This is a genomic window from Lentibacillus populi, assembly GCA_014642895.1.
Lineage (GTDB): Bacteria > Bacillota > Bacilli > Bacillales > Amphibacillaceae > Lentibacillus_C > Lentibacillus_C populi.
Window position 1 is genome coordinate 57,672 of record BMJD01000008.1, and the last position, 57,304, is coordinate 114,975.

Consider the following 57,304-nt stretch of genomic DNA (forward strand, 5'->3'; position numbering starts at 1 on the left):
CGACGAGAAGGGCTTATCAGGATCTGGAGCAGCAAGGCTTTATCCGAACAACCCAGGGAAAGGGTACATTTGTCGCGGAAATTGCGGATGAAAAAAGGCAGCAGGTGAAGATTTCCTCCGTATATCAGACGATTGAAAATGCTGTCGATACCGCCATTCAGTATGACTACTCATTGGATCAAATTAAAGAAATTTTTCTCGAAATTATCGACACTTATAGGAAGAAAGGAGAATAATTGATGAACAGCTGGTTAGAGATCACACAATTACAGAAAAAAATAGATGATTTCCATCTCGGCCCGATAAACTTGCAGATCGAACCCGGGACAATTACTGCTTTAGTTGGCAACAATGGCTCAGGTAAAAGTACATTACTCAAATTAATCATGAATCTGGCAAACCCGGATATGGGCAATATTAAAGTTTTCAACAAATTTGTCTATGGACAGGATGAATCATGGAAGGACAAGATCGCGTATCAGGCACAAACACCGATCGGTTACAATCCTTACACTGGCAATCAATTAAAGTCGTTAATTGCCCCTTTGTATCCAAACTGGGATGACACATTATTTGTGGACATGGTCCATTCATTTGATATCCCATTGCATAAACGATATGGGAAGCTGTCTCAAGGTGTCCAGCAAAAGTTAAATCTAGCCTTGACAATTGCCCGAAACACCCCATTATTACTGCTTGACGAGCCAACATCCTTTATGGATATTCCATCAAAGAAACGGCTGGTGGATATCTTGGTTGATTGGATGGATCGCGGTGATCACGCGATTATCTTTGCCGGTCATCAGGCTGAAGATATCATGAAACTCGCGGACTACTTAACCGTATTACGCAACGGAACGATGGTTGGCACATTTGAAAAAGAAGAACTGACTGCAACTTATATGCATTATTGGCTGAAGGAACCACTTGGAAAAATGTCGATTCCTGGAGAAATTTCCCGGGAAATAAAACAGCTTGTTTCCAATCAACCCGCAGCAACCGAGCAATTTTTCCATGAAAATAACGTTGCATGGACGGATCGCAAAGCACTTGATTTGGATGAAATCATTACGTATTTATTACAAGAGGGGAAGGACGGATATATTAATGATGGAAACGATGTTATCGGTTCATGATTTAGGCAAGTCCTTTAAAAACAAACAGATTATCAGCAACATCTCCTTCGATGTAAAAAAAGGAGAAATCATGGCGATTTTGGGTCCAAATGGTGCAGGGAAATCAACTACGATACGCAATATTATGGGGATCATGTATCCCGATGAAGGAACGATTTCCTTTCAAGGGCACAAAAGTATTCCACGCCACAAAATCGGTTATTTACCGGAGGAACGTGGATTATATAAAAATGTAAAGATTATGGATATCTTGCTTTACCTGGCAGAACTAAAAGATTACCCATTAAAAAAAGCGAAAGAACGCGCACTTCGTTATTTGAAAAAATTCAACCTGGAGGGGAAAGAGAATACCTCAGTTGAAGAACTTTCAAAGGGGATGGGACAAAAAGTACAATTTATCGCTTCAATCATTCACGAACCCGAGCTGCTTATCTTGGATGAACCATTTTCAGGACTGGATCCAGTCAGTCAGGAGCTATTTAAAAATGAAATTCGCAATCTTGCTGAAGATGGTACAGCCATTCTATTATCCTCCCATCAGATGAATTTAGTCGAGGAAATGTGCGATCGGCTGTTTATGATTCATCACGGGCAAAAAATCATTTATGGCAATATGGACGAGGTTAAAGAAGAATATGCGAATTTCAAATGCACCATTCGTGGGAAAAATGATCACACTATATTGGAACAATTGCCTGAAGTCCAGCGCGTAGAACAGCAAGATGATACATCCATTCTTTATTTAACCAAAGATGTTCACGTGACGAGCTGGCTAAAGCAGCTGCCGGACGATTTGAATATCCTGGAACTGGCTATTGACCGGATTTCGTTACATGAAATTTTCATTGATATTGCGACAGACAAGAACTTACTGCAGGAAGAAGGTGCCCTTTATGCGTAATACACTCAAAGTTGCCAAGTGGGAAATCAAACGGAATATGAAAAATAAATCATTTATCATCTCGTTGTTCTTGACACCAGTTCTTTTTCTATTCTTCTTTATGCTGCCAAGTTTTTTTGATGATTCAGATGAGGATGCTGGAACACAGGTATTTGTGAAAGATGAGTTAGGGGTATTTGATCATGTAAAGAAAATGGTGGAGCAAAACGATCTGTTGACCTGGGATTTGCACAAGACAGATTTGGATCAGGCGGGAATAGAAAAACAGCTTGATTCTGAGGAAAATGCCGCTTATATTTCATTAACACAGTCAGCGCTCGAAAATGGGAAAGTTAGTGTTCTTACTAGTGAAGATGTAGATGAAAATTTTATGAATGAGGTTCGTTTTTTAGAGGAGCCGCTAAATCAATTGCGGATCCAGCAACTCGGGCTTTCCGCTGAAGAAATGGAAGTCATATCCCGCGGTGTTGTCTTTCAAACAGTAGATGTTAATACGGCTGTAAAGGAACACGCAACTTCTGATGAAGGTGGAATCGTGCTTAAACGTATTATCCCAGGTGCATTTGCCGGAATTATTCTGCTATCGATCATGTTTACGGGTATGATGATTTTCCAAAGCGCTTCACAGGAAAAGAAAGATAAAATTGCAGAAATCGTGTTATCGTCATTAACACCGGAAGAATTAATGCAAGGGAAGATTCTTGGTTATTTCGTACTTGGGATCACGCAGGCTGTCGTCTTTATTGCATTTGCATTACCTGCTGTTATTTGGAAAACGGATATCCCGGTTATGGACTATTTACTCGTTCCGGAAATTCTCCTTTTAGTTGGTATCGCCATTTTAGGCTATCTATTGTTTGCCTCCCTTTTTGTCGGGATCGGTGCTACAATAGAAGACATTTCGACATCAGGAAATTTTCAGGGAATCGTACTCATGCTGCCATTTCTGCCATTTATCTTTATTGGACCTATTTTAAATGATCCAAGCGGGCTGATCGCGCAAATTGGTTCCTATATCCCATTTACCTCACCTGGTGTATTGCTCTTGCGTCTTTCGCTTCTTGAGGAATGGCCATGGACGGAAATTGTGATTGCTGTAGCGATTTTAATAATAAGTGTCTGGTTATTTATGAAACTGGCAGGGAAAATATTTAAGACTGGTATTTTAATGTATGGCAAGAATGCTACACCGAAAGAAATTTGGAAGTGGATTCGGGCATAAAAGTAAAAGCGGGGGGGGAATCGCTTCCATTGAAACTGATTCCATCATTCAACCAAAATAGGACCACTCATTTTTTCAACAAGTTGATGTATTTCAATTTATCATTATATCGGGTTGAATTACTATTTAAATTGCGTATTCTTAAAAATGATAGTACACAAAATGACTCTGGCAGGAACCAGAGTCATTTAATTCAGACTCATTATTCAGCTGTACCGTTTACATATGAATAGCTTCACCATTTACCGCCAATACTGCCTCTCCAATTACTTCCGATAATGTTGGATGTGGATGGATTGTGTGTCCGAGTTCCCATGGTGTAGCTTCAAGAAATTGCCCAAGTGCTACCTCTGAAATCATGTCTGTTGCGTGTGGTCCGATCATAAATATTCCTAGGATATCATCAGTATCTGCATCGGCAATTATTTTAACAAAACCTTCTGTTGCACCATATACTAATGCTTTGCCGATTCCGCTAAACGGGAATTGACCGACTTTAATTGTGTACCCCCGTTCTTTCGCAACCGCTTCTGTTATACCTATACTTGCAATTTCGGGCGATGTATACGTACAACGGGCAATCTGTTCGTAATTAATTCGGCTTACCTCCTTCTTAAGTATTGTATCCACTGCTGTTATCGCTTCATGTATGGCTACATGTGCCAGCTGTAATGATCCAATACAATCCCCAATGGCATAAATGTTCTTCTCGTCCGTTTGAAATTTGTCATTCACTTTAATGACACGGTTATCCAATTTTATGTTTGTATTGCTCAAACCAATACCATTAGTTACAGCATCTCTGCCTACTGATACCAAGATTTTTTCGGCTTTAAACGTTTTCCCTTCGCCGTCGATATTTGCGGCAATTTCAACCCCACTTGCCGTTGTTTTGTAACTGGTTGCATCTACTTGGGCAGAGGTAACGATCTTTACTTTTTTACTTTTATATAGTTTTAACAACTCGTTTGAGATCGCTTCATCCTCTGTTGGCAATATCCTTGGACTATATTCCAAAACGGTTACATCAACGCCAAAATCATGAAGCATGGAGGCCCATTCCATACCTATAACACCACCGCCGACAATTAGTATCGATTTCGGTAATGTTGTTAGCGATAGTATCCCATTAGAAGATAGTACATTTTGTTCATCAAATGCCAAACCAGGTAAAGCCCTGGGTTGCGAACCAGTTGCAATAATCACATTTTTTGCTTGAAGTACTTTTTGCTTTCCATCGGATAAATTTACAGTTAGTCTCTTATTCGATTTTAAATAGCCTGTCCCTTCATATACATCTATTTTCCCTTTAGCCATCAGACCCTTTATCCCAGCTTCCAGTTGGCTGACTATTTGTGTTTTGCGCTTTTGAGCCTTTTGAAAATTTAAGGATATGCTACTTTCGACATCTATTCCAAAACTGTCTGCCTTTTTAAATGTTGCTAGTACTTCAGCAGTTCTAAGCAGTGCTTTACTAGGTATACAGCCTCTATGAAGACAGGTTCCACCAAGTTTGTCCTTTTCAATGACGGCTACTGTCTGTTTGTTTTGTGCTGATTTAATAGCAGCTACATATCCTCCCGTGCCACCGCCAAGAATAACTACATCATATCTTTCAACCATTTGATTATTTCCTCCTATTTGCCTGCTTTAGCGAATAAAATACACGATTTACAATACTAACAAATAAGGATTTTCGAGATAATATACGATCCTGCTTAAAAACGCTGCAGCAGGTGCGCCATCTAAAACTCGGTGATCGAATGTCAAGCTTAAAGGTAATTTTTTGACAGAAATGACTTTTTCCTCTTCTAATTTAAGTTCGTCCACAAAAGTACCCACGCCAAGAATACCGCTTTCTGGCGTATTTAAAATTGGTGTAAAATACTCGACACCTTGGTTTCCCAGGTTTGTAATGGTAAATGTAGAACCCGATAGTTCATTATTCGTACCGTTTCTGGCTTTCTCTGTTACAGTTTGGATGGACTTTGCTAAATCGCCCAGGGGCAGACGCTCTGCATGTTTAACAACAGGTACAACGAGACCTTCTTCCAAAGCAGTCGCAATACCTAAATCTACTTCATCGTATTGGTGTAATTTATTATCAATAAGGTGTGTATTCATTAAAGGATTATCTTTTAAGCTTAGTGTGACTGCTCTGGCTAGTAATACCGTTAATGTTAACTTGAGATCCAAATCGTTTTCACGAGCTTCTTGCCGCAACTTTTTCTGAAAGTCCAGTAATCGATTAATATCTGCTTTACGATGTAATGTAAGCTGTGCTGTAGCAGTTAGACTTTCATGCATTCTATTTGCTATGGTACTTCGCATTTGTGACATGTTCGCTATATTCGCATCACTAGCTGTGCTTTGTTTTTGATCTGTTTGTTCGATTGGTTGTACGGCTGCTTTTTTAGCGGCTTGTTCAATATCACGTCTTGTAATACGGCTATTTGGACCTGTTCCTGTAACTTGAAGCGTGTCCACCCCAAGCGCTTTTGCTTTTTTACGCGCAGCAGGTGAAATACGCAGCCTTTTTTTCGAACTGTCACCCACCTGTTGATCAGGTTGACCCGCGGCAGATGCTGGTGTCTTTTGTTGTTTAACTTGTTCCCCGTCGTCTTCATGTATCTGTTCGGAAGCGGAAGTAATAGTATCAACCTTTTCTCCCTTTTCACCAATAATACCAATAACTTCACCAACAGATGCTTCGTCGTCAACCTCTTTTTTAATCTCTAGTAAGATGCCGCTTGCCGGTGCCTCCACTTCATTTGTCAATTTTTCCGAACTGATTGTGACAACCCCTTCACCTTCCGTAATAGGATCACCGGGGTTTTTTAACCATTCGACAACTGTTCCTTCTGTCATCGTCATACCCAATTTAGGCATTACAATTGATGTCGCCATGTTTTTACCCTCCTAATATCTTGCTAACGTTAATTCGCCAACTACTTCTTCAGCAACTTTTACAACTTTATTAGCAGTTGGGATGTATAATTTTTCCAAATTTGCTGCAAATGGTACTGGTGAATGTGGAGCCGTAATCATTTTTATCGGTGCATCCAAGGAGTCGAAACCTTTATTAGCAACTAATGATGAAATATCAGTTGCAATACTGCAGCGCGGGTTGGCTTCATCAACAATTAGTAAACGTCCGGTTTTATCTACTGATTGTAAAATCGTTTTTTCATCAAGCGGGGATAAAGATCTTGGGTCAATAATCTCTGCTTCGAGACCCTGTTCAGCTAATTTGCTTGCTGCATCCATTGCCACATGCACCATTTTACCAATAGCTACAATGGTTAAATCCTCTCCATTGCGCTTTATATCAGCTTTTCCAAGCGAAATTGTATAATGACCTTCCGGGACTTCACCTTTCATGCTATATAAGGTCTTATCTTCAAAAAATACAACAATGTCATCGTCCTCAATCGCAGATAATAATAGTCCTTTTGCGTCGTACGGGTTTGACGGTACAACTACCTTAAGACCCGGCATAGCGGTAAACATTCCATATAATGATTGTGAATGTTGGGCGGCAGCTCCGGCACCTGCTCCGTGATTGGTGCGAATCGTTAATGGTACTTTTGCTTTGCCTCCAAACATATATCGAATTTTTGCTCCTTGGTTCATTACTTCATCTAAACAGCTTCCAATAAAGTCATTAAACATTAATTCAGAAATTGGCCGTAATCCCGTTACCGCTGCAGTCACTGCTGCACCCATATAACCAGCTTCAGCGATAGGCATGTCGATTACTCGTTTGCGTCCGTATTTATTACCTAATCCTTGTGTTACGCCAAAAACTCCACCCCAAGCTTCCTCATCTTGCAAATGATCCACGGTCGCTCCGCCCGCAACATCTTCCCCGATAAGAACTACTTTATCGTCTTTTTCCATAGCGATATCCATCGCTTCATTGATTGCTTGTGAAAACGTGATTTTTCGTGCCATTGTATACCACCCCATTTAAATTATTTGTACTGAACATAAACATTTTCCGTTAACGTGTCTGGTGAAGGCTCGTTACTGTTTTCAGCAAATGCAACTGCAGCTTCAACCGCTTTATGAGCGTTATCTTTAATTTCTGAGATATCCGTTTTCGTTAATAAGCTTTTTTTCAAAGCGTATTGTTCAAATTTATCAATACAATCAACTTCAACCGGCCAATTTTCACTGTCTGACTCAGACTTATAAGCTTGATTGTCACCTTCAAAGTGACCATAAGTTCGATAAGTAATCGCTTCAATTAAAGTGGGCCCTTCACCGTTGCGGGCTCTTTCAACTGCTTCCTCGGCTGCTTGATATACATCAACTAAATTGCTTCCATCTACTCGAATGCCTGGAATATCATAGCTGGCAGCACGATCAGCAATTGTCTTCGCTGAAGTTGCATATTCGAATGGTGTGGCTTCACCAAAACCATTATTTTCTGCTACAAAAATGACGGGTAGTTTTAAGGCAGCGGCGATATTTATCCCTTCATGAAACGTGCCATGGTTATTCGCACCATCACCGAAGAAACATACGGCAACTCCTCCAGTTTCCCGGACATAAGCGGTTAGTCCAGCCCCTGCTGCTAATGGGAATCCACCACCTACAATACCATTGGCTCCCAACATGCCCACCCCCAAATCGGCAATGTGCATGGAACCGCCTTTTCCATTGCACAGACCTGTCTCTTTGCCGAAAATTTCAGCCATCATTCCATTTAGATCACAGCCTTTGGCGATACAATGGCCATGACCGCGATGCGTACTAGTAATATAATCGTTGTCACTTAGATGTGCACATACTCCCACTGCAATCGCTTCCTCACCTGCATACAAATGAACAAATCCTGGTATAGACCCAGTTGAAAAAATTTTACGAACTTTTTCTTCAAAGTTTCTAATTTCGTTCATTTTGGTATAGATCCAGTACGCTTTTTGCTTATCCATTTCATAATCCTCCTTGAAATTTTAATTTATTTTCCACTCACTAAACATATTTGCAAGTAATATGCCAACTTTTAGAAACACCAAAATAATAGCGCTTTCAGTTGAGTAGATATTTTTAACAGCAAAAAAAGAGAAACAATATTCTCAAATTGTCTCTCTTTGTTTCAAATTGTATCAATTATATTAAAGGTTATATCTTTTCATTTTTCGGTATAATGTACTGCGAGAAATTCTTAATTCTTTAGCAGCTTGGGGGACGTTTCCATTGTTGTTTGTTAATGCTTGCTGGATGTTATTATATTCCAATTGTTCTCGAAAATCTGCAAACGTTTCACCGGAATCACTTTGATTAAATTGATCCCAAGAACTCATGAGCTCATGAAGGTCTTTATCTGTAGGTGTTATATCTGAGAATAAAATATTGCATCGTTCAAGTGCGTTATGCAGTTCGCGAATGTTACCTGACCATGATCCTTTTGTGAAAATAGTTTCCAGTTTGTTTAGCCAGCCCGGATACCAATTTGTCCTGCGACAATAATCCTTTATTAGTGCTTTTATATCTTCCTTTCTTTCTCTTAATGGAGGGACAGTAATTGGAAAAACATATATTCTGTAAAATAAATCTTCTCGCATTTTTCCTTGCTGTACAAGTTTTCTAATATCAACATTCGCTGCAGAAATGATACGTACATTAACCTTAATTGAATGATCTCCGCCAATACGTGTAAGTTCTTTTTGTTGAAGAACCCGAAGTAATGCAACTTGCATGGATTCGGACATATCCCCAATTTCATCTAAAAACAATGTACCGCCATCAGCCATTTCCAGTTTTCCTTTATACCCTTTTTTACTTGCACCAGTGAATGCGCCTGGTTCGTAGCCAAATAATTCGCTTTCCAGAAGTTGTTCAGGAATTGCTCCACAATTAAGCGAAACATACGGTCCATCAGCTCTGCTACTATTTTCATGTATTGCTTGCGCTACAAGTTCTTTTCCTGTTCCTGTTTCACCGTAAATGTGGACAGCTGCATTTGTAGGAGCAACTTTTCTCACAGCTTCCAGCACTTTTTGAAATGATTTACTGGTTCCTGTTACACCTTGAAAATAGACAGACGATGCTTCTTCCTCCTCTGCCATATCGATTGGAATACGATAGCCAATGACCCTGTTACCAGTTGTAATGGGAATATCTATTTCACATAACTTTACTTCTTCCCTAAATTTTTTTAAGGGCTCACCAATATATTTGTGGTAGCTCGGGAGCAATTCTCTAGGTAATGAATAAACAATGTGATCAGAAGTACAAACAACGGAATGGGGGTCTAAGCTATATTTATTTTTCATTAAAAGTTCAATATCTTCTTGAATTTTATTTCTCCAATTAAGCGAAATAGAGTCTGCTGCTAACTTTACTGAAGCCAAAACGTAATTATGGTTAATAGAAGGGTACAAGCTGGAAATATTTAATATGCCAAGTAGATTTTTATTATGATCCAAAATAGGTGAGGCTGAACAATTCCACATTTGGGAAGCGACAGCAAAATGTTCAAATCCCCTAATTGCAAATGACTTTATAAATCGTTGTGCTAGACCGATTGCATTGGAACCAACTTCTGCTTCATCCCATTTAGCTCCTTCATAAAACTGTATTCCGTTTGCTTCCTGTTTAACAGAGCGGTCTCCATTGCTTCGTAAAATATAACCATCTTTGTCCGTTAATACGGTTATAAATTTCCAACCTCTTAAAAATCGACCCAATTTATTGATGTGTGGTTCTGCTAAATCGATTAATAATTGGTTTTTCTTTAACCTTTGTTTCAAGTCATTTTCATCTAAAATACGGTCCGCTACACCATTGAAGGGATTAACACCCTGTTGTCTGCAAAGTTTCCATGAATCAATAAGCTCATTTGGCATATTATTTTCTTCTATGCAGCCATCGTTAATAAAGGATCGCCAATTTTCTTTTGATACAGGTTTAATTGCCAATATTATCACTACCCTCCATTTATGATTAAAGAAATATATTCAACATAGAAAGGTCCAAGGTATCATTTGGTTTTAGACTTAAATGCAGGCTGATAATGTTAGTTTTGTAAAATATTTGCATTTTCTGTTTTATCACAAACAAGGTATACGAATTCCCTTAACAGCAAAATTAAATCAGAACATATTCATAGATTAATTAATGATTTTTGTACAAAGTTTTTTAACCTCCTAAACACCCGAAATTGAAAAACAAATGCAAATACGAGACATACAATTCCACTTGTTACCAAAAGCATCGTAAAAATATAACCGCCTGTTGTAGGTGAATTCGAAATCAAACTGCCTGATAACAACAACAAAACCCCTATTATTGATATAAAAAGAACAATTTTTTTACGGCTACGTTTTAACAGCATATACCCTGATAAAAGGACTAAGTAAAGAAAACTGACCATCATTAGAACTGGAAATAAAGGCTGGAATTTCCCTGCATAGACAAAGAAATCGAGCTGTGAAATATCATTTTGCTGTTCGACTTCACCATGTAACAGTTGTGAAAATGGTGTGGAGTATTTCCACTCCCAAGGATTACTCAGGATTCCGCTTCCTTCATACCAAGCGGCACCTGTGGAAAACAAGAGAAACATAACGGCAATACATAACTGTATACTGTATCTAACTCGCAATTTCATCACCTCATTAAAAAGTCACGAATGAGCCGCCAAAAATTATCCCCTTTTTCTCCACGGAAATTTTTGCGACAGTAAATATGCTATTGTTGCCGCTAAAAATATGGTCACCCAATGTATCACAGAAAATGTGCCAAATTCCACCTTATCACCGCTTAGTCTATCCTGGGCTGTCAAAGACAAATCAGGAGTATATGCTGCTGTAATTACCATTCCTGACACAATCTCAAAAATAACATATAACAATGCAAAACTAATGATGAACACAACGTATTTTTTCATGTATATCCCCTTTCTTACAGAAAAAAGAGTCTTCGTTCATATTTGGGAATTATTTCCATTTATAATCACCTTTTTTGTAAAGAAGGAGGAGGAACATCACATCCCTAAAACTATTGTAACAAGTCTGAAAAGTTTTAGCACCATTTATCTAATCGTTTAGAAAAGGTTCAACGGCAGTTTTTTCCACAGTACAATAATTATCTTAATGTAGATCTACATACCCCAATCCCGAATCCACATGTCCGGCAGCCTCCTCACAATCTGCTTTAATGCAACAAAGTATTGTCCCTGGTGAATACCTTCATGCTGAATCGCAGCACCTATTACTTCATCAACTGACAAAAATTCTGAACCCATCCTTATTTTTGCAATCGATACTGTTTCCATTGCTTTGGCCAGATCCTCCTTACTTCGAATTAACTCCCCTGCTAAATCTGATTCATAAGCTTGATATTGCCTGGGAAATGGATAACACCATTCTGTATTCCATCAGTATATACACCTCTTATTCGCACTAAATGCCTAAATAGTTTTCGTAATGTACCCAATTCATCGATAAGCTTTACATCCCACTTATCTTCCGGGATATCCAGTGCTAGCTGATTCGACATACCGGCGGCGTAAACAAAACCATTAGCATTCATCATTCCACCCCCATGTATAAAAAATTTCACCAACTCTATTCAATACTATTCGTTAACAATCTAGCAAATTCCTGCAAAATCGAATGTTCGTTCTCTAGTACATTTGGATGATTTTGGGTAAAATGGGTTTACTGCTTGATCATATAGGTTATTATTAATTACTAATCTATAAAAATTCATCAAGAAGGAGGACACATATTGAAGAACATTCGTTTTTTTACTTTTACATTAGGTACTAGTATCTTGCTATTTTTATTCTTGTTTATCCCTGTTGGTCATGCAGAAAGTGGACAAACATATGAAATTGGTGCATCATCATTAAATCTAAGGTCGAGTCCTTCACACAGCTCCGAAATTATTGGTCAGCTAGCGGAAGGTGAACAAATTGTTGCTTTCCAGGAGGCTTTTGGCTGGGTACAAACCTATTTTGATGGAGAGGAAGCTTGGGTAGCTTCACAATTTTTAGTCCCGGTTGATAAGGAAAGCCAAACACAGGCTACTGCCTCATCCGAAATGATAACCGTAACCTCAACAGATGTCCGGGTTCGTACAGGCCCAGGGACAGAATACAGTGTAATTGGTTATACAACAAAAGACGATACATACACGTTACTGGAAACTACCAATAACTGGCATAAGGTAGCACTTGATAATGGAAAAACTGGATGGATTGCAGCCTGGTTGACGAATCCGGTATCATCCCAGGCTGCACCACAAACAGAAACGAACAATTCAGCAGTTGCTGCCGAAGAAACAACCAATGGCTCTTTGGCAGGTTACAATATCGCCATTGACCCAGGGCATGGCGGAAAAGACCCTGGTTCCACTGCTTTTGACGGGTCTTTAGAAAAAGATTACACGTTATCAATTGCATCAACAATTGCCAAAAAGCTGCAAAATGCCGGTGCAACCGTTATTCAAACAAGAACAAGTGATTACTTCGTTTCATTGAAAGACCGGGTTAATCTTAGTGAAAGCCATAATACAAATGCTTTTATCAGCCTTCACTACAATGCCTATCCTATTATGACGGTAAACGGATTTAGCACACATTTTTATTCCAACGGCAACGATCGGATACTGGCACAGGACATTCAAGCAGCTTTAGCAAAATATCTGCCTCTTAAAAGTCGCGGAGTAATGAGAGGCGACTACCATGTCCTACGGGAAAATAGTGATCTGGCTGTGTTAGTAGAGTTAGGCTTTTTAACGAATCCAAACGATTTAGCCGCTATTCAAACAGCTGATTACAAAAACGCAGTCGCTGATGGGATTGTAGAGGGATTAATGGATTATTTTCATTAATTGTAAAAAAGCTGTCCATGAGTGGGCAGCTTTTTTGGTTGTCTTTCATCAAGTTTTCCGGCTCACTTTCATAAAGGTTCCCTTCGGATATTAATGATAAAATTTTCGTTTGACGTATGATATACCATCTCTCCGGGGTTTACACTAAAAAAGGCTTGATTAGCGTCTTCTTTTGCGACCGCTCTTATTGGTGCAACCTCATCAACAATTTTGGGGTTACCTTCTTCATGATAAACCAAGATGGGGACTAATATTAATAAATCCGAATAAGACTTCAAACTTGTCATTGCATAAGGCGCCTCTCCCTATCCATTTCATCGTACTGCGTTTTTATTGTTGGTTTGAAATAAGGTTTGATCAAAAAGCACCTCATAGCGCTCTGTTTTACAGTAATTAAGAAGAATCCATTTTGAAAAAAGTTTGATCAAAATGGATTCAACAACGGCAAATTTCAGTTTGTGTTTATAAAAAAGTTTGATCATTTTCTACGTATGTTGTTCCGCATTCAGCATTCGCGCCTTGATAATGAAACAAAAAATGTCAGTTGTCTTACTATCTCATTTAATGTTAGTTTTCCAGCCTTTTTGTAGTTGTTTTCGGATGTAAACAATTTGTCCAATATGGTAAGCGTTATGCGTGGAGATATTTCCTAATATCCCCCACCACTTTGCAGTCTCTGGGAAACCATTTACTTCACTTTCTACCTTTTCTTCAGTTAATAGATTTTGCCACTGGAGCAGAACCTCTAGGAGGCACTCTTTTAAGTCAGCAAATCTTTTATTTTCCAAGACAATAAAGCTTTTATTATTATCTATTGGTGCAACAGCATTCACATGTGATTTTTCGTACCTCTTTTGCCATGTCTCATTCCAATAAAGTAGATGTTGCACAATTTCAGCGATACTGTTACTATCATCATTGGGTTTCCAAAATGCTTCTTCCTCTGACAAGTTTGCTACTGATTCCGAAAACGGAACGTAAAAGCTAGGGTCGTTCGCATTTGCTAACAACTGATCGGTTAAAACATCTTTAGCATGGGACATATCAGTTACACTCCCTTTTAATTATATATTTTCTATTTCGACGCTCTTCTGAATTCCCCTGCTTTATCCCGATCGCTGAATTTATGGAATCTAGAGTATCAGCATAATTTTATCAAACCTTATTATAAATTATCGATCTTTATTTCAAATTATCAATCTATATTATAAATTATCAAACTTTATTTAAAAGCAACATTTATTTATCCAGCCTTTTCTCAAAACAATTACAGTCATGAACCCGGCTAAATTTCCCTTTCACCATTTCTTTCTCTTTTCCAGTATAATGGGCAAATGCCTGTACCGGATATAGGCCTGGAACATTACTCGTCAATATTCCGTCTACTTCCTCTCCACCAACAAATACATGCAGGTAGGAGTCCACGTGCTGAAAGTCATTTTTTTCATACCAAGTGTTTACCCAGACATCATCACGTGTCCAAGCCTCCAGATGATTTAAGCCCTTTTCTCTCGCTATTTTCTGAGCTTCTGCTAAAAGCATGTTGCCAATTCCTTTTCGCTGATAGTCCGGGTGTACGGCGATATGCCAGATCATCCCGCCAAGCCCTGTCCCTCGTGAACAAACGGTACCTTCTTTTTGCTCGTATTCAATATCGATTAATCCAATGATTTTGCCATGCTCCACTGCTACAAGTTCAATGGATGGGTTTTCGTATGTCTCCTTTTCTGTTAATACATTATCAAAATAGGCGGTATCAAGAAATGACAGAATTCTACAACGTACCCATCCCTGTTCATCATTGGAGGTATATTCTCTGATCTCCATTGTTATCCCCTTTTGTGTTTTTGATTTATATAACTAATCACAATAGTGAAGCTCAATACTATATCCTCCTACCAAAAACAAACTGTTCTCCCTTCCTCCCCATTACTCGACTACTACGATCGATAAATCCGCTCTTTTTATATACCATTTGCGCGTTTATATTGTTATGATTGACAGCAAGAATAATTTCATCTTTTCCCGGGAAATATTTTTTGACGAAAGCTGGCAGCAACCGCAACGATTGTGTTGCAATACCCCTTCCCTGATAGCGGCTGTCAACCGAATAGGCTCTTAGTAAAATAGCTTTTCGATTATCGCTATAACGCTGCACACCATTCCACCCATGCAATACGAAAAATCCAACCGGAAGACGCTGCGATAGAATAACTACAGGATACATCTCCCCATCATGACCGCATTTTTCGATTGCGTCTATTGGATGTGCAGTATAATTTAAATGGTCCTTTAGCAAGCTATAACGCGCTAAATCTGCTTCATATTTTTGATTATAAAAATCTAAACTAATATCATTCACTATCAATTTTATTCTCCTTATCTTTCACAGCATAAACCATACTTAAAATATTGTTGAATTGATAGGTTTCCACACAATAATTGTTCATCTGAAACCAATCGAGCAGCTTTGATCGATCCGCATAAAACTCATCTTCTATAGCCCCTATTGCCTCGCTGTTTTCCGTCAAATGAAAAGCGTTTATTACCTGCTCACGATGCTGTTTATTTAAAAACATCAAATCAATAATACATAGCTGCCCATTATCTTTCATCACACGATCCATTTCCGCTAATGCTAGCAGCTTTTCCTCATCCGGGATGTGATGCAGGGCGTAGCTTGTAACTACTCCATCCACCTGATTGTCCAATAATGGGAGTGCGAGAAAATGCCCTTTGCGTGTTTCTATTTCCGGATATTTCTCACTGCACTTTTTCAGCATCTCCTCCGATTGGTCAACGCCAATAACGTGGACACCATGTTGCAGAAAACGCGATCCCAGATTTCCTGTGCCAATCCCAATATCTAAACAGCTTCCCCCATGTTTTAGTTGAACAGTTTTGGCTGCTTTTGCCAATGCACGCTCGTAATCCTGATGAACGTTAAACCGATAACCGTGCATCTTGATGTTTTGATCATAATCAGCTGCCTGATGATCAAAGTTCCATTTATCATTCCAACCTTTTCGGATACTTTTCATGGCTTTTAAATGTTGGGATAACGCATAAATGTTTCCATCATCTGTTTCCAGCATGTTATCAATGGTCTCTATCATATCCTTCATCTCAATCCATTTCTCAAACAAGGCTGAACGCTGCACATTTAAATATTGCAGCATGCTCATATCAGGATTTTCTAAAATTTTTCGAATATCTTTAACAGGTACGCCAATTTCTCTTAATGCCAAAATCGTACTCAGCCGCATTACATCATGTTCCGTGAATGAACGATAATCGTTTTCCGTAGCTTTTACCGGTGAAATCAAGCCCTTTTCTTCATAAAAACGAATTGTTCTTGGTGTTGTATTCAGTCTTTTTGCAACCTCTTTAATCTGCATGTCAGCAACTCCCTTCCCTTATACTATAAACGTTAACGTTACGGAAAGGTAAAGGGTTTTTTGAACCAAAATTATTAAACTAGATGCAAATTGCAAAAAGTGAGGTTTTACGTCAGGAGGTAACAGCTTGCGGAATTGAATGATACACGAAGGAAATTCTGTTTAACATTATTACATAAATATCATATTTTTACAGTTTAAATAATTTCTCAAACAACTTATCTATTTCAGGCCCTGCCCGATCGATTTGTGTACGACTCTACCCTAAAAGAGACGCTGCCACGAGGCAGCGTCTCCATAATTGTTATTTCTTCCGCCGTATTCCAATTACACGCCCGGCTTCCTTTGGCTTTTCTTTAGGTGTATACGAATCTGCCAGCTCCTTCACTTTAGCAAAAACTTCATCCGGAAATGGTGCTGGTCTTCCTGATGTTTGATCCATTCCCATCAGCATTTGTTCGCTTGTTGCAGCACGTTTTCCGCCCTCTCCGTACAGTTCAAAAAAGACATGGGCGCGTTTTGCATCATAATCAAGCATTTGCAACTGAACTTCAAACGGTTCGTCCAGTTTCATTTCTGCCAAATAACAGACATGACTTTCGAGTGTGAACATCGTGTAGTTTTGCTCTTCACGAAATATATCCTCAATACCAATTAATTTCATGAAACGATCAACACCCCAGCTGAACGCTCGGACATACTCCGCATCGTTCATATGCCCATTATAATCAATCCATTCTTTTCGAACGTGATCCTCAATAATTACTTTCCCTGTCATCCCAATAGCTCCTTTAAAGTTTACCGTTCAAATTTGCGGCAGGCCAGTATTTTTCCAGTAGCTCCTGCAATTCAATTAAAAATTGATCACGTCGCTTTTCCAGATCTTCCATACGAACACCTTCCGTTTGTGCTTCGCAGCCGGTAATGACTTTCTCCGCAAGTTCGTCTGTTAATTCCGGTGCTACAAGCTTTGTCCACGGAAGTTTTAACGCAGGGCCAAATTGTTCAAGCAGGTGTTTCATTCCTGCTTTCCCGCCACCCATATGCAGTGTCAGGAATGGTCCCATCAAAGCCCAGCGCAATCCTGGACCATATACAATCGAAGCATCAACTTCTTCTGTTGTTGCCACACCATCGTTGATAATGTGCAGTGCTTCACGCCAAATTGCTTCCATCAGGCGGTCGGCAATATGTCCTTCAATTTCTTGGCGGACGATCAGTGGCTTCATTCGGCAGGCCGTGTAAAATTCCTCCGCCTTTTTAACAAACGAATTATCTGTAGCCTTTCCTCCGACTAATTCAACTAACGGCATTAAGTAAACCGGGTTAAATGGATGGGCTACAATAACACGTTCAGGGTAAGCCGTACAGTCAGCCTGTAGTGTGCTTGGTAAGATCCCTGAGGTACTGGAGGCGATGACCGCATATTCCGGTGCATATTGATCTATATCGGCAATTACTTTACGCTTCAGCGGCTCACGTTCCGGGACATTTTCTTGAACAAAATCTGCCTGATGTAAGGCTGTCCGAAGATCCTTTTCAAAATGTAAATTGTCCTGCGATGCCTTAGGGGCCAATCCGTACTTTTCCAGCGCCGGCCATGCATGTGCTACCGCTTCCCGCATCCGCATTTCCGCCGACTCATCAGGATCAGTTGCGGTAACGTGATATCCGTTAGCGAGGAAACGAGTAATCCAACCATTGCCGATTACCCCGGTGCCGACGACTGTAATATTTTTTATTGCTGTTGAATCTTGTGCTGTCATATTATTCCTTCTTTCCGTTTGGGTCCTTTAAGTTTAAAAACGCTCGTGCATCTGTCGGTGACATGACGTCTGCACCTAAGCTTTGGATAATACCAACAGCTTTATCGACAAGCTGTTCATTCGTTGCTAATGTACCCTTCTTCAAATAAAGGTTATCTTCTAATCCGACACGGACATTTCCGCCTTGCAAAACAGACTCCGCTACCATTGGCATTTGCATACGGCCAATACCGAATGCGGCCCAAGTGGCATTTTCAGGAACTCTGCTTTTCATATAGGCAAGCGTTTCAGCATCAGCTTCAGCACCCCATGGGATCCCTAAGCAAAATTGAAACATTGGGTCACCATCGATAAGACCTTCCTTTACTAGCTGGTTGGCAAACCGGATATGTCCGGTGTCAAAACATTCCAACTCAGGCTTTACACCTGCCGCTTGAATCAATTTAGCCTGTTCCCGCAGCCAATTGGCAGGACTTATATACACCTGACCCCCAAAATTGACGCTGCCGCAATCCAATGTACAAATCTCTGGAAATAATAGTCCAACCGGTTCATGGCGTTCTTCAGGTGTCTGCATATCTGTTCCGTCCCCGCCCTTAGTCGGATCAGCTTCACTCGGTATCCAGTCACCACCGCCACCTGCTGTAATATTAATAATAACATCGGTATCGGCTTCACGAATGCGCTCTACAGTTTCTTTAAACAGATTTACGTCGTGGCTCAATTTACCTGTTTTCGGATCACGCACATGTAGATGAGCTATTGTTGCACCTGCCTTTGCAGCCTTGATAGCTGAATCGGCAATTTCTTTCGGTGTTACCGGTACGTATGGGCTTTTTTCGGTTGTTTCCCCTGCACCAGTAATGGCACAGGATAGAATAACGTTATTGTTCATGAAGATTTCCTCCTTGATTATTCTTTGGTACATGGTTGAATATTTCGCCGCTTTCGAAAAACGCGGTTAATCGACGAATCCAGTCATAATAATCCATCCATTCACGTATTTCGGCTAAAATTTCGTTTACTTCCTGTTCCTCTTCCTCTGTTAAATCACGCTTATCCTGCAAATACATGAGTTTTGTCTGCAGCTTCTTTTCAAAATGTTTACTCTTATTTATCGCTTTATGCCATGTAGCGGTAAATAAGGATACAAACGTTTGATAGTAATCCTGTTCGACTTGATATAAATCTTTCCTTACCCCTTTTCGGAAAACCCGTTCTGCAATATTCAAATCAATCATTTCACGGACAACCTGACTCATGCGAGTTTTACTCATACCGGTTTCAGCGGACAGTTCATCAAGCGTCATTGGGGCACGCTGCATATAGATAATCCCTAAAACCCGGCCAACACTTGTAGAAACACCGAATGAATTCATATTATCAGCAATTTTATCAATAAACTGCGTCTTAACATCCATTATCTTATCCTGATGATTATCCATAACCCAGACACCCTTTCCTAATGGCAATGTAACATAAGAAAAGTATTTTCCAAAACCCCACATTGAGCAGTATTTTTGAGCAATACCAAGTAAATCAAAGCAAATCTATTGTAAACTTCATAAATAAAAAACTTCACAAACTTTATAAATGACCTTTTATAGTACACGGCTCATTCTTTACCTATTTCCCATTATCATTGTATAACTTAAGCAGATCAAGAAAAGCTATCTAATAAAAGGGGGAAATCTTATATGAAAGCAAAATTAATTGACTGGCCTACTTTTATAGGAGCATTACTATTAATTCTTCTTGTATCCATTCCACTTGTGCTTTTCCCAGAAGAGGGTGGTAAGGTCGTCAATGCTGCCAATGAATTTATGACCGGCAACTTTGGTATTTTATATTTGCTGGTTGGCCTAGCCGCTTTTGCCTTCCTTATATTCGTAGCCTTCAGTAAAAATGGCCATGTTAAGCTTGGAAGCGAAGAGGCAAAAAAGGAATTTGGCACTTTTTCCTGGGCTGCCATGTTATTTGCCGCCGGAATCGGTTCCAGCATACTTTATTGGGGTATGATCGAGTGGGCTTATTATTATCAAGGTCCGCCTTTTGGCATTACTCCCGGATCAAAAGACGCAATTGAATGGGCTTCCTCTTACGGAATGTTTCATTGGGGGCCAATTGCCTGGGCTATCTACACATTACCAGCATTGCCAATCGCTTATTTTTATTATGTGCGAAAAAAGCCGGTACTTAAAATTAGTGAATCGGTCAGACCGGTTCTCGGACGCTATGTAGATGGTCCACTCGGCGTTGTGATCGATGTACTTTTTATGTTCGGATTAATGGGTGGTGCCGGTACAACACTTGCGCTTGGTGCTCCCATGATAGCAGAAGGTGTCCATGATTTAACAGGCGTCCCCATAACGATGGGGTTAAAAGCCGCAATCATCTTTCTCTGTACCATCATCTTTGCTATAAGTGCCTATTCCGGTCTAAACAGAGGAATAAAAGTGTTAAGCGATGTCAATTTGTGGCTGGCCATCTTTATATTGGTGTTTATTTTCCTCTTCGGTCCGACCTTATTTATTAGTGAAACAACCTTTACGAGCATTGGAATGATTGTCGATAATTTTTTCCATATGGCAACATGGCTGGAGCCGTTCGGCAATCTGGCAGGTTTTACGGAGACAGGTTTCCCAGAGTCATGGACCATTTTTTATTGGGCATGGTGGGTGGTTTATGCACCGTTTGTTGGACTGTTTGTTGCCCGAATATCGCGAGGTAGGACGATCAGGGAGATGGTTCTTGGAACGATGATCTATGGAACGTTAGGTTGTATCCTTTTCTTCGGTATTATGGGAAATCTCGGCCTTTATTTACAATTAACCGGGAACTTTGATGTCATCGGTTTTATGAATGAGTATGGTGCCCCTGCAGCCATTATTCAAATTTTGCATCAGCTGCCGATGCCAAACATTATCGTCGCATTGTTCACCATCCTGGCGATTATCTTTTTGGCAACTACTTTCGATTCATCTTCTTATATTCTTGCAGCTGTTGTGCAAAAGGAAGTACAGTCGGAACCATTACGCTGGAACCGGCTATTTTGGGCTTTTACCTTATGCTTGCTTCCACTCGTATTAATGCTTGTCGGAGGATTAAAAACACTGCAGACAGCGAGTATCGTGGCCGGATTTCCAGTCATTTTTATCATGTTCCTGCTTGCTTGGTCATTCATGAAGGCATCAAACAGCGACATCCAAGAGTCACGCGATTACGAGGAACCGACCATTCATATCAACAGGCGAGAGATTTTGGAACGGATCCGCAAGCGTAATAAAAAACGCTCGGCATTGGAGGCGCTACAGGATAAAAATCTTGATAAAGAATAGTTCGGTAAGATAAAAACAGGAGGAGGGTAGCCGTATGGAACATGCATGGCTATCATTATTACCTTTTCTAATCGTAATTGCAATGTCGATTTGGTTAAAGGAAATTTTGCCTGGTCTTGTACTGGGCATTGTTGTCGGCGCATATTTTGTTGAAGCAAATCTGCTTGGTGGAACGCAGCAATCCGTAAATTATGTCGTAACCACGCTAACCGACGAATCCAATATTAAAATTATTGCCTTTTTGTATTTATTTGGCGGTTTGGTTGGCATGATGAGAATCTCCGGAGGAATAAAAGGTTTTTCCAAATGGGTTGGCGAGAAAATTCATTCGGAGCGGGGACTAATAGGCCTAATTTGGCTAACCCTTCCTTTCACCTTTATGATGCCAATGTTTCGTACAATGATGATCGGCCCTGTAATTAAATCGATTTTAGAAAAAATGAAACTGTCCAAGTCAAAAATCGGGTTTGTTTTGGATGTTTCCACGGAATCCGTTATTGTGCTTTTACCAGTGGCAACAGCCTTTGTTGGTTTCATGATTTCATTAGTTGCTGGCGGCATTCAAAAACATGATTTATCTTTGTCCCCCTATCACATTTTCCTGCAAAGTATCCCGTTCAACTTTTTTGCAATTGTGATGCTCGTCATCGGATTAATCGGCATATTTTGGTCCCCCTCCAGAAAGAAAATGGAGGAGAAAAAGGACACGATAACGGAGGACTCTGGACATGATTTTCACGGGATTGGCTTGAAAAAGGAATTATCCATGGTTAAAGCACAGCCCTGGAATTTGATTATACCTCTATTCTTATTGCTCGGTTTAACGTTATTTCTGTTATGGCAAGATGGTACAGCAAAAGGGGCCAAAACCATGTTCAAGGCCTTTTCTATGGCTGACGCTACATTTGTGATGCTCTTAGCGGTCTTTATAACACTTGTTTTAACATTCATTTTTTACATGCTCCGCAGATTAGCACTAGACGAGATTCTTTATCACTTTATTGCTGGAGGAAATCAGCTTATGCAAGCCATCATTCTGCTTATCCTTGTTTGGTCATTATCGTTGGTTGCCGAGGATCTTGGTTTTTCCTATTTTATCAGTTCGACATTAGGCTCGTTTTTACCAGCATTTACGGTTCCGGCAATTTTATTTCTAGTTGGAGCGGTTGTTGCCTATTTCATTGGGTCATCTTGGGGTACATGGGGGTTGTTTATGCCGCTCGGATTTTCCTTGGCCACCGCAACGGGTGCGTCCATCCCTTTAACGGTTGGTGCTGTCTTTGCGAGCGGGGCATTTGGGGCGTTCACCTCACCGCTTGGTGATACAACAATCACAACTGCATCCATTCTTGAGTTACCGCTTGTTGATTATGCCCAGTATAAATTAAAAATGGCCGCAGTTGGAGCTGGGATAGCATGTGCAGGTTATCTTGTGGTTGGGTTGTTTTTTGTTTAACTCTGTACTAACCTTTTAAAAATTCAGGAGCTCTATAAACAGAGCTCCTTGATTGTCATCTATTCATTCGGGAAAAGAAGTCACCGAGCGGATTATCCTCCTCTTCGTCCTCTTTTTCCTCGGATTGTTCGAGAATTGTATGATCGAGGCTATCCATCGTCAAATCACCAAGGTCGTCTTCGTCAAGCTCCATTTGCGGATCAGCTGTTTTACCCACCTCAGGCTCGGAAGCTTCCGAAATGGTAGCCGCGGTCATTTCTTCCTGCAGATATAACGCCTCATCAATATTCGGACTGTTACTGTTCAATGCAGCAAGTATCGATGTTGCTCGCATCGGGTCATTTAATAATTGATACAAAATGCTGCCGATGAGCGCCTCGGAATGTTCGTGCTTGAGCCAGCTTTTTTGCTCTTTTGTTAGCTGTTTAGGGAGCGGGATTGTGATGGTTTCCCGTTCCTTTGCAATTGTTTCATTAACCCCTTTTAACACAAATTGCGCAATCCTGCTGGAAAAATTCCTGCGTTCCGTTTCCTTTAGTCTTTGTAATTGTTTTAATAGATAATCAGGTGTATCAGAAGGGACTCGAAAGGTAATCGATTGTCCCCGTTCTATGCTTTTTTTCGTATCACCCATCATATCACCCTATTTTTCTTTCGTCGCTGCCGCTTCTTCCTTCGCTTTCTGGTTTTCCCTATTGACATAGTCCATAATTAATTTGTAATAAGCATTTGCCATCATCCAGATACTCTCATTTTCATCTTCAAAAAACTCAATATTAAAGCCATCGAGCTTATTGTTTAATGCTTTCAGGTAATCCTTTAATACTGCAGATCCACCGCCGACAAAATAACAAATCTCGGATTGCGAGTTTTTCGCCCAGACATTTCTTAAGAAACGATATTCCTTTTTCGCCAGCTCCAAAAGGATATGATCGGTAATATCATGTACATTCGTTCTGCTACCCTTGACCATAATGTGGTGCCGATCATTCTTTCTCGTAATAATATCCACAACATCACGACGGCTGTCCAATTCAATGCCATGCTTTTTCCTGATTTCTTCACGGATTGCTTCCAATGACTCCGCAACGCCAAGGTTGAATCCTTGCGCTTTATCATCATCTACGTTGCGATTTCGGATAACAGCGACATCTGTCGATAGCCCACCAATATCTTGAATAAGTATCTGTTTATCAATCAGTTCTTTATTAATCACCTTTAAATCATTATCCATGATCAGATTTACGTAGGCCGCAAAACCTTCTGGATATACTTTTACCTCATCAAATTTAATATTTACCTTCTTCCCTTGATAGCGTGGTGTCACTAGAAACTCCACTTGATGGACAGATCCTAATAATTGTGAACGGTAGCCGACATCTTTCCCTTCTTTTACCTCGCGAAGTGGCAAACCGGTTCCTAATGTATAGGTGGCATCCACTACACTATCCTTCGATTCTTTAAAGGTACCGCTCTCCACTGCGTCAAGTGCGATTGCTGCAAATAGCATTACCAATGTCTGATCCTCTTCCGATTTGCTGCTGCCCGGGTCGAGTTCTGTTGAGTTATCTGTTTTTGTTGCCAGATTTCCTACACGGTATACGACATTATTTTCTTCAAGTGCAGGGGAGTGTACGCGAATATGTAGATTATCAACCGGATCCTTTTCATCCAATTCTTCGATCCCGATAACAGGGCGATCTTCCATGTCCTGTGCAACAACATTTGGAATATATAGCTCATTCTCCAGTTTTCCGAAATTGGCCTTCAATGCATCATTTCCAACATCAACTGCCGCAATTCTCGTTTTTGTCATTTGATTCCCTCCAATATGAAAATGACTTACTCTTACTAGATTAATAGATTTGATAAAAATAATCAATAAGACTTTTAGCTTGTTTTCTTTTTCGTCTACATGTATACAAACATGCACACGTTGATAAAACAACTTTTACACAGAATTGTATACATGCACACGCATTTGCAAACATAAAGAAAACATTTTGTGTACATGCATACAATATTGTGTGCAATATAATTAAATGACAATTCCGGTTACGTGAATTTTTTAAATTCAGCCAAAATAATAATAGAAATCAGTATATACCCACTTTTTGAATAATACTACCGAAATTGTACTCACCAGAAACGAATGAGGTGTAAAGGAGGTAAGATGCTTACATATTTATCCAAAACCGATTAATGACATTGCCAGCTTTATCCGTATAATTTGCAGCTTGTTTCCCGCCATTATTTACTATTGTCTTCCTTGATGCGGTATTCGTTTCATTACAAACAACTAACACCTCATTGATTCCAAGACGCTTTGCTTCCTCTAATGCTAGTGCTAAAAGTCTGGTGGCGTACCCTTTTCGCCGTTCGGACGGGCGTATTCCATACCCTATATGTCCACCTTCATTTCTTAATTTTTCCGTTAATGCATGCCTAATATTTACCGCCCCGATGAGATTATCGTCTTTCACAAGCCAGTAAGTAGAATCAGGAACCCAGCCGTCTGGAAGTCCGATTCCTAATGCAGCTTCTAATAACGATTGAACCATGGCAGCAAAGTCAGTCGGATCCTTTTCAATTACCCAAGGGATCATCGTTTCACCACTTTTAACCCACTCATCATGGAAATCCAAATAAGCCGCTTTAAAATCAACTGTCGGCTGAATCAATCGTACGCCATTAGTCATCAGAATCACTCCATTTTACTAAATTTTAATCAGTTTACCAGCCTTTATAACAAAAATAAAGCCCTCCCCCCGCTACGGGGAAGACTTTTATTCAACAACAATTATTACTTTTTTCTACATCGTTCGTCAACCATCTGCAGGACATCATGGATACTCATCAACCGGAACCCCTCCTTTTTTAGAATCTACCTTTAGTATAAGAAGGGGAGCAACGTTTCTTAACGGCCAACAGCACGATTTTCATTCATGCTTAAGCCTGAAATTTTGCGAAGCGTCTATCACCGTTCATCCACTTCCCGATCCCAATGTCGATGCGCTGCAACCGCAGCAACAAAACGAGCAGTAAAACTACGCATATCCTCATCAACCACAATACCAGGACTATCTGTCATCCCAAATTCCTTCATCCACTGCTTACCTTCCTGAGAAGCAGCAATAGGCTTAAAGTGGGAGAAGGCTTCACGAACAAAGTATTCTGCATTATGTTTAAATTTTTTACCAGAATTGATTCCACCTGCCAAATAAGCTGCATCAAACAGGACTGAATCACCAGTTAAAAAGGTTTCATCTGCATTTATTTCTGTATTGTCCGTTCCTTTAACTATCCCCAGTTTTTCACTAACAACTACTGGATGAGCACCATTTTCTTTCAAAGCAGCCAATACTGCCTGAACAAACGTACCATCAAATCCGTCTGCTAGTAATACAGCAATCTTTCTTGTATCCGGTTTTTTCGTCATATTTTCCTGGCTTAAAGCTTTCGATGTTTTCGTTATAACGGAACCACCACTTTCAGGTGGTACTACGCCAATATTTTCAGCTACGTTTTGTGCCAGCTCCAAATTTACATTTGCAAACATATCAACAACCTGCTGCTGAACAGATTTACTTTTTACCATCCCTAATTCAAAGCTAAACGCATCCTTGATATGCTCCTTTTCCACATTACTCATGCTGTGACAGAACAAAACCGCCTGGGAAAAGTGGTCTTTAAAACTGTCACTTCGGGCTCTTACTTTATTTCCATCCACTTTCTCCTGATAATGGGCAAAGCCACCCTCTTGTTCATTTGCTGGTTTTGGTGTATTCTTTGCTAACGAATTGTTGTGATAGCTTACCTGCCCATAATTGATGGTTTGCCTGCCATACCCGTCACGCTGGTTATTATGGAAAGGACACACAGGGCGATTGATCGGCAGTTCATGAAAATTTGGACCGCCAAGTCTGATTAACTGTGTATCCGTATAGGAAAATAACCGTCCCTGTAGCAGTGGATCATTTGTAAAATCAATTCCAGGGACAACATTTCCTGGATGAAAGGCGACTTGCTCTGTTTCGGCAAACACATTATCAACATTGCGATTAAGTGTCATTTTACCAATAATTTTTACTGGGACATCCTCCTCCGGCCATAGCTTCGTAGGATCCAAAATATCAAAATCAAATTTAAACTCGTCTGCTTCCTCTATTATCTGTACACCTAATTCAAATTCCGGATAATCACCATTTTCAATCGACTCGTATAAATCAGTACGATGAAAGTCCGGATTCTTGCCATTCAGTTTTTGTGCCTCATCCCAAACAACAGAATGAGCACCAAGCGTTGGCTTCCAATGGAATTTGACAAAATACGCGTTGCCCGTTTCATTCACAAATCGGAATGTATGCACACCAAACCCTTCCATCATACGAAAATTTCTTGGGATAGCACGATCCGACATTGCCCACATAATCATGTGTGCTGACTCCTGATTGTTGGCAACAAAATCCCAAAATGTGTCGTGAGCTGTAGCCGCCTGTGGAATTTCATTATGGGGTTCCGGCTTTACTGCATGTATTAGATCAGGAAATTTTATCGCATCTTGAATAAAGAATACTGGCATATTATTACCTACAAGATCGTAATTCCCTTCTTCCGTATAAAACTTCGTCGCGAAACCGCGTACGTCACGAGCAAGTTCTCCGGAGCCGCGCGAACCGGCCACCGTAGAAAAACGCACAAATACAGGGGTTGTCACGCCCGGTTCCTGTAAAAATTTCGCCTTCGTATACTGCTTCATCGATTCGTAAAGCTTAAACTCCCCATGAGCAGCATAACCACGTGCATGGACAACTCGTTCTGGGATTCGCTCATGGTCAAAATGAGTCATCTTTTCCCGAAAATGAAAGTCCTCCATCAGCGTTGGCCCTCGCTCTCCTGCTTTAAGCGAAAACTCATCCCCCGACACCTTTAAACCCTGATTCGTCGTCATTTTCTTATCTGTATCATCCACACGGAACTGATCGAGCTGCTTTTGCTTACTATTACCGTTAACTCTATCTTCGTTACTCATCTAAGGTACCTCCTTAAAGTTATCGTATACTTGTCCCCTTCCCGGTCAACAGAATGAACAAACTAGTAAAGTAACAGCCATTCTACAAACAATGCAAAAAAATTCACCCAAGTTTTCATTATCCATTATTAAAGGCATGACTTTATCCTTAAAAGGATGCCCCTTTCAAAATGTATTACCTAATTAAGTTAATACTTACCAAACGTTCTTCTTAATTTACTTATCTTTAAAGCTTCTCTATAAGATATTGTACAGCAGAAAATATTCCTTCATCTGCTGCTACCTTAATTGATCATAAGCGGGGTATATAATTGGAAACACTTCATGTAGGCCATCTAATATAATTGTTGTTAAGTGATGAACAAAAATTGTAATAACAATCGTTTAGCTCCAGGCGGAATTAAACATAGTCATAAACATTCAAAGGAGAGGTTACGTATCATTTTCATCATTATTATAAATCCATGTTCTTCGGATAATTTTTATCGTAGGTCGAACTATTAGAGAGAGGCTCCCAATTAAATAAAATCCATTTCCATAAACAGACGGGGTGCCAATTAAATTTAAAATACTTCCGGTTAAAAAAGATATGCCAACAAGGATATCACCCATTAATTGAATGGTTGCGTATTTTTCCATGAAGTATAGCTTAAATTTCCTGCAATTTACCTCAATATCATGTCGATCCCCTTGCTCTTTTGTTTCTATTTTAAATTTTAAAGGCACGATCTCCCTCCTCAGTTTTGTTGTCTCCTTTAAAATACAATGGATACCCACTTGCACAAGCTCATGCAAGAGGGTACCCGAAATCTTTTATGCCTTTACCCAATAGGCTGCTTCATTACTTGAAGGTGAGGGAGGAAACTGTTCCCCTTTCTCCATATCAATTTTTGTATTATCGTCGATTGAAGATCCACTATTGACTAAACTATCAACTTTAAACTTACCACTTTCCGGTGCTGTTTCACCTGTTTTGTATTTGTTATCTGCCATATTACCACCTCCAAATTTTTTTGTTAAAGCTCCTTTACTTGCAATTAAGAATTATTGTTGTTATTATTTTGCTGTTGGCGGCCACGTTTTTTTCCGCCTTTTTGACCTATTTCTTCGTAGAATTCTTGATCATGGTTTCGTGAAGTAGTTTTGCCACCCTTTTGGCCTATTTCTTCGTAGAACTCTTGATCATGATTCTGCGAAGTTGTTTCGCCACCTTTTTGACCTATTTCTTGGTAGAATTCACGATCGTGATTCCGTGCTGTTTTATTTCCACCTTTTTGTCCTGCTTCTTCTACCGTCATCTTATTGTTGTTATTTTCTTTATTGTTCTTAGCCATCCTTAACAGCTCCTTTTTAAAGTAGTTTATTAGCTTACTTCGACACACTTTCCTTCCCGTATGGTTATATGACCTGTGATCCAATTCTTCCCTTTTTATGAACTGCTGTTATTACTTTTCCGTTGCCGGGCGCGTTTTTTTCCGCCCTTTTCACCGATTTCTTGAAAGAATTCCTGATCATGGTTTCTGGAGGTTGTTTTACCACCCTTCTGACCAATTTCCTCAAAGAATTCCTGATCGTGGTTTCGTGCGGTCTGGTTACCGCCTTTTTTACCAGCTTGTTCGCGTGACATCTTGCCATTACTGTTCTTGGCCATCTTTCACAGCTCCTTTCCCTTATTATTGGCGTTTTGTCATCGCCTATTATTTTCATTCCACGTATACTTTCCCTTAAACGTAAAAAAACAACTTTTTCGGAAAAATAATGTAATGATTTTAATACAGGCCTGTCTGAAGCCTTTCTATTTTGGATACTTTTTATCTAATTTGGCAAATACCTTTTCTGCTGCTATCATCTTTTGCTCTTTTTCTTCAACTTCTAATTCGAATTCTCGGCGGTCTTCTACCGGCAGATGAAAATATTTCTTTTTTCTGGATTTCTTCTTTTTTACAGCCATAACCATCTCCCTCTTTTTTCTGGCCCTTAAAATCGGGTGTTTATTTGTGGATCTATATAATTCTTTCGTTTCATCCAGATAAAACCATCTCCTTTTGTAATAATCGCTACATCAATTGGAAGACCGACAGATTGAGTTGCTCTTGTTACCTTTCGTTTGAACGAAGTAAGATTGATCAGTGCCTCTGCCATTTCGGCAAGTTCTTCCTTTGGCAATGACCTTACAATCCCCAATAAAGGATCAATATAATTGTTTTGCTGATATTCTTCTAAAGCATCCTCAATAGATTCATATATTTTATTACCCAGATTTTGCAGCGCTTTAACCTGTTCATCTGTAAAATGAATATTTATATTGTTTTGGATTTGCTTATGATAGTTAGTTAACACCTGGTCAATAATTCCAAAAATCGCATCCTTCATGTCCGGCTCGATTCCGCCAATAAACGATTGTACCATCTCCTTTTGGGCAAATGCCGTAATAGAGGCGGTACCGTTATCTTTGTTTGTTGTATAACTGATCTTTTTTTCTTTTAATTTTTTGTATTTTAGCTGGCCGAAGACAAAACCTTCTAGGCGGTAATTTAATAAATGCGGAAAAATCTCATTTTCGCCATATCCAGCGATTACCAGGCCTGTACTTCCTGAACTGAAATAATCATTTGCAGTTGCTTCAAAAGCCAACACATGCAGTTTCTCTACCAATTGATCAGGAATTTCATACGTAATTAATTCATCTTTTATTTCTCTAACTTCCGAACCAAACGTCGCTTTGAACGTTTCATATTTCATCTTTAGAAATGTCTTTTGGTCTCTATAGTTTTCAATATTTCTATCAACACATTTTGTAAGCCAATCCGTCACTTTTTGCTGCATTACTCCTTCTTCTTTATCTTTTTCCATCATTTCCTCTACTTCCTTGACAATCCGCTTTAAACAGTCGGAAAACGTCCGATAGACGATTATTCTTTCTGTATCCTCATTTGTAAAGCTACCATCATGGCGTAAAAACTCAAGGAAGTCCTCCATATAATAAGTTAAGTCGGCAAATTTTTTATTACCTAAATAATCCCTATAGGACTTTATAATAACTTCCCACGGAACCTCCATAAAGGACGCCGCGCCGTATACCATGATGCCAATGGGATGCTCTCTTGATAGAGAGAACAGTTTATGTGCCGAATTATAAACCTTTTGTACCCCATCCCTTCCGCTCGTAATCGCACTATCTGCCGCAAGGGACATACCGAGTTTATTCATAATCACCACTTCTGCCGTCACGAAATCCCGCCTTTCTCTGATAGTTTTCATGTTTCCCTTTCCGAACCACATAAAACCTTTATACCCTTTTGCAAACCTGAAATATAGGTCTTGAGGATTTCAATTGCAAGAAAAGAGCTTCAGGGGTTCTTTACCCAGAGGAAAATGGTTAGATTAACAAAAAAAGAACCATGGCTTAATCGTCATAATTCTAATACAATGTTTTCAATCCAAATCTAAACCACTGATAACAGCTACCAACTCACTTTAGATAAACTTAAATTTTAATTCATAACAAAAAACGTATCTAGTTGAATAGATACGTTTCTTGTTATTTTACCCGACATTCTTCTTAATCTGCTTACTCCGCAGCTGTCCGCATGCTGCATCAATATCAGCACCATTCTCCCAGCGTACCCCACAGTTAATACCGTGCTTCTTTAATGTTTCAAAAAATGTTTGAATTGTCTCAGGTTCACTGCGCTGATATTGATTATGCTCGTCTACGGGGTTATATGGAATCAAATTCACATATGTTAGATGACGCTTATCGCCAAGCAATTTTGCTAGCTGCTCCGCTTCTTCCTTATGATCATTCACATCCCGCAACATAATATATTCGTATGTTATGCGGCGATTCACCTTCTCCAAATAATAATCCACAGCTTTCATTAGCTTTTCGATTGGAAATGCTTTATTAATCTTCATGATCCGCGTACGTAATTCATTGTTTGGTGCGTGCAAGGAAATGGCCAGATTCACTTGCAAGCCCGTATCCGCAAATTCATAAATTTTATGGGCCAACCCACTAGTAGACACGGTTATGTGTCTGGCTCCAATGCAAAGACCCTTATCATCATTTACTACACGTAAAAAGTCGATTAAATTATTAAAGTTATCGAATGGTTCGCCAATACCCATTACAACAATATGGCTGACACGTTCTTCATTGCCAGCTTCGTCTAAGTGTTTTTGCACATTCATGATTTGTTCTACGATCTCACCACTTGTCAGATCACGACTTTTCCTTAACAGACCACTTGCACAAAATGTACAGCCAATATTGCACCCTACTTGAGTCGTCACACAGACAGACAAACCATAGTTAAAGCGCATTAAGACCGTCTCAATCAAATTTCCATCCTGTAATTTAAACAGGAATTTTTTCGTTCCGTCAGCGGATTCCTGTCTGATTTCTTCCTCTAACGTATGAAGAACAAAATTTTCTTCCAATAAAGCAATGCAATCCTTGTTCACATTCTTCATCTCGGAAAATCTTGTCACACGCTTCTTATATAACCAGTTCCACACCTGTTGTGCGCGGAATTTCCGTTGTCCTTTTTCCACCAGCCAGTCTGTCAGCTGCTCAAACGTTAATCCGTATATGGATGTTTTATTCATTGTGTACCCTCATTTCAATCTTGCATAGCATTCCTTTACTATACTACTGAAAATATGTGAATGTAGCAACCTAATTCGCTCATCCCTCTCGTCTGTGAGGCATATTACCACAAGCAATATAGTAGACCCCACCAATTAAAAGTCGTATCATTTCTTACTAAGCAATATACAAGGAGGGAGTAAATTTGTCGACAACAATAAAAAAATTTCATGATATCCCCTTATCGGTTTTGGATTTATCACCAGTTAACGAGGGGAGTAATCCAGGGCAATCGTTAAAAAATAGTACTGATTTGGCACAGCATGTAGAGAAATGGGGATTTAACCGCTATTGGTTAGCAGAGCATCATAACATGCCCGGTATTGCCAGTTCCGCTACCTCGCTATTAATCGGACATATTGCAGGTTCAACAAACCATATGCGTGTTGGATCTGGCGGGATAATGCTGCCCAACCATGCAACACTGGTGATTGCAGAACAATTCGGTACACTTGAAACACTTTATCCAGGTCGAATTGATTTAGGACTCGGCCGTGCACCTGGTAGTGATCAGGCAACAGCTTATGCCTTACGCCGTACATTAAATATGGGGCCTGAGGATTTTCCATTACAATTGGAAGAACTCCAAGGGTATTTTGCAGGTACGGAGCGCGTACATGCTGTTCCAGGTGAAGGACTTACGATTCCGATTTGGCTGCTCGGCTCCAGTGACTTTAGCGCACAGCTATCTGCCCAAAAAGGGTTGCCATTTTCCTTTGCAAGCCATTTTTCACCTGATTACACCATTCCAGCTTTACATCTTTACCGCAGCAGGTTTCAACCTTCAGATATGCTGAAAAAACCATATGCCATGCTTGGAGTCAATGTAATCGCAGCAGATACCGATGAAGATGCACATTATTTGGCTACATCACAGCAACAGCAAACCTTAAACATACGTAGCGGCCGTCCGGCAAAATTACAGCCACCAATCAAAAATATTGATGAAGCGTGGTCGGAAATGGAACGTGCTGTAGTCGAAAAATCATTAGAAACACCCGCGACTATAGTCGGTAGCCCGGAAACCGTTAAACAAGGTCTTGAGCGCTTTTTAGCAGAAACAGAGGCAGACGAGTTCATTATTAACTCACAAATTTTTGATCATAAAGCCAGATTGCGTTCATACGAAATTGTTGGCGCATTGATGGAATAATCCAACGGGAATATCGTTGACAGACGAAGACTCCGTGAAACAAGTAAATAGAGCCAGAATTTGCAGAATCCTGGCTCTGTTTATATTAAGATAATGCCTTCAGTCCAACCACACCGATGATAATAGCAACTAAACTTAAGATCCGGAATATATTTCTGGATTCCCCGAAAAAAATCATGTTTAAAAGCACCGCACCCGCTGTACCGATACCAATGAAAACGGCATAGGCTACACTAACCTGCAATCTTAAAAACGAGGCATAAAGAAACGCAAACGATCCACCTAAACCGCCCAAATAAATGACGCCATGTTTCATTGTCCTTTCCTGACTGAATAACTTTAGGCCCAACACACCAATTACTTCAAAAACCGCTGCTAAGAAAATATAGAACCAGCCCATTACTATACCGCTCCTTCCGTCTGTTTATCATCCGAAAGTTTTAATCCAATAACACCAGCGACTAAAATAATCATAAACAAAATTTTTCCCGTATTTAAGTGTCCATCAAATAGAAATACATCCATTAATGCCGTTCCAACTGTACCGGCTGCAGCAAAAATTGCATAAACCGTACCAGTCGGCAGATTTTCACATGCTTTCGCAAGGAAATGTAAATCTAGCGGAATAACAGCAATAATCAATAGCCAATGCCACCATTCTGATGCTGTATTAAATCCAAACACCCATAATAATTCAAACAGGCTGGTTAACATGACATAGATCCATGATTTATTCATAATATAATAATACCTCCCATGACTGACATTCAGTCATTTTATAGTACGAAGAAGCACTAGTCCTCTAACCCTAGCGCAAACCCGGCAAACTTTAATACTTCCTGCTTTTTCGTATCAACCTTTTTGAGATCAACCTCGGAATACAAATAAGATTGCTCGGCAACGGATTCAATCAAACCTATCAATAACTCCGCCGTTCGCTCTGGATGCAGTGTTTCCCGAATTGTTCCCGCTTTTTTCGCATTATCCAGAAATTCACTCATCCAAGCATAATACGGCTCATAGATTGTCTCCCATTCCTTTAAGTAATCAGTTGCTGCAAGGCCTGAATAAATGAGGGCAAAAACTTCCCGGTACTCACTCGTCAAATCGAATACAACGTCAATCACCTTTTCTAGCTGATCCGAAAAGGAAAACTCCCCGCTCATCTTTTCCTTAATCCGGTCAAGCGTTTTTTCGACCATCACCTCAGCTATTGAAGGCATTACTGCAAACTTGGAAGAAAAATATAAATAAAATGTCCCTTGAGCAATTCCGGCTCCTTTGACAATATCCGATACTTTTGCTTTTTCGATGCCCTTTTCCCGGAAAACATCAATGGCCGATTGAATAATGAGTTCTTTTTTATTATCCATAAAAACCTCCATTATCATGTAGTGACTGATCGTCATTCATTATACCTTTTTTTCTCGTTCAGATCAAATAAAGGGTTTATACCGGTAACTTAAGTGTGTTTTCATATTTTACGTCATCTTGTCAAATACTAAACAAAATGATGCAAGAGAGGGTGTGTTCAGATTTATGGAACATGTAAAGGAATTAGGGATTAAATTTTTAGCTATAGCCGTTTCTATATATGCGATATTCGGCATTTTTTCAAATGCCAATTGGGTTAATTTATTGTGGATCAGTTTACTTGTTACAGGAATTTCTTATCTGGCAGGTGATATGGTAATACTGCCTAAGTTTGGGAACATTACCGCTACAATCGCTGATTTTGGTCTAGCTTTTCTTTCACTCCTTATCCTGGGAGGTCTATTTCTCGGTGCCGAGGTCCCGATTATCACTACTTCTTTACTGACTGCTTTCTTTATTACGTGCTGCGAGCCGTTCATTCACGGCTATATTGTCAATCATTTTTCACCGGATTCATACGAACGGAAAGACTTACGGACCCAAAATCAGTTACAAACTGAATTTGCAGAAGAGACGAATGAACATACGATTACTAAAAACAAGCACCACAACGATGAGTGATTATTAACCTTATAATGCAAAAACGCTTGGATACTTGTGTCCAAGCGTTTGTTCTTAAATGACCAACCGGAACGCATTCCGAACAGATCTTTAAATTCTAATTAGTTACCTGCAATAATACGTCCAGCAATATCAATTGTGCGTTTTGCCTGATGCTTTACTGCTTCTTCAACATCTTCCACCATTTTTCCGTCTTGGCCTTGTGTTACACTAGTTCCGTATGGGTTACCGCCAGCGCCGAATAGAACTTGGTTAGTGTAACCTGGCGCTGCAATGATTGCACCCCAATGCATCATGGAAGTATATAGTGCTAATAATGTAGCCTCTTGACCACCGTGCGGATTTTGCGCAGATGTCATTCCGCTAACTACTTTGTTTACTGTCTTACCAGCTCCCCATAGTCCACCCTGCACGTCAAGAAATTGTTTCATTTGTGAAGGTAAATTACCAAACCGAGTAGGTGCACTAAAGATAATCGCATCTGCCCATTCAATGTCGTCTGATGTTGCTTCTGGTACATCTTTTGTAGCCTCAAAATGAGCCTTCCATGCCGGGTTGGATTCGATTGCAGCTGCTGGTGCAAGTTCAGGAACCTTTAATACCTTTACTTCAGCACCTGCCTCCTTGCCTGATTCCTCAGCCCATTTAGCCATTTGGTAGTTCGTTCCTGTTGAACTGTAATAGATTACTGCCAATTTAACATTTGCCATGTGATTTGTCTCCTTCTTTGGTGAATTTTTTCTAAAGAATTTATTTAAAAATTCCATTGTATCACCTGCTTATATTATCCAAACCTAATATAAAGTCCACTGAAAAACTCTTTTGCTTTGCTTATTCTTTGCCAGAACCTCCTTCTTTATTATTTATTTTTTAAAGGTAATCATTGCTATTGTTTAGCAAGTTTATTACTTTATGTAAGTATAATAGATGAATTAGCAACTTATGTCAAGTCATTAACTTATTATTAATAACTACATTATCAAAACAAGACCGCCATTATTTTTTTAAAAAGTAAAATCACTTAAACCAGCCCTTTTCCTTAAATCGGGATATAGCTTCAATCCGGTTACTCACCTCTAACTTATCTAAAATTACAGAAACATAATTGCGCACTGTGCCATTCGTAAGATACAGCTGCTTGGCAATTTCTTTTGTTGTTTTCCCCTCAGCAATCAATTTTAACACCTGCTCTTCCCGTTCCGTCAGCGGATTCTCATTTTCATATGCCATATCAACCAATTCGGGAGCATATACCCTTCTGCCGTCCATAATAATGCGGATAGAGTTTGCCAATTCTTCACTAGGGCTATCCTTTAAAAGATAGCCACTGACCTCCGCTTTTCGTGCACGTTCAAAATATCCTGACCGGGCAAATGTAGTTAAAATGATCACTTTACAAGGGTGACCTTTTAATTCCTCCGCTGCTTCCAGCCCGCTTTTCAACGGCATTTCAATGTCCATGATACAAATATCAGGATTTTGTTGCTTCACTAACGCTAACGCCTCTTCCCCGTTCCTTGCTTTGCCAACAACCTCCATATCTTCCTCCAAATCAAGCAAAGACCCCAGTGCTCCCAGCAGCATACGCTGGTCTTCAGCAATTATAATTCGTATCACGCTACCCACCCTTTTTACGTTTGTTGAATAACCGTTGGTACCCGAATAGTCAGCATCGTTCCATTCGAAGTCTTAATGTCAAGGTATCCATTGACGAAGTCTAAGCGCTCTTTCATCCCTAGAAGCCCATTTTCATGGAAGGAATTTGTTTTATCAGGTATTCCAACCCCATCATCCTGTACGATCATAACTAATTCTTTTGGTGTATTGTTTATGATGACACTACAGGAAGAGGCATGGCTATGTTTGACAACATTTGTAACAGCTTCTTTCAAACACATGCTCAGGACATTTTCGATTAGTGGCGGAATATTTTTAAGCACCGGATTACCTTCCATATGGAAATCGATTTGCGCCGCTTGTAAAATCTCCTGAACCCGGATTATTTCATCCGCCAGTTTTGCCCCCTTCATATTCGAAACCATATCACGCACTTCTTTTAGTGCCGTTCTTGCAGTTTGATGAATATCATTTATTTCATTCTTTGCCGATTCCGGACTTTTATATAGTAATCTGCTGGCCAAATCACTTTTTAACCCGATAAGGGAAAGCTTTTGCCCCAATGTATCATGCAGATCACGCGCAATCCGCTGACGTTCCTCCAAAACCACCAATTGGGAAAGCTTTTTATTCGCGTCCTTTAACTGACTTTCCAGCCTTTCCCGCTTGTTCCGATTATAAATAGTAAGCGGCAATAAAATAACACCAATGAGACTAATCACAATGAACGGGAGCTGCATAAAAAATATTTCATTTTGTGTAAAAAAGCCAACACTAACTGCTGCAATTGTGGTAACAAGATGAACAATGTATAATGTCAAAAATCTGACCTTATGCTGAATATTCCCAATGTAAAAGGCCAGGAACAGTGAAAAATAAACATACCCTAAAACAAAAGTCATTACCATGCTTATTACCATTTCAATGCTGACGGATAAATCAGCTGTCCAACCCTCTGATAAAAATGATAACCGGTATGCCGTAAAAAATAATAGTATCATCGAAATACCAAAAATAATTCCCCATGTTGATGACGATTTAAAGATAAAATAGAAAGGCAGAATACAAAATATAATCCATGCATAGATGCTGAGACCCGTGTTTTTCGGGATAATATGATACCATTTATGCTTGACCGTTCCTCTATGTTCCATTAGTTCTCCGCCCCTCTAACCATCAGTATAACAAAAAAGATAACCTTCCAATAGATAATGGAAGGTTTTGTATTTATTTCTCTTGAAGGCTTGTACGCCTAGTATTGATTTTGTGTATAGCGGGATTGTCTTTACTTAGCAAGTCTTTAATCTCTCTAAAGCTGACGAACCTCCTATTTGCCTCATCATAAAGACGAAAGCGAATCGATTTTAAACTGGAAGCAAGGGTAATGGTTGTTGCTTTTTGTAATGGCGGTGTAGATGCATGCGCCTTCTGTAAGTTGTAATTCGGTACCCTTGGGCTTAAATGATGTACATGATGGAATCCAATACTCCCGGTAATCCATTGCATGATTTTTGGAAGCTTGTAATAGGAACTCCCATCTACAGCTGCTTTTACATAATCCCATTCGTCTTCATTTTCAAAATAGGAATCCTCAAATTGATGCTGGACATAAAACAGCCAAATACCAAGCGAACCCGAGATAAACAAAATCGGCAGCTGGATAATCAGAAACGCCTGCCAGCCAATCGCCCATATTAATAGTCCGTAAATGACAGCTATTGATGCATTGATCAAATACGTGTTCAGACGTTCCTTCCGTCTCGCTCCTTTACGATTAAAGCGGTTAGATAGTAAGAAGAGGTAGAGCGGTCCCAATCCGAACATGATAAAAGGATTGCGATATAACCGATATGCCAATCTGCCCCAAACTGAAGCTGCAACATACTCATCCACTGTCATCACCCAAACATCTCCAGTTCCCCGTTTATCCAGGTTGCTGCTTGTTGCGTGATGAATAGCGTGACTCCGTTTCCATTTTTCAAAGGCAAATAACGTAATGATTCCCGTGATCGTACCAAGAATCCGGTTCGCCTTTTTATTTTTAAAAAAAGATTGATGTGCACAGTCATGGAAGATAATAAAGATTCGAATGACAAACCCCGATGCGATGACAGAAAATAGAAGCGTCAGCCAAACAGATACAGACAAACTTTGGTATGCTAGAAACCAAAGCAGGAAAAAGGGCAGAATAGTGTTGATTATCTGCATCATGCTCGATTTTGTATTAGACTTTTCATATGGTGCAACATTTTTTCGTAATTGTATTTGTTTTTGCCTGCTCATCATATTTTCCCCCTAGACGCGAATAGTTCTTAATTCTAGTTTAGGAAATTATTTTGAACGTTAATAGTCATAAACGTCAGTAATCAGTATGACAAATGTCATATAATAATTCGACTATCAAAGGAGGAACATTATTTTGTCAAAAAGATAGATTTTAATATGATAGAATTAAATGATCATGGAGGTAGCAAATTGAACCCAGCAGACATCATCTCAAAATTAACCGATCGCCAGCCGTCTATTCTTGGATATGAGCAATTTCGCAAACATGCTGTACTATTGCCACTCATTGAAAAGAATAACGAAACCCATATCTTGTTTGAAGTCAGATCAATGAAGTTACGGAGCCAGCCAGGGGACATCTGCTTTCCAGGTGGCAAAATAGATAAAGCGGATTCAACCCCCAGACAATGCGCGATACGTGAAACAACAGAAGAATTGGGAATAACGGAAACCAATATAAAGGATGTATCCCCACTCGATTATATCGTCTCTGATTTTGGCAGAATCATTTTTCCGTTTGCAGGGAGAATTACGAACCCCGAACTAATAAAGCCGAATATATCCGAAGTAGGAGAAGTTTTTACAGTACCACTTCCCTATTTTCTTAGCACTAAACCCGATAGATACAATGTTCAAGTTAAAGTTGTCCCCGAAGCAGATTTCCCCTTCGATTTAATTGTTGGCGGGAAAAATTACAACTGGCGGCACTATCAAGTAGACGAACTTTTTTACCAGTATAACGGGAAAGTAATTTGGGGACTAACCGCTAAAATACTAAATCACTTTATAAGCCTGTTAAATGAATAAGTGATTTTAGGAGAAGGCAGCTAATATGACGGTAGCTGCCTTTTTTGTCGTCGGAAATTATAAAATTTATACGCTGTGCGCTAGTCATGATGAGCGATGCCAGCCCATCGCCTCCGCTTTTTTTGCTGTTTATCTCCCCATTATGCCACCAAAAACTTTCGCTAGACGATAGTACTACTTGGAAGGATCCTATCTAAAGCAAATGAAAAAGGACGGTGACAAGGATGGAATTTTGCAAGTAAAAAGACGTTTGTCCAACTGCTTTTTATGATTTGCCATACGCTATTAATGAAAATACTTTAACAGAATGGGGGAATTCCTATGAAGCTTTATTTGGATCCTGGTCACGGCGGTAGCGATCCTGGTGCACACGGGAATGGAATGAATGAAAAGGATATTACACTGGATATTGCCCTTAACATACGAACCATTTTAACAAACTATGAAAATGTCCAGGTGAAAATGAGCCGAACTACCGATCAAACAGTAAGTCTTACAGAACGGACAAATCAAGCCAACTCCTGGGGAGCCGATTATTTTTTATCCATTCACTGTAACTCCTTTAATGGTTCTGCACAAGGGTATGAGGACTATATTCACAGCAGTCTTTCTGATTCTTCCCAGACAGCGAAATATCAGGATACCTTGCACAAAGCGATTGTTGACTTGAACCAGCTAAATGACCGCGGTCAGAAGAAAGCTAATTTTCATGTGCTGCGTGAGTCGTCCATGCCCGCACTTTTAACGGAAAATGGGTTTATTGATAACGAACATGATGGGGCTTTATTAAAAAAACCAGCATGGCGAAAGCAGGTTGCACAAGGACATGTAAATGGATTAGTAAAGGCATTTAATTTAAAGCGCAAACAAGAGGGAGCTACCATCATTTACAGGATAATTGCAGGTTCGTTTAAATCAAAAGAAAATGCCAACGATCGAGCTGATTTTTTGCAAACAAACGGGATAGAATCCTTTGTTGGCGCCATTACGATTTCCGGCGAGCAATGGTACCGGGTTCAAGCAGGTGCATTTTCCGATCAAGAGAATGCGGAAAAACGGTTGAATGAAGTGATCAAAGCAGGGGTAAAGGATGCTTTTATTGTAAAAGAAAAACGATAAGAAACCTTTAAGGCGCCATGATCATACGAAGGCAATGTTTTCTCGTAAACCAGATTATTGACAAACACCTCGATTGTAACTATTATAGTTACAGTGGTGGTGATGTAATGAAAAATAATCGTTTTGCTGTTGCCATTCATATTCTTGCGCTAGCATCCAATCAGCCACGGGAATACCTGACTTCTGAATTTATTGCCAACAGCGTTAATACAAATCCGGTAGTTATACGCCGAATTAACAGTATGCTTAAAAAAGCTGGACTTTTAACATCACATCCAGGTATCCCCGGATTAAGTATAACAAAGGATCCTTCCGACATTTCATTGTTAGCAATTTATAAAGCAGTTCAACATACAAATGAACTTGGTTTTGCTGTACATGAAGACCCGAACCCAAACTGTGCTGTTGGCATTAACATTCAATCCGCACTTGAGAAGAAATTCAAACGGGCACAGCAGGCAATGGAAGAAGAATTGGCAAGGCAAACATTAGACGATGTATTACAAGATCTCTTTGATTAAAGAGATTTTTTCACCGCTAACATGTAACTATAATTGTTACAACAAAACAGGAGGATGGTTAGATGAAAATTGCAATCATTGGAGCAAGCGGTAAGGCAGGCCGTCTTATTTTGGAGGAAGCTGTAAGGCGGGGACATGATGTAACAGCGATCATAAGGGATAGGGCAAAATTAGCTGATAAAGATGTCCCGGTTGTAGAAAAAAGCATACTGGATCTAACATCAGATGATATCAAGCCATATGATGTTGTTGTAAATGCCTTTGGTGCTCCTCTTGGTGAAGAGCAGCCACATGTTGATGCTGGACATGCTTTAATCGAAGCACTTAAGGGGACAACTGCAAAGGCAATTATTGTTGGTGGTGCCGGAAGCCTTTATGCGGATGAAGACAAAACAGTCCGCGTAAGTGACACACCAGACTTCCCTGATGCATTTAAACCAACAGCAACCGGGCAGGCACGCAATCTGCAGGAACTACAAAAAACGACTGGTATTTTCTGGACATTCATCAGCCCCTCTGCAGTATTTGACCCGGATGGAAAAAGAACTGGATCGTATCAATCAGGGAAAGATACATTGCTAGTGAATGCAAAAGGGGACAGCTACATCAGCTATGCAGATTATGCCATAGCTGTCGTTGATGAAATCGAGAACCCGAAGCATGTAAATGAACGGTTTACAGTTGTAGGCGAAAAAGAATAATCATGTAAAGGCAGTCGGGCAGGTAATTTCATCCGGGAATGAAATTGCCTGCCCGTGTTAACTGCTGGTGCTGTATGGTTCGATCAGCGACTTTTCCCTTTCGATCGGCGGATTCACGCTTTCGATCAGCGGCTTTCCGCTTTCGATCGGCGGATTCACGTCTTCGATCAGCGGCTTTCCGCTTTCGATCGGCGGATTCACGCTTTCGATCAGCGACTTTTCGCTTTCGATCAGCCGCTCCAACGGTTCATCGGCGTCTTCTACTCCATAAAGAAAATAAAAACGGTAACGACTATAAAGATCCCCCCATGTCCATTGTAAGGTGCCGCTTCCATTGAAATTTAATCTAGCCTTGCATGAACATTCTTTAACACAAATCCGCTCTCCGGAAGCGGCGGCATCCTCACGGTTCCAATGTGTAAATCCTGTGCTGGTACTTGATAATCAAGCTTTTGCGTTAAAAATTCTAAGCTTGTCTTCATCACCTCTATGGTGACCCATTCGCCCGCGCACCGATGTCCTTTATGATAATCTCCACCACCTTGTGGGATAAAGTCAAATGGGCTGCCTTCCCAATCTTTAAACCGCTCTGGTTGGAATTCATTCGGTTTTTTCCAAAGCTTCGGATCGTGATTTGTTCCATATATATCAAGTAAAACAAGCGTCCCTTTCTTAAATCGGCAATCTTGCCAAATGAAATCTCTTTTTACCCGTGCACCTAAAAATGGGCCAAACGGATAAAAACGGCGAACTTCCTGGACAAACCATTGACTATAGTTGCCATCATCTGCTTGTAATTTTTCCCGGGTCTCAGGATAGTCATGCAACGCTATTGCCCCAAAAGTAACATACCTGGCAATGGCCACGATTGGTCTAATAATGTTTATAAGCTCAACCGCAGCTATTTGTGAAACTAACAGTTTGCCATCCAAATCACGGTGCCATGCCATTGCATACAATGCCGAGTCCGGAGACGCATCCAGTTCTTCCGCACGGACTTTTTCAATAATGCTGCGAATCCATCTCTCTGATCGATTACGCGCCTGCCGTCCAGCCCAGTGCCTTGGCCCGACAGCACCGAAGGCATCAATCATATCTCCCAAATCATTTGCCCGCTCGCTTACCTTCTCTTCTTGAAGAGGCACACCTGCCCATTCACATGCAGTCCGAACCATGATTTCTCGTGCTTCGTCAAAAAGTGTAATCTTTTTCCGCTTGTGCCACTTTTTTGTCGCCTGCTGCCACTGTTTTTCGGTAATCTTGGTAAGCCATTGCAGCCGCTCTTTCGTCATAAGGGACATAAATAGCTGTTTCCGATGCTGATGCTCCACCCCATCCAGGGCTTGGACAGCTTTTTTTCCAAACAAGGATTCCTGTATCCGATTCGGTACTGCTCCCTTTCGCTGGAATTTCTCTGTATCATAAAATAGTTGTGCAGCTTCCTTACCACCTATACAAATTACCTTCTGACCTAGTAAACGGGTTATAAAGATATTTGACCGTAGCCGCGCGCGCCTGTTTGGTATGTACATATACCCTTCAGTCAAGACTTTAAAAGTATCATCAATCGTTTTCTCACGTGGTACTCGTTCTGTACGTGGCATTCTGTTCAGCTCCCTTGGGTTTAAACATATAATTATAATTAAGTTTCCCCAAAAGGCGCTTAACAAACAAACAATTTTTTAAATTAGCTCGTACTACTTAAACAAAAAGTAAACCATGCTTCCCAAGTAATTACCAATATCTACTACTTTAAAAACACCAATCAAGTTACTCGAAAAAGAATTCCTTTAAAACACTCTCAATTTGTTTAAAATACGTTTTTACCGGGATCGGCTCAAGGATTACTTCATGATTCTTGTCAACGTTCTCGTAATTCATATGCCAGACAAAATTATTGCCCGGGAGCAAAAATTGGATTTCAGCAAACTCCGACTGATCCTTTACATAGTCAGACTCCAACAATGAAATATTATTAAATTCCTGCCCGTTCTTTAAAAAATCATCAGCGAAGTCACGCAATGGCTGTGCAAGATTTTCATCCTGTTTCATTGCAAGCAGCACTTCAGGCTCCGAGGTATGAAGTTCATCAACCAGATCATCCGTCATCCGAATAGGCTGCCAACCATCTACATTAATTTCTGTATCCTCCATTCCAAAGTGCTCCCGGATAACATCATAAAAACCTTGATTATTCTGGTGGAATGCAAATGCATGCTCTCTACCACGCACCTCCTGGACAAGTGAATGCTTTTTGTTGAGTGAATGGATAAGCAATGCATTTCGCTTTCTCATATTAATACAACGAATCTTTTTCTTGGAATGAACAAGTAAATACAGCAAATCCTCAAGACCCTTGGCAATGCCAGTATCCCTGTTATCGTCCCAATACCCTTTTTTTCTAAGCTCCGTTTCCGTTTCTTCTACAAACCGGGTAAATTCCGATTCATCTTTAATCAGTTCCTGTTCATTTAAAATCTGACTTGCCATTTTATCGTATCCGCAAAGGGCAAGCGTTGCTATTAGTTCATTGATGGTTAGATTGATTTGTTCTGTTTTTGGCATGAAAAGCCTCCTTTGAAGGCATGATTGTGAACCCAATCGTTGATCCATTTTACAGTGCTATAATTTCATCCTATGTCTACGTATTGAATATCAGCTCAAGTTTTCGTCTTGATTAGATGCCCGAATTCAGGTATTCATAACCTTTTAGATTATTTATCAAAAATGGCAATTACCCCAAACCCTTGCCATAATAAAAATAAGACAAAGACAACGGCAATAAGTTTATTTATCAACAGTGGAAGCTTTAACAATGTCCTCTGCATATAATAGTTTATCCCTGATAAAAATATTGCTATATATTTAAAAATGTAATCCAGCATAGTTGTTTTTTCCTGGAAAACGTTCGCTTTATATATCCCTAAAGCAACCGGATGAAAAACAACGGAATACAAAGACACCATAAAATTGGTCATTAATGTTAAAAATATCAATGTGCTTGGGTATGGAATATTTGCGCCCAAAAATATAAGTGAAAACAAAGATAAGGAGACAAACGCAATTAAAGCCCCAATCCACTCCTTTGATTGTTCTCGTTCATTACCCTTTCCTTCATTATTTACGTTTGGTTTAATAAATACTAAGGCAGATAGCAAGATGATAAAAAGTTCGGCAAATGTCACAAACATTATAACTGAAGTTCCACCATCATATTGCCACTCCGCTTTGTTAACCAAAAATGTAAAAATCAACATAATCAGTAAAATATTAGCTTTTAGGGAGAACATAAAACCAGTTTTAAGGGAGAAATTCCCATTTAATCTATTCTGTTTTTTATTGGATTGATTATTCATATCATGATTCCTCGGTCTAAAGTAATTGAAAATTCATTAAATAAAGTCACTTGTATCAACTTTTCGCTCGGTTAAAAATTCCCAAAAAAACTTCCAATGCAGGTGATTAAACCATCAACTTTATCACCTACCCAGCCCTGCTCTTTAGCAAACCGGGATTCAACAATTCTTACTCTCACTCCAATTAGACCAACTATAACTGTCATTTGACTTCGATTTATCTTCCATCTATGATCAACCCAAATCTTATAATGACTAGTAGCTTTAAAATTTAAATCTTATTATTAAACTAATACGTAAAAACAGTGCCTGTCAAAATGAGCTGCATAGCCAATATAATCACAAAAACAATAGCAATAGGTTTATTGAAAATAAGCGGAAGTTTTTGTAAAGTTATTTGAACATAATAATTTAAACCCGAAAATAATATTGCTATATATTTGAATGTATAATCTGCAACACTATCTTTTTCTTTAAATACGTTTAATTCATATAGCGCGATGGCCACTTTATGAAAAACAATCGAATAGACAGCTACAAGGAAATTAATTGATAATATCACAAAGTTAACAGTGCTTGGAAATGGAATACCCGCAGGCAGCATAAATAGAGATAATAATGAAGTTGATATAATCGCGATAGCCATACCAATCCATTCATTTTTGGACTTTTTTTCATATACTCTATGTTTCATAATATTCTTCTCAGGTTTTAAACAGGCAAATACGGAAAGTAAAATAAAAAGACATTCAAACAAGAAAATAAATTCAGTTACCTTATCTCCTCCATCTGACCTCCATTCAGGTCTATTTATGGTAAACAATGTGATCATAACTGCCAGCATAATGTTAGTCTTTAAAAAAAACCATAAACCATTTTTTATAGAAAAAAATTTTTGATTACTCTCGACATTTTTGTTTACCTGACTCTTTTCCATTAATTATTTCCTCATTTCTGATTATACTTAATTAAACAAGCCTGATACAAAGTCACTTGCATCGGATACGATACTGTCTATTCCATCGCTGATTTTCTCCTTGGTATTCTCCATAAACTTTCCAACATCCTCTACCCTGTCTTCAACCCATCGGCCAGCACTTTCTCCCCAATCTTTCACAGTATCTTCTGCAAACCAGGATCCCACAATACCAACACCTGCTCCAATTGCACCACCTATTACAGTGCCAACTCCAGGACAAATCATTGTGCCAATTCCTGCACCAACTGTTGTAACACCGGCAACACCAGCATCAAGACCAACTCCGCCTAAAAACCTTCCACTTTTTTCGGCAAAAGATTTATGTTTATTCTCATCACTATAAAACTCACCTGAATTGGTAGCAAAAGAAAATGCCATCCCAACATACGGAATTTTTTTAGCAAACTTAACTAGACCTTCCGTACTGCTGAACTGTCTCACTGTACTTTTTACATCCACCTTCATTTTATAATTTTTCAATTCGGTTTTATCAAATACAAGAACACTAGAGTAGCTATTTGCTATTTTTCCAAGGCTGATTTTATTTGTTTTTCCCTTTAGTCCAATTATTTCCCTAAGAACGCCGCTAGGGGCCCGTCCCGATTTTGCAATATACCGCTCTAGAGAATTGGCTGAATTTTTATCCCCATTTTGCAATATCTTATAAATAGTGCCTGCCAATTTTGAATCATATTTACCATTCGAACCTTTTATCCATTCGTCTGAAGCTTTTACAATAAAGTTTCCATCGCCGTCCTTCACCATTTTAAGCATGCCGCTATTTAAAATTTTATACGCAAGTGCACCTTTAGCAACATTGTAAGCACCGTTTAATTTCCCTAATCTGGAAAGCCAATCTGCAACTTCCCCCTGCACAGTCGAATCCCCTTGGTCAACAGACAATTTCATCGCATTATCGATCATGCCCTCAATGACATCCGATTCCATATAGTAATTTTCCACTTCCTCAATTTGAGATGCTGTTAGAAAGACACCATTTTTCGTCCAGCCCTGAATCTTCGTGACAAATTGGGCAATTTGATTGGCCGAATCAGCTGAATTTTCCAGTTTGGAAGTACCGTCTTCATCAAGCTCGGTACATTTAGTGAGCGTTTCTTGAATCGTGGACCGTGCACCTGACATATGAAAGTCAAAGTCTATTGTTTTAACTGAATCATGAGGAACCAGGTCACTAACCTCATTATAATGGCTATTAATATCGTCAACAATTTCATGTGTTAAGTTATCAAGTTTATTTAATCCCTCCTTCACATCATTTTCAATAAATTCTTCGCGTACGAGACCATTATTATTCTCAAATGACTCAACTAAACCTTTTATTTCCTTTAAGACATTAATATATTCCTCCAAAAACAAGTTAAATAGAATGACAGCTGGGAAATGAAGTGTCATAAAATGTTCTCTGATTGCATCCCCTCCCTTACCTTCCAGAGCGTCATCAAGATCAATCAATTTATTCATCTCATCACGAAGGGTTAAAATTTGCTCTTTTTCTTTCTCTTTCTTCCTGACGATTTCCTCTATTCCATTCACAACTTCAGACACCTTGATTACCTTCATCATTTTAACTCCTTAATTCCATACTTAACAGCTAAAGTACAGGCTATTTAACGGGCTGCGGTCCCGTTTGATTGGCAATATTTTCATCCGTATCCACATACGCCTGAACGGCTTCGTCCACATTCTTTTCCACTTTGATTAACGCAGCCTTATAATCATTTAGCGCCTGGTAATATTTTTCTTCGATGTTCTTCATTTTTTCAAGGAAGTCTAACACAGATGTTGGAAAATCGGGGTTTGGATTTGTTGTTTCCAGTTCCTCTGTATTTGCTTTCAAACTGGTTAAAACAGGCTTTACTTTTTCTGGCTGAACATTAATTTCCGGCATAATTAATCATCCTCCATTTCTCTTAATTGCCTAATACGGTAGCGATTTGTTTCAATCGAACTGGAAAGATCCAAGTTAGCTTTCTTTAACCGTTCGATTGCATTAGCAATATTATCAAGAAGGATCCCGACTTGGGTGTTCATCATATTGTTATATTCCTGTTTAATATTTTCCCGCTTATCTAAAAAGTCGTTCGTATGCTTACCCTGCCATGTTTCACTTGAAAGATCCGGCTGATTAACGGCACCTTTTTGCATACTAAGCTCATCCTGATCAGCAATGATTTTGATTTTGGAATCCTCCAGCCTCCCAATTTTCTCATTATTATCTTTTATCACACCATTAAAGGTCGAAATTTCACTCGTCAATTGGCTTATTTGATAAGAATTATCCATTCTATAATCCCTCATTTTATGATTATAAAGTCCCGCGATCAAAAAACCTCAATATTATGTATTAGTATATATGAATAGGAAGAAATAATAAATTGAATTGTGAAAATTTAATTCCCTTATCCCTATTATATACCAATAAATGTATTTAAACCGAGTCTATTTATTTCTTTCTTTCTTTCTAATTTATCACGCATTAACCAACTTAAAATCCGGGCACAAATATCAAACCGAGCTGATTCAAAGTCAGAACTAAACTACCCCGAGCTTTTTTATGATCCATGCACAAGATCATGTTATGACTGCGAAAGCTGAATTGCAATTAGTTAAACGAATGATTAAGCAATTAAAGATAACTGAACGATTAGAAAAGCGAATTGTTCTGGAAAAATAAAGTGAAACTCCATTAACTGAGGGTAAGTGCAGCTCGTTAACGCGTGATAAATCCTTTGAAAAAACTTAACGCTTCTTTGCAGCGTTAAGTTTTTCCGTTATTCTTATACATCATAAACAAATAGGGAAATGAGTAATGGTTTCATTCCTTGGTCGTATTTAGCGTATTAATCGCATTATGCACACAATCTCTAGTCTTTCCATGCTACTTTTGTTATCCTGTAGTGGGTAATAAAAATACGTATATTAATAGATAGAGATGGGGTTGTGTTATGAAAAGACTGGTCATATTAGGCGGCGGCTACGGAGGGGTTAAAATCGTCGCCGGGCTGCTGAATCACCATCTGTCTGAGGATGTTGAAATTACTGTTGTAGACAGAAATCCTTATCAATCACTGAAAACGGAATTTTATTCCATCGCGGCCGGAACATCTGCCGATAAAGATGTCCGTGTGAACTTTCCGGATGATGAACGTGTCCGCTATGAGTTTGGCGAGATCATTGAAATTGACACGGAAAATCAGGAAATCGTATTGAAAGGAAGAACAGAACACATTCCATACGATTACCTGGTCGTCGCACTCGGCTGTGAAGATAATTATCACGGTATTGAAGGGGCAGAGGAATATACCGAGAGTGTTCAGACATTCGCAAGAGCACGATATACTGGTGTAGCTGTCGGAAATTTGAAAGCGTACGGAAAGGTTGCTATTGTCGGTGCCGGATTGAGCGGCATTGAAGTAGCCGCCGAAATAAGAGAAAGCAGACCGGATTTAAACATTCGTCTTCTCGACCGGGGAGCTTCCGTATTGAAGGCGTTTAATTCGAAAATCCAGGAATATGTGGAGTCCTGGTTTTTTGAAAACAATGTGGAAGTGCTGCATCATGCCAACGTAGAATATGTGGAAAAAGACGGTGTATGCAATAATGGAGTATGTTTTGTAAACGATGTGACAATCTGGACTGCAGGTGTTCGTCCGCATTATCTAGCAAGAGGATTGCCATTTGCAAAAGATGAACAGGACAAAATTATCGTAAATGATTTTTTTCAAGTACCGGAGAATACCAATGTTTACGTAGTAGGAGATTGTGCATCTTCGGTTCATTCACCAAGTGGGCAGCTGGCGATGCAACAAGGAGAACAAATTGCCGATATTCTGCTTGCCGTATTACATGATAAAACACCAAAGAAACCGAAAGAAATCAAATTAAAAGGGACGCTCGGTTCACTTGGCAAGTCTGATGGATTTGGCAATATGTTTCAACAGCCGTTTACCGGGCTCGTACCGCGGATCGCAAAATCCGGTGTACTTTGGCTAAGTAAACGGCATTAAACTAGTGCGAGATCATTCCAGGATTTTTTCAAATAATATCTTAGTCAGACGGGTAGCCAGATTTATCCGGTACCCGTTCTTTCATTCTCTGCCTCGCGTCTTGTCTGGATATTTTTCTTTATTGAAATTACTGGTTTCGGTTATTCTTCATTATTTTGGGAAAAATAATCGTGATCAATCAAAAAGGAGGCAAAAATATGGCTCTTGTACCATATGATCCATTTAGACAACTTGCAAATATCAGAAAGGAGTTTGATCACTTCTTTTCCGATTTCCCTTCCACCTTTGGATCTGAATATAATTTAGGCAGTATTCGAGTGGATGTACATGAAACGGAGAATGAGGTAATTGCAACATGTGATATCCCTGGTTTGGAAAGCAAGGAAGATGTGGATATAGACATTGAACAAAATACATTGATATTAAGTGGATCCATCAGCAAGACAAATGAAATCAACGAGGAAAATATGCATCGAAAAGAGCGCTTTTCCGGTCGCTTCCATCGGCATATCTCATTGCCATCACCCGTATCACATGAAGGCGTAAAAGCTACGTATAAGAATGGCGTCCTTGAGGTAAAAATGCCAAAAAAAATGAAGGAAAACCGGAAGAAAATTGACGTCGAGTTTCATTGAGGTCTTGTACTTCCCGAAGTTTTCCGAATAATATGCAGGAGGCTGGGACATAACCCTATAAGAATGATAAACCACATGATTTCATGCGGTTTTATTTTCTCAATTTGTACTAAAATCAGTGAGAGTTTTCAACTTACGTCCCAGCCTCTTTTTTATTTTCCCATATGGTGAGGATCTTGGTGGAAGGAATTTTTCCTCCCTTCAAATGGAAACAAGTTAAGCTCCTTAGCTCTTACTGCATGTTTATTCATAATTTCGTCTAAAAGCTGTTCCGGATTTTTCCCGTTCGTATCGAGACCCAGCTTCTCGGCTGACCGCATAATCTTTTTATCCTGAATCTCCTTAGCAATGGTGTACTCATCTTTTCCCTTCATATCAACGCCTAATTTGTCCGCTTCTTTTTTCAAATAGTGTTTAAATATTTCCTGTTTAATTGATTCCATATCCTTGTCATCTGTCTTGATTCCAAGCTCTTCTGCCTTTTGCTTCAGCTTAGCCTCATAAACTTCTTTGGCAAGCGTTTCAGGGTCTTTTCCCTCTGTCTTGATTCCCAGCTTCTTTGCCATTTGTTTTACCTTTTCATGATGTACTTTGTCCGCAAGCTCGTCTATATCTTTTCCTTCTGTTTTAATTCCTAATTCTTTGGCAGCTCGCTTTATTTCTGCCTCATATACCTCTCGTGCCAATGTTTCCGTATCCTTGCCCTTTGTTTTAATTCCCAGTTCCTCTGCGCGCTTTTTAATCAATGCTTCACTGTTATGAAAGCCGTACCTGTTGGCACTCTGATCGGGTTCCAGATTCCTCGATTGATTGGCATCAATCGCTGCCACATCACCGGGGGATTGGATAAAAATACCGAAACCAAGCACCACGGCGAATACTATGAAAAGTCCTTTTTTCATCATGTTCATCTTCCTCCTGTTGTTGTATTTACTACGATCGCCATGAACACTCTTAGCTTTTCCAAATACGGAGAATAAATGAATGAAAAACATAGAACTTTATTTTTAAAAACATTCAAATTGAGACTTAGAAAAGCGCAAGCGCCCGTTTAGCAACGTACAAACTGGAGCACTCCGCAATGAGATAAAGGAAACACGGTGAGCTGGAAGCGAACCGATGCTGACTTATCGTAGTGAAGGAGTGTGAAGTTTGCTAGTTGCTGGGCGCTGGAGCTGGACATGGCCAACTCTGATGTAAGCAGAATAGAGCCTAAATTTTTATACTTTCTTTACCTATAAAATAAATATAGCCAAAAAATACCTTGTCTAATGAATATGTAGCAATTGTCCTCCTTTCATCCAATCTCCTAGTAATAAAACAAACGGTGTTAACCCTATGGCCACACCGTTTGTTATGCATATCAGTCTTCTTTCTTGCTAATATACTCGTTTAGTTCTTCTCCACCTTGGCTATTATGGTTTTTGAATTGACTCTTCCTGCCATTTCTATGCTCCCCGTTGTTACTGTTTTCTTTGAACATATTATTTTTTCTTTCTTTGTTAACCATGTTCATGCCCCCTTTCCAAAAGCAGAATCAGGTTAGTTTTTGAAATTGGGGATGCTTTATTCATGGACAACTTTACCCGAAAACACGTCTATCTTTTACAAGCTAATCCCATTGATACGGTGTCTGCTGATAAACATAATAATTAAGCCAATTTGAAAAAAGCAAATGCGTATGGGATCGCCATGTATTAAGTGGCTGTTCATCTGCATCATTGTCTGGAAAATAATTTTTCGGAATCTCCGTATCAAGCCCTTTACGAAGATCGCGTGTATATTCCTCAGCCAGTGTTGTTGCATCATACTCCAAATGACCGGTAATCATGATATGCTTGGCATCTTTAGACATAATAATAAACGCTTCAGCCTCCTCTGAGGACGAAAGCAGGATTAGTCGCGGATCCTGCTCAATCTCTTCCATTGGAACAGCTGTATATCTTGAGTGGGGGGCATTAAATTCATCCTCAAATCCGCGTACAAGCTCGATTGTTGGGTCGGTTATCCGATGTTTAAAAACACCAAATAATTTTTTCGGAAGTGCATACTTACCAATGCGATAATGATAATACAATGCCGCCTGCGCCCCCCAGCATATGTGTAAGCAAGAGGTCACATTGGTTTTCGACCATTCCATTATGTTCGTTAGCTCATTCCAATAGTTTACGTCTTCAAATTCCAGATGCTCAATGGGTGCTCCTGTAATAATCATTCCATCAAAACGGCGATTCTTGATATCTGCAAATGTCAGGTAAAATGTATCCAGATGTGATTTACTAACGTTCTTGGATTCATGTGTTGTCATTCTCAAAAAACTAATATTTACTTGTAATGGAGTATTCCCTAACAATCTTAACAGCTGTAACTCGGTGCGTTCTTTTTCAGGCATCAGATTTAAAATGATGATGTTAAGTGGACGAATGTCCTGGGTTCTGGCCCGATCCTCATCCATTACAAAGATCTTTTCCCCTTTTAGCGCCTCTCTAGCTGGCAATTCTTTCGGTATGTTAATTGGCAACCTGCACCACTCCCTTTAGTATCATTGAATAATTGTCTTCTATTATAGAGTTAGGGAAATATTATGGCAATTGGAACGGGTTATTTTTTTAACTTTTTATTTTAACGTTTGTATGTCCAGCTCTGATATGTCCCATATGCAAAAAATGCAAAGCACCTCAAGCTTTGTCATCCTTCAAAATTCCAGTTATAATTGTAGTTAAAGTTAAAATTTTTTCGGAGGTATCATAAAACTTGGACTTAAATGTAGAAACCCTTATCTTTTTATTCTCTGCTATGCTGATTGTCGGCGTTCTAGCTACCAAATTCTCTTCACGATTAGGACTACCCTCACTTGTTTTATTCTTAATTGTTGGGATGGCACTCAATCGATTTGTATTCTTTGAAAATGCGGAATTCGCACAGTTGATTGGGATCTTTGCCCTGATTATCATCTTATTTGACGGTGGAGCACACACAAAATGGGATCATGTTCGCCCCATCATTGGTGCTGCTGGCTCATTAGCAACTTTTGGTGTATTGATCACCACTTTAGTTACTGGTTTTGCAGCGATGTACATTCTTAACCTCTCTTTACTGGAAGGCTTACTATTTGGCGCAATTGTTGGATCAACGGATGCTGCTGCTGTTTTCTCCGTTTTAGGCAACAAAAATATCAAACGGAAGCTGAAGTCTACACTAGAAGCTGAATCTGGTTCCAATGACCCGATGGCAATCTTCCTTACTGTTGCATTTATTGAAATGATCCAAATTCCCGATAGCTCTATTTGGTCAGCTATTGCCAGCTTCTTTGTGCAAATGGCACTTGGATTGATTTTTGGATTAATCCTTGGAAAAATTATTGTTCTCATTATTAACCATATTAAACTCGAGGCTGCCGGTTTATATCCTGTTCTTGCAATGGGAATGGCAATTTTCACATATGTTATTACAGATCTGGCAGGTGGAAGCGGGTTACTTGCGGTGTATGTAATGGCGGTGTTTGTCGGTAACAGTGACCTCATGTACCGCTTCACCATTTCGCGGTTTAATGAAGGCTTTTCCTGGATGATGCAAATTGTTATGTTTATTTTGCTGGGACTACTTGTCTTTCCAAATCAATTGGTTACGATTACCTGGCAGGGGATTTTGTTATCCGTAATTTTGATGTTTATTGCCCGGCCAATCGCTGTTTTCCTCTGCATGATTTTCATGAAATACAGTGTAAAAGAAAAGCTGTTTATTTCCTGGTCGGGATTAAAAGGAGCAGTACCAATTGTCATGGCTACATACCCGATTGTTGCTGATGTGGAAAATGGTCAGTTGATATTTAATACTGTCTTTTTCGTTGTCTTGATCTCGGCGCTGGTTCAGGGCAGTACATTATCATGGCTCGCAACAAAACTAGGGCTGGCTGGTGAAAAGAATGATCATGAATCACCAAGCTTGGAATTAATTACCCTTGGAAATACGAAATCGGAAATTATGGAGGTAGCTATCACTGAACAGGCCGCATCGGTTAACACTTCCTTAACGGATCTTGAGCTTCCTAATGATACGTTAATTATCGGGATTGTCCGCGATAATAACCTGATAACACCAACAGGCAATTCTGTTATCGAAACCGGCGATACACTCTATGTACTCATCAACAAAAAAATCAGGGAAAAGGCAAAGGCAGCATTGTTAGGGAAAAAAGGAAAGAAGGAGAAGAAAGAGAAGAAGAACAGGAAGCAGTAGAAAAGAAGGATACAGAGTCATTCAACTCCGTATCCTTATTAAAATTCTAATTCTTCAAGTCAATTTTTATTGGCTCCATTTTTATCGGGTTGTTTAAGCTTAATGGAAGGTAATGAAAATCCGAAGAAAGGTTTAAACGAGGCCGAATCAAGCTGAATGGGAAACGGCAAGAGTATGTAAAAATTACCTTTGCCGTTTCCCTATCTGTCTTATAAATTTCTTAAAGCATCTTCAATAGAACGATCCCCTGAGGTAAGATCAAATGCCCGTTTATACGTATTCTCCTCACTTAATACTGCTATAACCGTACGAGCTACATCCTCACGGGGAATGGATCCCCTTGATAAATTTTCTGCTGCAGCAATTTTTCCTGTCCCAGACTCATTGAGAAGTCCTCCCGGTCGGACAATTGTATAGTTTAAACTGCTCGCTTCCAGTATTTTGTCTGCGTAGTGTTTGGCAACGTAGTAAGGTCTTATTTTTTCGTTCCAATTTTATTGAAGCGCACTTATCATAATAAAACGTTTAATGCCCTGTTTTTCGGCGGCTTCAACCGCTTTTGCAGCTCCATCCAGATCCACTAATAGTGTTTTATCTGCTCCGGTACTGCCGCCTGATCCAGCTGCAAAAATAACAGCATCACATTCTTTCATAACGACTGCAACTTCATGTACACTACCTTCCAGGTTCGCTACGACCGATCTACTCCGTTTTCCCTTAAAGCTTTTGCCTGTTCTTCCTTCCGTACCATTGCTTTTACCGAATACTCATCATTGTTGCTTAGCAGATTTACAAGATGATGTCCTATTTGACCATTTGCTCCAATTAAGCATATTCTCATCATGCATCTCTCATCGTCATTTAGTACTTTCATTATTTCAGATTAATCATCCTAATCAATGAAATGCATTCATACAAGGATTTATTCTATCTGTTCATTATTGATGCTTCTTAATATCCATTTAATGAGGAATAACAGTATCTCATGTTTACCCGATTATAATCTTGCAAATTATTTTATAATCTCGTCTTTGACAGTTTTTGAAGGGTAAAACCTCCCGAAACCTTGTTATTGAAAGGTTTTGGAAGGTTTTTTTTACTATCAAAAGTTGAGTACTA

Annotated in this window: 62 protein-coding genes and 3 pseudogenes (1 of these 65 running past the window's edge); 17 read left to right on the forward strand and 48 right to left on the reverse strand. The window is 39.5% G+C overall.

Annotation, left to right across the window (positions count from 1 at the left end; genetic code table 11):
* The 4 genes in view from IEX12_RS07395 to IEX12_RS07410 are tightly spaced (at most 3 nt apart) and all read left to right on the forward strand, a layout consistent with a single transcriptional unit that may run on beyond the window.
* A protein-coding gene (locus IEX12_RS07395) for a GntR family transcriptional regulator (protein WP_088051489.1) crosses the window boundary here: on the forward strand, nucleotides 1-236 show its 3' portion. Its footprint begins 160 nt before the window's first position; 236 of the gene's 396 nt are visible here — the last part of the coding sequence; its start codon lies beyond the left edge, outside the window; its stop codon occupies nucleotides 234-236.
* Nucleotides 237-239: 3 nt separating this feature from the next.
* Nucleotides 240-1,136, forward strand: a complete 897-nt coding sequence (locus tag IEX12_RS07400; RefSeq protein ID WP_088051490.1) for an ATP-binding cassette domain-containing protein — start codon at nucleotides 240-242, stop codon at nucleotides 1,134-1,136.
* A complete protein-coding gene (locus IEX12_RS07405) occupies nucleotides 1,111-2,037 on the forward strand; it encodes an ABC transporter ATP-binding protein (RefSeq protein ID WP_088053464.1) in 927 nt (308 codons plus the stop codon). The genes IEX12_RS07400 and IEX12_RS07405 overlap by 26 nt, the downstream gene beginning before the upstream one ends.
* Nucleotides 2,030-3,259 carry an ABC transporter permease gene (locus IEX12_RS07410; protein WP_088051491.1) on the forward strand — a complete coding sequence of 410 codons (1,230 nt, stop codon included), beginning with the start codon at nucleotides 2,030-2,032 and terminating at the stop codon, nucleotides 3,257-3,259. The genes IEX12_RS07405 and IEX12_RS07410 overlap by 8 nt, the downstream gene beginning before the upstream one ends.
* 219 nt (nucleotides 3,260-3,478) lie before the next feature.
* On the opposite strand, the gene lpdA is transcribed toward IEX12_RS07410, so the two are convergent.
* The 9 genes from lpdA to IEX12_RS23340 all read right to left on the reverse strand — a co-directional run bounded on the left by lpdA (nucleotide 3,479) and on the right by IEX12_RS23340 (nucleotide 11,803).
* The gene (gene lpdA / locus IEX12_RS07415; protein WP_088051492.1) at nucleotides 3,479-4,882 is read right to left on the reverse strand and encodes a dihydrolipoyl dehydrogenase; all 1,404 of its coding nucleotides are present in this window, start codon (nucleotides 4,880-4,882) and stop codon (nucleotides 3,479-3,481) included.
* A gap of 48 nt (nucleotides 4,883-4,930) precedes the next feature.
* Nucleotides 4,931-6,166 carry a dihydrolipoamide acetyltransferase family protein gene (locus IEX12_RS07420; protein ID WP_088051493.1) on the reverse strand — a complete coding sequence of 412 codons (1,236 nt, stop codon included), beginning with the start codon at nucleotides 6,164-6,166 and terminating at the stop codon, nucleotides 4,931-4,933.
* A gap of 12 nt (nucleotides 6,167-6,178) precedes the next feature.
* Complete coding sequence (locus IEX12_RS07425; protein ID WP_088051494.1) at nucleotides 6,179-7,213, reverse strand: alpha-ketoacid dehydrogenase subunit beta; 1,035 nt, start codon at nucleotides 7,211-7,213, stop codon at nucleotides 6,179-6,181.
* A gap of 20 nt (nucleotides 7,214-7,233) precedes the next feature.
* Nucleotides 7,234-8,199 (reverse strand): thiamine pyrophosphate-dependent dehydrogenase E1 component subunit alpha, encoded by a 966-nt coding sequence (locus tag IEX12_RS07430; protein WP_088051495.1) that lies wholly within the window; start codon nucleotides 8,197-8,199, stop codon nucleotides 7,234-7,236.
* Nucleotides 8,200-8,382: 183 nt separating this feature from the next.
* The gene (locus IEX12_RS07435) at nucleotides 8,383-10,188 is read right to left on the reverse strand and encodes a sigma-54-dependent Fis family transcriptional regulator (protein ID WP_088051496.1); all 1,806 of its coding nucleotides are present in this window, start codon (nucleotides 10,186-10,188) and stop codon (nucleotides 8,383-8,385) included.
* Nucleotides 10,189-10,373: 185 nt separating this feature from the next.
* Complete coding sequence (locus IEX12_RS07440) at nucleotides 10,374-10,874, reverse strand: YjdJ family protein (RefSeq protein ID WP_230856125.1); 501 nt, start codon at nucleotides 10,872-10,874, stop codon at nucleotides 10,374-10,376.
* 42 nt (nucleotides 10,875-10,916) lie between these two features.
* A complete protein-coding gene (locus IEX12_RS07445; RefSeq protein ID WP_088051498.1) occupies nucleotides 10,917-11,159 on the reverse strand; it encodes a hypothetical protein in 243 nt (80 codons plus the stop codon).
* A 213-nt stretch (nucleotides 11,160-11,372) separates the two neighbouring features.
* A complete protein-coding gene (locus IEX12_RS23335) occupies nucleotides 11,373-11,546 on the reverse strand; it encodes a hypothetical protein (RefSeq protein ID WP_286170990.1) in 174 nt (57 codons plus the stop codon).
* 41 nt (nucleotides 11,547-11,587) lie between these two features.
* On the reverse strand, nucleotides 11,588-11,803 hold the full coding sequence (locus tag IEX12_RS23340; RefSeq protein ID WP_230856127.1) for a hypothetical protein: 216 nt from the start codon (nucleotides 11,801-11,803) through the stop codon (nucleotides 11,588-11,590).
* A gap of 198 nt (nucleotides 11,804-12,001) precedes the next feature.
* On the opposite strand from IEX12_RS23340, the gene IEX12_RS07455 reads away from it, so the two are divergent.
* Nucleotides 12,002-13,108 (forward strand): N-acetylmuramoyl-L-alanine amidase family protein, encoded by a 1,107-nt coding sequence (locus tag IEX12_RS07455; RefSeq protein ID WP_088051499.1) that lies wholly within the window; start codon nucleotides 12,002-12,004, stop codon nucleotides 13,106-13,108.
* 68 nt (nucleotides 13,109-13,176) lie between these two features.
* On the opposite strand, the gene IEX12_RS07460 is transcribed toward IEX12_RS07455, so the two are convergent.
* The 9 genes from IEX12_RS07460 to IEX12_RS07500 all read right to left on the reverse strand — a co-directional run bounded on the left by IEX12_RS07460 (nucleotide 13,177) and on the right by IEX12_RS07500 (nucleotide 19,717).
* Nucleotides 13,177-13,395, reverse strand: a complete 219-nt coding sequence (locus tag IEX12_RS07460) for a hypothetical protein (protein ID WP_088051500.1) — start codon at nucleotides 13,393-13,395, stop codon at nucleotides 13,177-13,179.
* Nucleotides 13,396-13,665: 270 nt separating this feature from the next.
* Nucleotides 13,666-14,151, reverse strand: a complete 486-nt coding sequence (locus IEX12_RS07465) for a DinB family protein (protein ID WP_088051501.1) — start codon at nucleotides 14,149-14,151, stop codon at nucleotides 13,666-13,668.
* Nucleotides 14,152-14,347: 196 nt separating this feature from the next.
* Nucleotides 14,348-14,941, reverse strand: a complete 594-nt coding sequence (locus IEX12_RS07470) for a GNAT family N-acetyltransferase (RefSeq protein WP_088051502.1) — start codon at nucleotides 14,939-14,941, stop codon at nucleotides 14,348-14,350.
* A gap of 52 nt (nucleotides 14,942-14,993) precedes the next feature.
* Nucleotides 14,994-15,470, reverse strand: a complete 477-nt coding sequence (locus IEX12_RS07475) for a GNAT family N-acetyltransferase (protein WP_286171001.1) — start codon at nucleotides 15,468-15,470, stop codon at nucleotides 14,994-14,996.
* Nucleotides 15,463-16,506, reverse strand: coding sequence for a MerR family transcriptional regulator (locus IEX12_RS07480; RefSeq protein WP_188724865.1), 1,044 nt, complete (start codon nucleotides 16,504-16,506; stop codon nucleotides 15,463-15,465). Before IEX12_RS07480 ends, IEX12_RS07475 begins: the two co-directional genes overlap by 8 nt.
* Nucleotides 16,507-16,810: 304 nt before the next feature.
* Nucleotides 16,811-17,284, reverse strand: a complete 474-nt coding sequence (locus tag IEX12_RS07485; protein ID WP_088051505.1) for a thioesterase family protein — start codon at nucleotides 17,282-17,284, stop codon at nucleotides 16,811-16,813.
* Nucleotides 17,285-17,297: 13 nt separating this feature from the next.
* A complete protein-coding gene (locus tag IEX12_RS07490; RefSeq protein WP_088051506.1) occupies nucleotides 17,298-18,272 on the reverse strand; it encodes a 3-hydroxyacyl-CoA dehydrogenase NAD-binding domain-containing protein in 975 nt (324 codons plus the stop codon).
* A gap of 1 nt (nucleotide 18,273) precedes the next feature.
* On the reverse strand, nucleotides 18,274-19,167 hold the full coding sequence (locus IEX12_RS07495; RefSeq protein WP_088051507.1) for a beta-keto acid cleavage family enzyme: 894 nt from the start codon (nucleotides 19,165-19,167) through the stop codon (nucleotides 18,274-18,276).
* Nucleotides 19,157-19,717: a GbsR/MarR family transcriptional regulator gene (locus IEX12_RS07500; RefSeq protein WP_088051508.1), complete on the reverse strand. Its 561-nt coding sequence runs from the start codon at nucleotides 19,715-19,717 to the stop codon at nucleotides 19,157-19,159. The genes IEX12_RS07495 and IEX12_RS07500 overlap by 11 nt, the downstream gene beginning before the upstream one ends.
* A gap of 252 nt (nucleotides 19,718-19,969) precedes the next feature.
* On the opposite strand from IEX12_RS07500, the gene IEX12_RS07505 reads away from it, so the two are divergent.
* Nucleotides 19,970-21,610, forward strand: a complete 1,641-nt coding sequence (locus IEX12_RS07505) for a BCCT family transporter (RefSeq protein ID WP_102416151.1) — start codon at nucleotides 19,970-19,972, stop codon at nucleotides 21,608-21,610.
* A 34-nt stretch (nucleotides 21,611-21,644) separates the two neighbouring features.
* Nucleotides 21,645-23,066, forward strand: coding sequence for a Na+/H+ antiporter NhaC family protein (locus IEX12_RS07510; protein ID WP_088051510.1), 1,422 nt, complete (start codon nucleotides 21,645-21,647; stop codon nucleotides 23,064-23,066).
* A gap of 55 nt (nucleotides 23,067-23,121) precedes the next feature.
* On the opposite strand, the gene IEX12_RS07515 is transcribed toward IEX12_RS07510, so the two are convergent.
* The 11 genes and pseudogenes from IEX12_RS07515 to rlmN all read right to left on the reverse strand — a co-directional run bounded on the left by IEX12_RS07515 (nucleotide 23,122) and on the right by rlmN (nucleotide 32,709).
* Nucleotides 23,122-23,700 carry a hypothetical protein gene (locus tag IEX12_RS07515; protein WP_088051511.1) on the reverse strand — a complete coding sequence of 193 codons (579 nt, stop codon included), beginning with the start codon at nucleotides 23,698-23,700 and terminating at the stop codon, nucleotides 23,122-23,124.
* A gap of 9 nt (nucleotides 23,701-23,709) precedes the next feature.
* Nucleotides 23,710-24,882 carry a ParM/StbA family protein gene (locus tag IEX12_RS07520; RefSeq protein WP_088051512.1) on the reverse strand — a complete coding sequence of 391 codons (1,173 nt, stop codon included), beginning with the start codon at nucleotides 24,880-24,882 and terminating at the stop codon, nucleotides 23,710-23,712.
* Nucleotides 24,883-25,243: 361 nt separating this feature from the next.
* The gene (locus IEX12_RS07525) at nucleotides 25,244-25,765 is read right to left on the reverse strand and encodes a GNAT family N-acetyltransferase (protein ID WP_088051513.1); all 522 of its coding nucleotides are present in this window, start codon (nucleotides 25,763-25,765) and stop codon (nucleotides 25,244-25,246) included.
* Between the two features lie 278 nt (nucleotides 25,766-26,043).
* Nucleotides 26,044-28,098 carry a catalase gene (locus IEX12_RS07530; protein WP_188724866.1) on the reverse strand — a complete coding sequence of 685 codons (2,055 nt, stop codon included), beginning with the start codon at nucleotides 28,096-28,098 and terminating at the stop codon, nucleotides 26,044-26,046.
* Nucleotides 28,099-28,530: 432 nt separating this feature from the next.
* Complete coding sequence (locus IEX12_RS07535; RefSeq protein ID WP_088051515.1) at nucleotides 28,531-28,824, reverse strand: YrhK family protein; 294 nt, start codon at nucleotides 28,822-28,824, stop codon at nucleotides 28,531-28,533.
* An 87-nt stretch (nucleotides 28,825-28,911) separates the two neighbouring features.
* Complete coding sequence (locus IEX12_RS07540) at nucleotides 28,912-29,091, reverse strand: YjzC family protein (RefSeq protein ID WP_088051516.1); 180 nt, start codon at nucleotides 29,089-29,091, stop codon at nucleotides 28,912-28,914.
* 44 nt (nucleotides 29,092-29,135) lie between these two features.
* A complete protein-coding gene (locus IEX12_RS07545) occupies nucleotides 29,136-29,432 on the reverse strand; it encodes a KGG domain-containing protein (RefSeq protein ID WP_088051517.1) in 297 nt (98 codons plus the stop codon).
* Between the two features lie 125 nt (nucleotides 29,433-29,557).
* Nucleotides 29,558-29,749 (reverse strand): annotated as a pseudogene (locus tag IEX12_RS07550) (glucose starvation-inducible protein B); the annotation flags it as partial.
* 144 nt (nucleotides 29,750-29,893) lie between these two features.
* Nucleotides 29,894-30,049: a hypothetical protein gene (locus IEX12_RS07555; RefSeq protein WP_155554812.1), complete on the reverse strand. Its 156-nt coding sequence runs from the start codon at nucleotides 30,047-30,049 to the stop codon at nucleotides 29,894-29,896.
* A gap of 26 nt (nucleotides 30,050-30,075) precedes the next feature.
* On the reverse strand, nucleotides 30,076-31,359 hold the full coding sequence (locus IEX12_RS07560) for a hypothetical protein (protein ID WP_230856094.1): 1,284 nt from the start codon (nucleotides 31,357-31,359) through the stop codon (nucleotides 30,076-30,078).
* A gap of 285 nt (nucleotides 31,360-31,644) precedes the next feature.
* Nucleotides 31,645-32,709, reverse strand: coding sequence for a dual-specificity RNA methyltransferase RlmN (gene rlmN / locus IEX12_RS07565; protein ID WP_155554811.1), 1,065 nt, complete (start codon nucleotides 32,707-32,709; stop codon nucleotides 31,645-31,647).
* A gap of 185 nt (nucleotides 32,710-32,894) precedes the next feature.
* Here rlmN and IEX12_RS07570 point away from each other — a divergent pair, with 185 nt between their 5' ends.
* Nucleotides 32,895-33,902, forward strand: coding sequence for an LLM class flavin-dependent oxidoreductase (locus IEX12_RS07570; RefSeq protein WP_155554810.1), 1,008 nt, complete (start codon nucleotides 32,895-32,897; stop codon nucleotides 33,900-33,902).
* An 85-nt stretch (nucleotides 33,903-33,987) separates the two neighbouring features.
* Here the strand turns inward: IEX12_RS07570 and IEX12_RS07575 are convergent, their stop codons facing one another.
* From IEX12_RS07575 to IEX12_RS07585, 3 genes are read right to left on the reverse strand one after another with little or no spacing between them, the layout of a single operon-like run.
* A complete protein-coding gene (locus tag IEX12_RS07575) occupies nucleotides 33,988-34,302 on the reverse strand; it encodes a DMT family transporter (protein WP_088051521.1) in 315 nt (104 codons plus the stop codon).
* 2 nt (nucleotides 34,303-34,304) lie between these two features.
* A complete protein-coding gene (locus IEX12_RS07580) occupies nucleotides 34,305-34,643 on the reverse strand; it encodes a DMT family transporter (RefSeq protein WP_188724876.1) in 339 nt (112 codons plus the stop codon).
* Between the two features lie 53 nt (nucleotides 34,644-34,696).
* The gene (locus IEX12_RS07585; protein ID WP_155554809.1) at nucleotides 34,697-35,275 is read right to left on the reverse strand and encodes a TetR/AcrR family transcriptional regulator; all 579 of its coding nucleotides are present in this window, start codon (nucleotides 35,273-35,275) and stop codon (nucleotides 34,697-34,699) included.
* A gap of 166 nt (nucleotides 35,276-35,441) precedes the next feature.
* Here IEX12_RS07585 and IEX12_RS07590 point away from each other — a divergent pair, with 166 nt between their 5' ends.
* Nucleotides 35,442-35,897: a YndM family protein gene (locus tag IEX12_RS07590; RefSeq protein ID WP_155554808.1), complete on the forward strand. Its 456-nt coding sequence runs from the start codon at nucleotides 35,442-35,444 to the stop codon at nucleotides 35,895-35,897.
* Nucleotides 35,898-35,998: 101 nt separating this feature from the next.
* Here IEX12_RS07590 and wrbA read toward each other — a convergent pair whose 3' ends face one another.
* The 4 genes from wrbA to desA form a co-directional block, all read right to left on the reverse strand.
* A complete protein-coding gene (gene wrbA / locus IEX12_RS07595; protein WP_286170995.1) occupies nucleotides 35,999-36,607 on the reverse strand; it encodes an NAD(P)H:quinone oxidoreductase in 609 nt (202 codons plus the stop codon).
* A gap of 307 nt (nucleotides 36,608-36,914) precedes the next feature.
* Nucleotides 36,915-37,514, reverse strand: coding sequence for a response regulator transcription factor (locus IEX12_RS07600; protein WP_088051526.1), 600 nt, complete (start codon nucleotides 37,512-37,514; stop codon nucleotides 36,915-36,917).
* Between the two features lie 14 nt (nucleotides 37,515-37,528).
* On the reverse strand, nucleotides 37,529-38,668 hold the full coding sequence (locus IEX12_RS07605) for a sensor histidine kinase (RefSeq protein WP_088051527.1): 1,140 nt from the start codon (nucleotides 38,666-38,668) through the stop codon (nucleotides 37,529-37,531).
* A gap of 73 nt (nucleotides 38,669-38,741) precedes the next feature.
* Nucleotides 38,742-39,797, reverse strand: coding sequence for a Delta(5) desaturase DesA (gene desA / locus IEX12_RS07610; RefSeq protein ID WP_188724869.1), 1,056 nt, complete (start codon nucleotides 39,795-39,797; stop codon nucleotides 38,742-38,744).
* Nucleotides 39,798-39,989: 192 nt separating this feature from the next.
* Here desA and IEX12_RS07615 point away from each other — a divergent pair, with 192 nt between their 5' ends.
* The 4 genes from IEX12_RS07615 to IEX12_RS07630 all read left to right on the forward strand — a co-directional run bounded on the left by IEX12_RS07615 (nucleotide 39,990) and on the right by IEX12_RS07630 (nucleotide 42,948).
* Nucleotides 39,990-40,607, forward strand: coding sequence for an NUDIX hydrolase (locus IEX12_RS07615; protein ID WP_235000425.1), 618 nt, complete (start codon nucleotides 39,990-39,992; stop codon nucleotides 40,605-40,607).
* A gap of 321 nt (nucleotides 40,608-40,928) precedes the next feature.
* Nucleotides 40,929-41,726: an N-acetylmuramoyl-L-alanine amidase gene (locus IEX12_RS07620; protein WP_188724870.1), complete on the forward strand. Its 798-nt coding sequence runs from the start codon at nucleotides 40,929-40,931 to the stop codon at nucleotides 41,724-41,726.
* A gap of 107 nt (nucleotides 41,727-41,833) precedes the next feature.
* On the forward strand, nucleotides 41,834-42,247 hold the full coding sequence (locus IEX12_RS07625) for an Rrf2 family transcriptional regulator (protein WP_155554801.1): 414 nt from the start codon (nucleotides 41,834-41,836) through the stop codon (nucleotides 42,245-42,247).
* 62 nt (nucleotides 42,248-42,309) lie between these two features.
* Nucleotides 42,310-42,948, forward strand: a complete 639-nt coding sequence (locus tag IEX12_RS07630) for an NAD(P)-dependent oxidoreductase (RefSeq protein WP_102416166.1) — start codon at nucleotides 42,310-42,312, stop codon at nucleotides 42,946-42,948.
* Nucleotides 42,949-43,005: 57 nt separating this feature from the next.
* Here the strand turns inward: IEX12_RS07630 and IEX12_RS07635 are convergent, their stop codons facing one another.
* The 8 genes from IEX12_RS07635 to IEX12_RS07670 form a co-directional block, all read right to left on the reverse strand.
* Nucleotides 43,006-43,191, reverse strand: a complete 186-nt coding sequence (locus tag IEX12_RS07635; protein WP_155554800.1) for a hypothetical protein — start codon at nucleotides 43,189-43,191, stop codon at nucleotides 43,006-43,008.
* A gap of 98 nt (nucleotides 43,192-43,289) precedes the next feature.
* Nucleotides 43,290-44,552, reverse strand: a complete 1,263-nt coding sequence (cypC, locus tag IEX12_RS07640) for a CYP152 family fatty-acid peroxygenase CypC (protein WP_155554799.1) — start codon at nucleotides 44,550-44,552, stop codon at nucleotides 43,290-43,292.
* Nucleotides 44,553-44,718: 166 nt separating this feature from the next.
* On the reverse strand, nucleotides 44,719-45,513 hold the full coding sequence (locus tag IEX12_RS07645; protein WP_155554798.1) for a hypothetical protein: 795 nt from the start codon (nucleotides 45,511-45,513) through the stop codon (nucleotides 44,719-44,721).
* A 149-nt stretch (nucleotides 45,514-45,662) separates the two neighbouring features.
* Entirely contained in the window at nucleotides 45,663-46,304 is a 642-nt protein-coding gene (locus tag IEX12_RS07650) for a hypothetical protein (protein ID WP_155554797.1), read from the reverse strand.
* Between the two features lie 289 nt (nucleotides 46,305-46,593).
* Complete coding sequence (locus IEX12_RS07655) at nucleotides 46,594-47,241, reverse strand: hypothetical protein (protein ID WP_088051538.1); 648 nt, start codon at nucleotides 47,239-47,241, stop codon at nucleotides 46,594-46,596.
* Between the two features lie 27 nt (nucleotides 47,242-47,268).
* A complete protein-coding gene (locus tag IEX12_RS07660; RefSeq protein WP_188724871.1) occupies nucleotides 47,269-48,864 on the reverse strand; it encodes an LXG domain-containing protein in 1,596 nt (531 codons plus the stop codon).
* A 43-nt stretch (nucleotides 48,865-48,907) separates the two neighbouring features.
* Nucleotides 48,908-49,192 (reverse strand): YwqI/YxiC family protein, encoded by a 285-nt coding sequence (locus IEX12_RS07665; RefSeq protein WP_088051540.1) that lies wholly within the window; start codon nucleotides 49,190-49,192, stop codon nucleotides 48,908-48,910.
* A gap of 2 nt (nucleotides 49,193-49,194) precedes the next feature.
* Entirely contained in the window at nucleotides 49,195-49,587 is a 393-nt protein-coding gene (locus tag IEX12_RS07670; protein ID WP_188724872.1) for a YwqH-like family protein, read from the reverse strand.
* A gap of 268 nt (nucleotides 49,588-49,855) precedes the next feature.
* Here IEX12_RS07670 and IEX12_RS23345 point away from each other — a divergent pair.
* The 3 genes and pseudogenes from IEX12_RS23345 to IEX12_RS07685 form a co-directional block, all read left to right on the forward strand.
* Nucleotides 49,856-49,978, forward strand: a pseudogene (locus tag IEX12_RS23345) (PTS lactose/cellobiose transporter subunit IIA); the annotation flags it as partial.
* A gap of 271 nt (nucleotides 49,979-50,249) precedes the next feature.
* Nucleotides 50,250-51,311, forward strand: coding sequence for an NAD(P)/FAD-dependent oxidoreductase (locus IEX12_RS07680; RefSeq protein WP_088051543.1), 1,062 nt, complete (start codon nucleotides 50,250-50,252; stop codon nucleotides 51,309-51,311).
* 197 nt (nucleotides 51,312-51,508) lie between these two features.
* Complete coding sequence (locus IEX12_RS07685) at nucleotides 51,509-51,946, forward strand: Hsp20/alpha crystallin family protein (RefSeq protein WP_088051544.1); 438 nt, start codon at nucleotides 51,509-51,511, stop codon at nucleotides 51,944-51,946.
* 152 nt (nucleotides 51,947-52,098) lie between these two features.
* Here the strand turns inward: IEX12_RS07685 and IEX12_RS07690 are convergent, their stop codons facing one another.
* From IEX12_RS07690 to metA, 3 genes are all read right to left on the reverse strand, one after another.
* Nucleotides 52,099-52,851 (reverse strand): hypothetical protein, encoded by a 753-nt coding sequence (locus IEX12_RS07690; RefSeq protein ID WP_188724873.1) that lies wholly within the window; start codon nucleotides 52,849-52,851, stop codon nucleotides 52,099-52,101.
* 458 nt (nucleotides 52,852-53,309) lie between these two features.
* Nucleotides 53,310-53,456, reverse strand: coding sequence for a hypothetical protein (locus tag IEX12_RS07695; RefSeq protein WP_188724874.1), 147 nt, complete (start codon nucleotides 53,454-53,456; stop codon nucleotides 53,310-53,312).
* Nucleotides 53,457-53,558: 102 nt separating this feature from the next.
* Nucleotides 53,559-54,467 carry a homoserine O-acetyltransferase MetA gene (gene metA / locus IEX12_RS07700; RefSeq protein WP_102416169.1) on the reverse strand — a complete coding sequence of 303 codons (909 nt, stop codon included), beginning with the start codon at nucleotides 54,465-54,467 and terminating at the stop codon, nucleotides 53,559-53,561.
* A gap of 233 nt (nucleotides 54,468-54,700) precedes the next feature.
* Here metA and IEX12_RS07705 point away from each other — a divergent pair, with 233 nt between their 5' ends.
* Nucleotides 54,701-56,185 carry a potassium/proton antiporter gene (locus tag IEX12_RS07705; protein ID WP_102416170.1) on the forward strand — a complete coding sequence of 495 codons (1,485 nt, stop codon included), beginning with the start codon at nucleotides 54,701-54,703 and terminating at the stop codon, nucleotides 56,183-56,185.
* A gap of 209 nt (nucleotides 56,186-56,394) precedes the next feature.
* On the opposite strand, the pseudogene IEX12_RS07710 reads toward IEX12_RS07705, so the two are convergent.
* Nucleotides 56,395-57,026 (reverse strand): annotated as a pseudogene (locus IEX12_RS07710) (SDR family oxidoreductase).
* Between the last annotated feature and the right edge of the window lie 278 nt (nucleotides 57,027-57,304).

Coding starts and splice junctions, on each gene's coding strand:
- IEX12_RS07400 (WP_088051490.1), top strand. CDS start 240: ATGAACAGCTGGTTAGAGATCACACAATTACAGAAAAAAATAGATGAT.
- IEX12_RS07405 (WP_088053464.1), top strand. CDS start 1,111: ATGGAAACGATGTTATCGGTTCATGATTTAGGCAAGTCCTTTAAAAAC.
- IEX12_RS07410 (WP_088051491.1), top strand. CDS start 2,030: ATGCGTAATACACTCAAAGTTGCCAAGTGGGAAATCAAACGGAATATG.
- lpdA (WP_088051492.1), bottom strand. CDS start 4,882: ATGGTTGAAAGATATGATGTAGTTATTCTTGGCGGTGGCACGGGAGGA.
- IEX12_RS07420 (WP_088051493.1), bottom strand. CDS start 6,166: ATGGCGACATCAATTGTAATGCCTAAATTGGGTATGACGATGACAGAA.
- IEX12_RS07425 (WP_088051494.1), bottom strand. CDS start 7,213: ATGGCACGAAAAATCACGTTTTCACAAGCAATCAATGAAGCGATGGAT.
- IEX12_RS07430 (WP_088051495.1), bottom strand. CDS start 8,199: ATGGATAAGCAAAAAGCGTACTGGATCTATACCAAAATGAACGAAATT.
- IEX12_RS07445 (WP_088051498.1), bottom strand. CDS start 11,159: ATGAAAAAATACGTTGTGTTCATCATTAGTTTTGCATTGTTATATGTT.
- IEX12_RS23335 (WP_286170990.1), bottom strand. CDS start 11,546: ATGGAAACAGTATCGATTGCAAAAATAAGGATGGGTTCAGAATTTTTG.
- IEX12_RS23340 (WP_230856127.1), bottom strand. CDS start 11,803: ATGAATGCTAATGGTTTTGTTTACGCCGCCGGTATGTCGAATCAGCTA.
- IEX12_RS07460 (WP_088051500.1), bottom strand. CDS start 13,395: ATGACAAGTTTGAAGTCTTATTCGGATTTATTAATATTAGTCCCCATC.
- IEX12_RS07465 (WP_088051501.1), bottom strand. CDS start 14,151: ATGTCCCATGCTAAAGATGTTTTAACCGATCAGTTGTTAGCAAATGCG.
- IEX12_RS07480 (WP_188724865.1), bottom strand. CDS start 16,506: ATGCAGATTAAAGAGGTTGCAAAAAGACTGAATACAACACCAAGAACA.
- IEX12_RS07485 (WP_088051505.1), bottom strand. CDS start 17,284: ATGACAGGGAAAGTAATTATTGAGGATCACGTTCGAAAAGAATGGATT.
- IEX12_RS07490 (WP_088051506.1), bottom strand. CDS start 18,272: ATGACAGCACAAGATTCAACAGCAATAAAAAATATTACAGTCGTCGGC.
- IEX12_RS07495 (WP_088051507.1), bottom strand. CDS start 19,167: ATGAACAATAACGTTATTCTATCCTGTGCCATTACTGGTGCAGGGGAA.
- IEX12_RS07500 (WP_088051508.1), bottom strand. CDS start 19,717: ATGGATAATCATCAGGATAAGATAATGGATGTTAAGACGCAGTTTATT.
- IEX12_RS07505 (WP_102416151.1), top strand. CDS start 19,970: ATGAAAGCAAAATTAATTGACTGGCCTACTTTTATAGGAGCATTACTA.
- IEX12_RS07510 (WP_088051510.1), top strand. CDS start 21,645: ATGGAACATGCATGGCTATCATTATTACCTTTTCTAATCGTAATTGCA.
- IEX12_RS07515 (WP_088051511.1), bottom strand. CDS start 23,700: ATGGGTGATACGAAAAAAAGCATAGAACGGGGACAATCGATTACCTTT.
- IEX12_RS07520 (WP_088051512.1), bottom strand. CDS start 24,882: ATGACAAAAACGAGAATTGCGGCAGTTGATGTTGGAAATGATGCATTG.
- IEX12_RS07525 (WP_088051513.1), bottom strand. CDS start 25,765: ATGACTAATGGCGTACGATTGATTCAGCCGACAGTTGATTTTAAAGCG.
- IEX12_RS07530 (WP_188724866.1), bottom strand. CDS start 28,098: ATGAGTAACGAAGATAGAGTTAACGGTAATAGTAAGCAAAAGCAGCTC.
- IEX12_RS07540 (WP_088051516.1), bottom strand. CDS start 29,091: ATGGCAGATAACAAATACAAAACAGGTGAAACAGCACCGGAAAGTGGT.
- IEX12_RS07545 (WP_088051517.1), bottom strand. CDS start 29,432: ATGGCTAAGAACAATAAAGAAAATAACAACAATAAGATGACGGTAGAA.
- IEX12_RS07555 (WP_155554812.1), bottom strand. CDS start 30,049: ATGGCTGTAAAAAAGAAGAAATCCAGAAAAAAGAAATATTTTCATCTG.
- IEX12_RS07560 (WP_230856094.1), bottom strand. CDS start 31,359: ATGAAAACTATCAGAGAAAGGCGGGATTTCGTGACGGCAGAAGTGGTG.
- rlmN (WP_155554811.1), bottom strand. CDS start 32,709: ATGAATAAAACATCCATATACGGATTAACGTTTGAGCAGCTGACAGAC.
- IEX12_RS07575 (WP_088051521.1), bottom strand. CDS start 34,302: ATGGGCTGGTTCTATATTTTCTTAGCAGCGGTTTTTGAAGTAATTGGT.
- IEX12_RS07585 (WP_155554809.1), bottom strand. CDS start 35,275: ATGGATAATAAAAAAGAACTCATTATTCAATCGGCCATTGATGTTTTC.
- IEX12_RS07590 (WP_155554808.1), top strand. CDS start 35,442: ATGGAACATGTAAAGGAATTAGGGATTAAATTTTTAGCTATAGCCGTT.
- wrbA (WP_286170995.1), bottom strand. CDS start 36,607: ATGGCAAATGTTAAATTGGCAGTAATCTATTACAGTTCAACAGGAACG.
- IEX12_RS07605 (WP_088051527.1), bottom strand. CDS start 38,668: ATGGAACATAGAGGAACGGTCAAGCATAAATGGTATCATATTATCCCG.
- desA (WP_188724869.1), bottom strand. CDS start 39,797: ATGAGCAGGCAAAAACAAATACAATTACGAAAAAATGTTGCACCATAT.
- IEX12_RS07620 (WP_188724870.1), top strand. CDS start 40,929: ATGAAGCTTTATTTGGATCCTGGTCACGGCGGTAGCGATCCTGGTGCA.
- IEX12_RS07625 (WP_155554801.1), top strand. CDS start 41,834: ATGAAAAATAATCGTTTTGCTGTTGCCATTCATATTCTTGCGCTAGCA.
- IEX12_RS07630 (WP_102416166.1), top strand. CDS start 42,310: ATGAAAATTGCAATCATTGGAGCAAGCGGTAAGGCAGGCCGTCTTATT.
- cypC (WP_155554799.1), bottom strand. CDS start 44,552: ATGCCACGTACAGAACGAGTACCACGTGAGAAAACGATTGATGATACT.
- IEX12_RS07645 (WP_155554798.1), bottom strand. CDS start 45,513: ATGCCAAAAACAGAACAAATCAATCTAACCATCAATGAACTAATAGCA.
- IEX12_RS07650 (WP_155554797.1), bottom strand. CDS start 46,304: ATGAATAATCAATCCAATAAAAAACAGAATAGATTAAATGGGAATTTC.
- IEX12_RS07655 (WP_088051538.1), bottom strand. CDS start 47,241: ATGGAAAAGAGTCAGGTAAACAAAAATGTCGAGAGTAATCAAAAATTT.
- IEX12_RS07660 (WP_188724871.1), bottom strand. CDS start 48,864: ATGAAGGTAATCAAGGTGTCTGAAGTTGTGAATGGAATAGAGGAAATC.
- IEX12_RS07665 (WP_088051540.1), bottom strand. CDS start 49,192: ATGCCGGAAATTAATGTTCAGCCAGAAAAAGTAAAGCCTGTTTTAACC.
- IEX12_RS07670 (WP_188724872.1), bottom strand. CDS start 49,587: ATGGATAATTCTTATCAAATAAGCCAATTGACGAGTGAAATTTCGACC.
- IEX12_RS07680 (WP_088051543.1), top strand. CDS start 50,250: ATGAAAAGACTGGTCATATTAGGCGGCGGCTACGGAGGGGTTAAAATC.
- IEX12_RS07685 (WP_088051544.1), top strand. CDS start 51,509: ATGGCTCTTGTACCATATGATCCATTTAGACAACTTGCAAATATCAGA.
- IEX12_RS07690 (WP_188724873.1), bottom strand. CDS start 52,851: ATGATGAAAAAAGGACTTTTCATAGTATTCGCCGTGGTGCTTGGTTTC.
- IEX12_RS07695 (WP_188724874.1), bottom strand. CDS start 53,456: ATGGTTAACAAAGAAAGAAAAAATAATATGTTCAAAGAAAACAGTAAC.